A 56,344-nucleotide genomic window follows, 5' to 3' on the forward strand; every position below is an offset into this window, starting at 1 on the left:
CTCGTGGTCATGTGGTGGCTCGACGATTCACCACAGCTGTCCGAGGAGGTCAAGAACCTCCTGGATGCCGGGCCCGCCGTGCACGTCAGCGCCGTGTCACCGTGGGAGATCACTGTCAAGCAGTACCTCGGCACCTTCGAGGGACCGGCCGACCTGGCGGAACTCGTGCGTGACCTCCCCTTCACGGGTCTGCCCGTCACTGCCGCCCACGGGGTACGGGCGGGCCGCCTGCCGATGCTGCATACGGACCCCTTCGACCGGATACTCGTCGCGCAGGCCCAGGCCGAGGACATGGTCCTGGTCACCCGGAACAGCTGGATTCCGCAGTACGACGTCCGGGTCCTGCCGGTCTGAAACCGGCAGCACGTCGGCGGAGCATGCGCCGCCTGGATGAACTCCTGACCGAGCGGAGAAGCCGTGATCCCACATCGACGGTGCCGTGCATGACCGACTGATCACCGCCCGCACGGCTCCACGCCTATGCTCACGGCATGGAGCAGAGCGAAGTGGTGAAGCGCGTGGTGGGCATCCTCACGGAGGCGGGCGAGATCCGTCGGCTCCTCGAAGAGAACGTCGACCGCGACGACGTGCAGACCGATTCGAGCGTGGTGACCGCGCTCCTGAACGAGACGATGCCCCGGATCACGATCCCCGAGGACGCCTCGATCGAAGAGGTCGCGACGATCGTCGGCCGGGAGGTCGGGGGCGCGGTGGAGCAGCTGGTCGGCGCGTTCACCCTGGCCTTCGCGATGCTGGCCCAGGTGCACGACTCCGGACAGACGGACGTGACCTCCGCCGACGTACTGCAGGACCTGGCACTGCGAGCGGAGCAGATCGGCTCCGGCGGCCCGGAGGACATGGACCCGTAGACCACACGACCCGAGCCGACCGACGGCCGCTCGTCCGCCGGTCCGGTACTCCACCCACAAGTGCCGTGAGGGTATCGGCGCACCACTGCATCAGACTGCGGTATGCCGTCCTCCGTGCCCACAGGCGTTCGTGCGGCCTCCCGGGGCCTCGCGCTTCCCGGCGGGGTCACAGGCCGTGCTGGTCGAGCAGCCGCATCAGATTCCGCTTGCGCTTGTGGGCGGCTCGCAGGGCAGCGACGTGTGACATGAACTCGTCCTCGGTGCCCAGGTGGCGGTGGCAGTCGCGGATGCTCAAAAGCAGGCTCGTCAGTTGCTCGCAGACCGTGTTGCCGGTCTGCTTCGTGAGAGGTTCGGCGTGCCGCCGGGAGCGTCGTCCCCCGTTACTCGCACGCCTGCGGGCCCGGCTCCGATCGTATCCGGCTGCGGGGGCCGTGCGGCGGGGTGGGCGGGAGAGATGACGAGATACAGGAGGCGGCGTCCCCTGCCACCACCACATGCCCCCGCAGGCTACGGAGCCTTGCTCGCGGGAGGGGGCGTCATGGACGGTTCGATGGTCGATCGGATGTAGATCCGCGTGGTGCCGGGCTCGAACTCGTGGGTGAAGAGGTCGACGCAGCGCTGGAGATACTTGCCTTCCGGGGTCGTGAGTTCATCGGGGCACAGGCTGATCTTCCGCAGCCCTTCGACGAACGTCTCCGGCTCGGGCAGCCCGAGGTGGCCGAAGGCAGCCACAGGACGGTAGTCCTTCTCCTCGGGATGGAAGTTCCCGATCATCTTGGTGTCGTTCCGGATGAGCCGGCCGGTGTACGTCTCCGCTTCGTCGCTAGGGAGGACAAAGGACAGCAGGCCGGTGTCGTGGCGCTGCCCGGTTTTGTACCCCGCACGACGGTCCGATGCCGCCTCCGGAATGCGGATGCCGAGCTGGCCGCTCATCCAGGCAGGCGTGGCTCCGTCCTCCCAGCAGCAGGTCATCTCCTGGTCCGACAGGTCCGACGACACGTCGTCGGCGATGTAGGAGACCACGCCGATCGTGGTGGCGACGCAGGCGAGAAGCACCAGAACGACGATGACTGCGACCGGCACACGACGGCGGCGCACGGGCTGCTCGTCGGCAGCGATCTTGCTGGAGCTCTCCATCGGTGGACCTCTACCGCCCTTCCTGCTGCTCACGACCGGGATCCGTGCGGTCGCCCTTGCGCCCGGGCTCGTCCGGCTGCGGCAGAGGATCGTGGTTCGGGGCGGATCCGCCCAGATCGTAGTGCTTGACGGAACTGCTGCCCGCCATGTCGAATTCCTGGGCGATGCCCGTGGTGTGGAGGCGGGCCATCTGACCGTCCGGAATGCTCATGTCGCTGCCCCCGGGGAGGTCGATGGTCACCCCCTTGCTCTGGTCCCAGTTGTAGCGGTCCCACGCGTTGGCCTGATAGTCGAGACCGACCTTGGGCTGGCCACTCGCATCCGGCACGACGGTGACTACTCCGGTCACATTCGACCTGGTGGAACCGACCGCGTAGAACCAGTTCTCGTCGACGTCCTTGGTGAAACTGAAGTCCCGGTTACCGGATTCCACCGGTATCGAGACCGGCTGTCCGCCGTTCCTCCTGAACTCCGCGAGTGCCTGCTCGCGCCATGCGTCCTGGTGCTCCCTGATGCCGTCCTCGATGTGTGTACGGAAGCCGGGTACGTCCGACATCATCTTGTCGATGGGCAGCTCCATGTCCGTCCCACTGTTCCCCAGGTAATGCGCCATGTGCCGTGCAGCGTCGTTGTCGCCCGTCCAGTCGGCCGCCTCGGCGATCAGATTCATCTTCTCCCGGGTCCTGCGCTCCTCCGCTCCCGGTTCCTCGGCGCCGTGGGGCCCGGAACCCCGGTCGGGAGCGGCTTGTTTGATGGATGGAGCGAGCAGTCCTGCGGCGAGAAGGTCGTCCTTGTGCCCGGTCCACAACTCCGCACGGGCCTGCGGGCTCAGCGACGACCAGAGCCGCCGCAGCTCAGCCCGCTGCGCTGTGTTCGCGTCGTCACCGAGCGAGGCCAGCTTCGTGGCACGGGGCAGCTGGTCCTCGTCCAGCGAGGTATACGTCGCGTGCCCCGCGTTGTGCGGGTCGCCGCCATGGCTTCTCTTCAGGGCGCGGGTGACAGCCGCATCGATCTCCGCCGCGTGGGACACAAGTCCCGTGAGCGTGTCGGCATACCACTGCATCAGGTCCTTGGTCCGCTGGGAGGTCCCGTCCACGCCACAGAATGCCTCCGTGACCTTCACCGTGCCGTGGGGGCCATCAGTCACCAGCAGCCCCGGATCCGGGCCTGCCTGCCTGGTGGGGTCGCCCTTGCGAGCTTCCGCGGACAGCTCCTTGGCTCGCTTCTGGATATGCGTCAGTTCACCGTGCGCATCCTGGAGGACAGCCGCGATGCTCTGGGCCTCCAGGTGCAGATCCGCGACTTCCTTGGCTGTCTTGCGGACAAATTCCTTCGTGACTGCGGCATTGAGGCCCGCCCAGTCAGCTCCGTCGGACAGTTGTAGGAGACCGCTGTAGACCTCGGTTCTCAGCTTCTCCAGACCGGTCGCTGTCGACGTCCAGTCATCGGCCGCCGCACTCAGCTTCCCTAGATCCACTTCGATGAGATCCGTGTATGAGAACGCCCCCATGTATCTCCGCCCCCCCCGCTCACTTCACATACTTCAATATCTCCGACACCGGGACGGGCGAGCCATCTCTTCGCCTGAGAGCGGCGGCGATCTCAACATCGTCGTTGGCGTGCATCTTCTTCGAATAATCCAAGTGGTTGGAGATGTGCGCGCACATCTGCAGGACCGTCTTCACCTGCGAACTCCAGACCTCGAGGGTGGTGTACAACTCACCGCCCGCGCTGAAGTTCCGGCCCCGCAACTCCGCGGCCGCCCGGGCAGTCGTCCCCGCGCCATTCTTGTCGATCCCAGCGCCTGCGAGGTCGGCGCGCTTCTGCAGCTCGCCATGGATCCGAAAGGCTTCATTGCCGACCGCACCGAGATCGTCCTGGTGAACCACCAGGTCGGCATTGCCCCCGGACGCTGTGCCGTCAGGCTGGGGTCCAGTCGTGTTGAGCCTCATCTGTGCGGAATGCCGATCCTGCGCATCCGCCTTGAGCCGTGCCCACTCGTCGTCGAACGTCATGAGTTCCCCGCCCCGAGCTGGTGCCAACACCCCACCCTAGCAACGAGGTTGCGGCGCAATCACCAGGCGTCACCGTTGTCCGGTAGAAGCAGGTGATGCTACGGGTAGTCCCGGAAGCGTCCGGGACCACCCGCGCGTGGCCATCCGGGGTCAGATCAGCTCACTGACGAACGCGTGCCAGGCGCTGTGGCCGAAGGTGATGACGGGGCCGGCAGGACGCTTGCTATCACGGACGGTGACGAGGTGGGGGAGGTTGTTGGCGACCTCGACACACTCGTTATTGCCACCGCTGTATGTGCTGGTGCGCCACCTTGCGCCCGACAGGTCCGGCGTGCTGCGGTGTGCCAGAGTACGTAAACCCACACTCGCAGCGTGAACCCTGTGTCCACATTCCGGGGGCGCCTCACTCACTGGCAAGCTCCACCTGCGTGCCAGAGCCGCGTATGCGGAGAACGGGATCCTTAACAGGCTGCACGACAGGCTCTTGGACAGCTTCCTCGACGGAGCACCCGGCATCGAAAGTGCGTACTAATACCCCTGAGGCGAGCCTGGCCCGAGTGTTGTGCCACAGAGACGTATGCGTGTCCGTATGCCGGGCTCCGCCATGGCGGAGCACCCCAGCCTTCCGAGACATGAAAAAGACCCTCTGCTCAGTGTTCCCACTGGTCAGAAGGTCTTTTTGGCACTTCCTGCGAAGTGCCCTCGGCAGGATTCGAACCTGCGCACACGGCTCCGGAGGCCGATGCTCTATCCCCTGAGCTACGAGGGCGTATCGCTGTGTTGCTCGGCGACGGGTGAAACACTACCAGCTTCCGCGGGGTGTCCGTGAACAGGTATTTCCGGGCTGCCGGAGGTGGTGGCGCGGGTCCCGCGGAGGGGGTGTGCGGTGCGGTTCGGATGCATCCGGCCACCTCTTCACGCCACTCGTCCGGGGTCGGAAATGGGCAAAACCCGGACGCAGCCCCTACGGCCCGCCTACTCTCGGAGTGTGTCAGGGGCTTGTGGCCGCGTGCTTGTTGTCGACGACAACAAGGTCATCCGGCAGTTGATCAGGGTCAATCTTGAGCTTGAGGGCTTCGAGGTCGTGACCGCGGCCGATGGTGTCGAGTGTCTGGATCTGGTTCATCAGGTCCGTCCCGATGTGATCACGCTCGATGTCGTCATGCCCAGGCTGGACGGTCTGCAGACCGTCACCAGATTGCGCTCCGATCCACGGACCAGACATCTGCCCGTGGCGATCATCAGTGCCTGCACGCCCTTCGAGGTGGACAGCGCGGTCGCCGTGGGGGTCGACGCCTTCCTGGCGAAGCCCTTCGAGCCGAGCGAGCTGGTGCGGCTCGTACGGCAGTTGATGGACAGGGAGGACCCGCCGTCGCTCGACGGCAGGCACGGTGCCGGGAAGGCGGAGAGCGCCGCAGGGTGACCGCATGGCGAAACCGGGTCGCGGGGTGCCCCCCTTCCTCCCATACGCTTGTCCTGTGACCCCTGCCGATCTCTCCAGGACCGTGCTGCACGCTGTGCGCCGCGCGGTCGACGAGGACGCCTTGCGTGCGCCCGTGCCCGCGCGCGTGCGGGTGGAGCGGACCCGGCCCGGCGGGCGTGGGGACTACGCCTGTGCCGTCGCCCTCCAGCTGGCCAGGCCCGCCGCGCTGCCGGCCAGGGAAGTGGCCGAGATCCTCCGGGCGCGGGTGCACGGGGCGCCGGGGATCGGCGGCGTCGAGGTCACCGGACCCGGGTTCCTGAACTTCACCCTGCTCGACGGCGCCGACCGGCTGGGCGCGCTCGTCCGGGCCGTCGGCGAACGGGGCGCGGAGTACGGACACGGGGGCGACCTCGCCGGCGCCACCGTCTCCTTCGCACCCGCCGACGAACTGCGCGCCCGCGTCGTCACCGAGACCGTGGAGCGGCTGCTCCGGGCCCAGGGTGCGGAGGTCGGGGAGCGTACGGCCGGCGGCGAGGCGCTGCATGTGGTGGCCGTGCCCGCCTCCGACCGCGATCTCTTCGCGCGGCTCGGGAGCGATGCCGCGCGCTGGGGGCTGCTGCGGGCCGCCCCGCACGACCGGCCCCGGTGCACCGGGAGCGACGAGCTGCTCGTGCAGGGGGAGAGCAATCCGCTGTTCCGGGTGCGGTACGCCTACGCCCGGACCCGCGCCCTGAGCCGGAACGCCGAACAGCTCGGGTTCCGCTCCGCGTACGAGGAGAGCGTGGACGCGCCCGTGCTCGGGGCGCTCCTCGCCGACCATCCCGGTGTGCTCGCCGCAGCCGCCCGCCACCGTGAGCCCGACCGGGTCGCCCGGCAGCTGGAAGCGGTCGCCCAGGCCTTCTTCGACTTCCGCGACAGCGCCTCGCCGCTGCCCGTCGGTGACGAGAAACCCTCGGCCGCCCACCGTTCCCGGCTCGCTCTCGCCGAAGCCGCCGGGACGGTGCTGGCAGGCGGCCTGTCCCTGCTCGGCATCAGCGCACCCGAAGTCCTCTGAGAGACCCGAGAGAGCAGAGCAACACGATGAGCCGATCCGCACACCCCGCCGGGCCCCGTCACGCCGATGTGTTGACGGAAGGGCACTACACGGCCCCGCCCGCCGATCTCAACGTCCTGGACGAGAAGGTCTGGGCCCGTACCGTCACCCGTGACGAGCACGGCGCGGTCACCGTCGGCGGGATCGAAGTGACGCGACTGGCCGAGGAGTTCGGCACCCCGGCCTACTTCCTCGACGAGAGCGACTTCCGGGCCCGCTGCCGGGCCTGGGCCGAAGCCTTCGGACGGGACGCCGATGTGTTCTACGCCGGAAAGGCGTTCCTTTCGCGGGCCGTCGTGCGCTGGCTCAAGGAGGAGGGGCTCAACCTCGACGTCTGCTCCGGGGGAGAGCTGACCTGCGCGCTGGACGCCGGGATGCCCGCCGAGCGCATCGCCTTCCACGGCAACAACAAGACCGTCGAGGAGATCGAGCGGGCGGTCACCGTCGGCGTCGGACGGATCGTGCTCGACTCCTTCCAGGAGATCGCCCGGGTCGCGCACGTCGCGCAGCGGCTCGGCAAGCGGCAGCGCGTACAGATCCGGGTGACCGTCGGCGTCGAGGCGCACACCCACGAGTTCATCGCCACCGCGCACGAGGACCAGAAGTTCGGGATCGCGCTGGCCGACGGCCAGGCCGCCGAGGCGGTGCGCCGGGCGCTCACCCTCGACGGGCTCGAACTGATCGGCATCCACTCGCACATCGGCTCGCAGATCTTCGACATGGCCGGTTTCGAGGTCTCCGCCCGGCGCGTGGTGCAGCTGCTCGCCGAGGTGCGTGACGAGCACGGGGTCGAGCTGCCCGAGATCGACCTGGGCGGCGGGCTGGGCATCGCCTACACCTCCGAGGACGACCCGCGCGAGCCGCACGAGATCGCCAAGGCGCTCGGCGACATCGTGACCCGCGAGTGCGAGGCGGCCGGGCTCGCCACCCCGCGGATCTCCGTCGAGCCGGGCCGCGCCATCGTCGGCCCGACCGCGTTCACGCTGTACGAGGTCGGCACGATCAAGCCCCTGGAGGGGCTGCGTACGTACGTCAGCGTCGACGGCGGCATGTCGGACAACATCCGCACCGCGCTGTACGACGCCGAGTACAGCGTCGCGCTCGTCTCGCGCACCTCCGACGCCGAGCCGATGCTCGTCCGCGTCGTCGGCAAGCACTGCGAGAGCGGCGACATCGTGGTCAAGGACGCCTTCCTGCCGTCCGACCTGGCCCCCGGCGACCTGATCGCCGTGCCCGCCACCGGTGCCTACTGCCGCTCGATGGCGAGCAACTACAACCACGCCCTGCGCCCGCCCGTCGTCGCCGTGCGCGACGGAGAGGCGCGTGTCATCGTCAGGCGCGAGACGGAGGAAGATCTCCTGCGTCTCGATGTCGGCTGATGCTGTTTTTCCCGGGGGACACCCCCGGTCCCCTGTAGATGTCTCAGGATCCGGACGGGTGGCAGGAACGCTCGTCCGGTGAGTGAGACTGGTCCGTACAACAGATGTAAAGGAAACGAGGTCGGATGATGCGTACGCGTCCGCTGAAGGTGGCGCTGCTGGGCTGTGGAGTGGTCGGCTCAGAGGTGGCGCGCATCATGACGACGCAGGCCGCCGACCTCGCCGCGCGCATCGGCGCGCCGGTCGAGCTCGCCGGTGTCGCCGTGCGCCGACCTTCCAAAGTACGCGAGGGCATCGATCCCGCACTGATCACCACCGATGCGACAGCCCTGGTCAAACGCGGCGACATCGACGTCGTCATCGAGGTCATCGGGGGCATCGAGCCCGCCCGTACGCTCATCACCGCCGCCTTCGAGCACGGCGCGAGCGTCGTCTCCGCCAACAAGGCGCTGCTGGCCGAGGACGGCGCCGCACTGCACGCCGCCGCCGAGCAGCACGGCCGGGACCTCTACTACGAGGCCGCCGTGGCCGGCGCCATCCCGCTCGTACGGCCGCTGCGCGAGTCCCTGGCCGGTGACAAGGTCAACCGGGTCCTCGGCATCGTGAACGGCACCACCAACTTCATCCTCGACCGGATGGACACGAGCGGAGCCGGATACTCCGAGGCGCTCGACGAGGCCACCGCCCTCGGATACGCCGAGGCCGACCCGACCGCCGACGTCGAGGGCTTCGACGCCGCCGCCAAGGCCGCGATCCTCGCCGGGATCGCCTTCCACACCCGGGTCAGGATCGGTGATGTGCACCGCGAGGGCATCACCGAGGTCACCGCCGCCGACATCGTCTCCGCCCGCCGCATGGGCTGCACCGTCAAGCTCCTCGCCATCTGCGAGCGCGCCGCCGACGGGCAGTCCGTCACCGCGCGCGTGCACCCCGCGATGATTCCGCTGAGCCACCCGCTGGCCTCCGTCCGCGAGGCGTACAATGCGGTCTTCGTCGAGGCCGAGGCGGCCGGCCAGCTGATGTTCTACGGTCCCGGCGCCGGTGGCTCGCCGACCGCCTCCGCGGTCCTCGGCGACCTCGTCGCGGTCTGCCGCAACAAACTCAACGAGGCCACCGGCCCCGGCGAGTCCGCGTACACGCGCCTGCCGGTCAGCCCCATGGGCGAGGTCGTCACGCGGTACCACATCAGCCTCGACGTGGCCGACAAGCCTGGCGTGCTCGCCCAGGTCGCGACGGTCTTCGCCGAACAGGGCGTATCGATCGATACCGTCCGCCAGCAAAGCAGAAATTCAGGCAGCGGCGACGAAGTCGCCATCGAGCAGGGTGGCGGCGGGCGATGGGCGGGCGGAGGCGGCGAGGCCTCTCTCGTCGTCGTCACCCACCGCGCGCCCGACGCCGCCCTCTCGGCGACCGTCGAGGCGCTGCGCAAGCTCGACACCGTGCGCGGTGTCGCCAGCATCATGCGTGTTGAAGGGGAGTAAGGACCCATGACCAGCAAGGGCACCCACCAGTGGCGCGGCATCATCGAGGAGTACCGGGACCGCCTTCCGGTCACGAGCGCGACGCCGATCGTCACGCTCCGTGAGGGCGGTACGCCGCTCGTCCCCGCTCAGGTCCTCTCCGAGCGCACGGGCTGCGAGGTGCACCTCAAGGTCGAGGGCGCCAACCCCACCGGGTCCTTCAAGGACCGCGGTATGACGATGGCGATCACCCGGGCCAAGGAGGAGGGCGCACAGGCCGTCATCTGTGCCTCCACCGGCAACACCTCGGCCTCCGCCGCCGCGTACGCGGTGCGGGCCGGCATGGTGTGCGCCGTCCTCGTGCCGCAGGGCAAGATCGCGCTCGGCAAGATGGGGCAGGCGCTCGTGCACGGCGCCAAGATCCTCCAGGTCGACGGCAATTTCGACGACTGTCTGACCCTGGCCCGCTCGCTCTCGGACAACTACCCGGTGGCGCTGGTCAATTCGGTCAACCCGGTCCGCATCGAGGGTCAGAAGACCGCCGCGTTCGAGATCGTCGACGCGCTCGGCGACGCACCGGACATCCACGTCCTCCCGGTCGGTAACGCGGGCAACATCACCGCGTACTGGAAGGGTTACAAGGAGTACGCGGGGGACGGCATGTCCACGCACACCCCGCGCATGTGGGGCTTCCAGGCCTCCGGCTCCGCGCCCATCGTCCGCGGCGAGATCGTCAAGGACCCGTCGACCATCGCCACCGCGATCCGGATCGGCAACCCGGCGTCCTGGCAGTACGCACTGAACGCCCGGGATGAATCGGGCGGTTTCATCGACGAGGTGACGGACCGCCAGATTCTGGCCGCCTACCGGCTGTTGGCCTCCCAGGAGGGTGTCTTCGTCGAGCCCGCCTCGGCCGCGTCCGTCGCCGGTCTGTTGAAGGCCGCCGAAGAGGGCAAGGTCGACCCCGGCCAGAAGATCGTGTGCACGGTCACCGGCAACGGGCTCAAGGACCCCGACTGGGCCGTCGCGGGTGCTCCGCAGCCGGTCACGGTCCCGGTGGACGCGGCCACCGCCGCCGAGAAGCTGGGCCTCGCGTAAGTCCCCGGACCCCTCGACGACCACCCGCTTCAGCTGCCGGCGGGAGCCCGGCCCGCCCCTCCGGGCGCCCGGCCCACCGTCGGACGGGGATCCCGGTAAGAACCCAGCTCAACCGCCCCTTTTCGGGGCGGAGAGCGCATAGGAGGCGGGCGACACGCATCGTGCGCCTCCTGTGCGCCCTATGTCGCCACAGAACCTTCCTTCGATAAGCTGTACCCAACCCGCCCCGCCGCATCTGCCGCGGTGCAAGGGCCGTTGTGGCCGTCGGTTTCCCCGGAATCCCACTCCCCGTCGCCACGACCTCCGCCACTGTCGAGAAATCACTCCACCACCCCCGCTGCCTCACAAGGAGAGTCCTCCAACCGATGGCCGGTCCTGCCTTCCGAGCCGCCGCCGTCCGGGTGCGCGTCCCCGCGACCAGCGCCAACCTGGGCCCGGGTTTCGACGCCTTCGGCCTCTCGCTGGGGCTGTACGACGACGTCGTCGTCCGCGTAGCCGACTCCGGACTGCACATCGATATCGCCGGTGAGGGCGCCGACACGCTGCCCCGCGACGAGAGCCACCTTCTCGTACGCTCCTTGCGTACCGCCTTCGACCTGCTCGGCGGGCAGCCCCGCGGGCTGGAGATCGTCTGCGCCAACCGCATCCCGCACGGGCGCGGCCTGGGTTCCTCCTCCGCCGCCATCTGTGCCGGCATCGTCGCCGCCCGCGCCGTGACGACCGGTGGTGACGCCCGGCTCGACGACGCCGCGCTGCTGGAACTCGCCACCGAGATCGAGGGCCACCCCGACAATGTCGCGGCCTGCCTGCTCGGCGGCTTCACACTCGCCTGGATGGACGGCGGATCGGCCCACGCGATCAGGATGGATCCCGCAGATTCCATCGTTCCGGTGGTTTTCGTCCCCGGCAAGCCGGTCCTGACCGAGACCGCCCGCGGGCTGCTGCCGCGCTCGGTCCCGCATGTCGACGCCGCCTTCAACGCCGGCCGTGCCGCGCTGCTCGTCGAGGCCCTGACCAGGCGCCCCGAGCTGCTGCTCACCGCCACCGAGGACCGGCTGCACCAGGAGTACCGCGCCCCCGCGATGCCGCAGAGCGTGGAACTCGTGAACCGACTGCGTGCCGATGGCGTGCCCGCGGTCATCTCCGGTGCCGGGCCGACCGTGCTCGCACTGGCCGAGGACGGTGCGGCCGACAAGGTCGCACGGCTGGCGGGCGAGGGATGGGCGGCCAATCGGCTCATGCTCGACGCCCCGGGCGCGAGCGTGCTGCCGCTCGCCCCGTAGCCGAGAAGTGATTGCCGGTGAGTGAGAGGGGGAATGTTTGTTGGAGCCGGTAGTGTTAACCTCAAGTCTGCAACCGACGTCTATGTGGCGCGTTGCTTCGTGTCCCTTTCCGGGACCACATTTCTTCCGGGAGCCTCCCCAACTGCCTGAGCAGCCTGCCTGAGCAGTTTCGTGCACGCTCCGGAACCGGCACGACACCCCTCGCTTGTCCAGGAGTGGGCCGAGCAGGGGGATGCTCGCGCCGGACCCTTGCACACCTTCATCTCTCCGCCGTACCCGGCGGACCACCGCCCCGGCACGGTCCGCAAAAAGACCGCAGTCGGACAGCACAACCGGTCGCCGAGCCAGAAGGCCGACGTCCGCTCCAGGGAAGGACCCTTCGTGAGCGACACCACCGATCTGATGGGCGTGACTGCCGACAAGAGCGTCGACAGCGCCGCGCCCGCCGAAGGTGCTGCCACTGGCACCACCGCACGGCGCCGCCGCTCCGGCACCGGCCTTGACGGCATGGTCCTGGCCGAGCTGCAGCAGGTCGCGTCCGGCCTCGGCATCAAGGGCACTGCGCGGATGCGCAAGGGCCAGCTGATCGAGGTCATCAAGGAGGCGCAGGCCGGTAACACCGCCGCGCCCAAGGCCGCCGCGCCCGCCGCGGATGCCGAGACCAAGCCGAAGCGCCGGGCCACCTCCAAGGCGCGCACCGGGGACGAGTCCGCGGCCGCCGCGCCCGCCGAGAAGGCCGCGGCCAAGCAGCAGATCGACATCCCCGGCCAGCCGGCCAGCGATGACCAGCCCACCGGCGAGCGCCGTCGGCGCCGTGCGACCGCTCAGGCGGGCAGCCCGGAGAGCAAGGCGGAGGGCAAGCCCGCCACCGAGGCCAAGGCGGAGGCGCCGGCCGAGCCGAAGGGCGAAGAGCGAGCCGACGCGAAGGCCGAAGCCGCCGCGGACACGGCCGAGGGCCGCCGGGGCGACCGTCAGGACCGCGGACAGCGCGGCGACCGGGGCGACCGCCAGGAGCGCGGCGAGCGCGGGGAGCGCCGCGACCGCCAGCGCGACCGCCGTGGCAAGGGTGACGAGCAGGGCGGCCAGCGCCAGCAGCGCCAGGGCCAGCAGGGCGGCGGACCGCAGGGCGGTGCACCGCAGGGCGGCGGACCGCAGGACGACGGTTACGACGACGAGGCGGGCGGTCGCCGCGGTCGCCGTGGCCGCTACCGCGACCGTCGTGGCCGTCGTGGCCGCGAGGACTTCGCCAACGAGGTCCCCGTCTCCGACGACGACGTCCTGATCCCCGTCGCGGGCATCCTGGACATCCTCGACAACTACGCGTTCATCCGGACCTCCGGCTACCTGCCGGGCCCGAACGACGTGTACGTCTCGCTCGCCCAGGTCCGCAAGAACGGCCTGCGCAAGGGTGACCACGTCACCGGCGCGGTGCGTCAGCCCAAGGACGGCGAGCGGCGCGAGAAGTTCAACGCCCTGGTCCGCCTCGACTCGGTCAACGGCATGGCGCCCGAATCCGGACGTGGCCGCCCGGAGTTCCAGAAGCTGACCCCGCTCTACCCGCAGGACCGGCTCCGCCTGGAGACCGACTCCAACGTCCTGACGACGCGGATCATCGACCTGGTCGCACCGATCGGCAAGGGCCAGCGAGGCCTGATCGTGGCCCCGCCGAAGACCGGTAAGACCATGATCCTGCAGGCGATCGCCAACGCGATCACGGTCAACAGCCCCGAGTGCCACCTGATGGTCGTCCTGGTCGACGAGCGTCCGGAAGAGGTCACCGACATGCAGCGGTCGGTGAAGGGCGAGGTCATCTCCTCGACCTTCGACCGTCCCGCCGAGGACCACACCACCGTCGCCGAGCTGGCCATCGAGCGCGCCAAGCGTCTCGTCGAGCTGGGTCACGACGTGGTCGTCCTGCTGGACTCCATCACCCGCCTGGGCCGTGCGTACAACCTCGCGGCCCCCGCCTCCGGACGCATCCTGTCCGGTGGTGTCGACTCGACCGCGCTCTACCCGCCGAAGCGCTTCTTCGGTGCCGCGCGCAACATCGAGGACGGCGGTTCGCTGACCATCCTGGCCACCGCGCTGGTCGAGACCGGTTCGCGCATGGACGAGGTGATCTTCGAGGAGTTCAAGGGCACCGGCAACATGGAGCTCAAGCTCGACCGGAAGCTCTCGGACAAGCGCATCTTCCCGGCGGTGGACGTCGACGCGTCCAGCACCCGCAAGGAAGAAATCCTGCTCGGCAGCGACGAGTTGGCCATCGTCTGGAAGCTCCGCCGGGTGCTGCACGCGCTCGACCAGCAGCAGGCGATCGAGCTCCTCCTGGACCGGATGAAGAAGACCCAGTCCAACGCGGAGTTCCTGCTCCAGATCCAGAAGACGACGCCGGCCCCGGGCAACGGCAACGACTGACGTCGCACCCGGACCGGCCGAACGACAGAGGCCGGACAACAGGGCCGAACAACAGGGCCGCCCCCGTCACTCCGGTGACGGGGGCGGCCCTGTGTCGTGGCGTCCGCGCATGTGACGGAGCCGATCCGGCCTTTTCGGCCGATCCGAGACCTTCGCCACATGACGGTCGCGGCAGCGGCTGCCGCCGTGATGCCTGTACAGGGCAAGAAACCGCAGGTGAGCGCGGGATCACCAGCTGTTCGTCAAGGCTCCGCGTCCCTTTTGTCCTCACATGGAGGTGGCAGGTCGCTGTGCAACCCTTCTTCGTACCGCGACGTCGTATGAAGTGGCGACAAGTCGCCCAAGGCGACGACTCGGTGCCCGAACACCGCTGCAGGGGGTAGCCGGGAGAACCTGACGACCGAAGGAGACGGATGACCGAGCAGAGCGGGAGCGGCGGCCGAATACGTCCCACCGGCAAACGCCGGAGGAAGCCGTCCAGACGCCGCAGGGCGAAGGTGGCGGCGATCTGGACCCTGGCAGCCGTCGTGATCGTCGGCGGTGGCGGGCTCGGATACGCCTACTTCAAACTCAACGGCAATCTCAAGGCCGTCGACATCAACGCGGCGCTCGGCAAGAACCGCCCCGACAACGTCGACAACGGCTCCGAGGACATCCTCGTACTCGGCTCCGATTCCCGCTCCGGCGCGAACTCCGAGTACGGCGCCGACGAGGGCACGGCCCGTTCCGACACCGCGATGGTCGTGCACGTCAACAAGGGCCACAGGACGGCCTCGGTCGTCTCCATCCCGCGCGACACCCTCGTCACCCGCCCGGAATGCACCAGTGACACGACGGGGAAGCCCGTCGCGGGACAGCAGCGCGCGATGTTCAACACGGCGTACGAGGTCGGCGGACCGGCCTGCGCGGTCAAGACCGTCGAGTCCATGTCCGGCATCCGCATGGACCACTACCTCGAAGTCGACTTCACCGGCTTCAAGAAGCTCATCGACGAGCTGGGCGGCGTGAAGATCACCACCACCCGTGCGATCCACGACTCCAAGAGCCATCTCGACCTGGAGCCCGGCACCCACACCCTCGACGGCGAGCAGTCGCTGGGACTCGTCCGCACCCGCAAGAGCGTCGGCGACGGCAGCGACCTCGGCCGCATCCAGCTCCAGCAGGCATTCATCAAGGCGCTCATGGAACAGGTCAAGAACGTCGGGGTGTTCTCGAACCCGAAGACCCTCTTCGACCTCGCGGACACGGCGACCAAGGCCATCACCACCGACTCCGACCTGGGCTCGGTCCAGCAGCTCACCGGCTTCGCCAACGGCCTCAAGGGGCTCGGCTCGAAGAACGTCCACATGGTCACCCTGCCCGTGCAGTACGACCCGGCCGACCCGAACCGCGTCGTACCGCTGGAGAAGTCCGCGCAGCAGGTCTGGACGGCGCTCAAACAGGACAAGGCGATCCCCGCCTCCGCCACCGAGAAGTCGGCGGGCGACAAGGGCGTGGCGGGCAGCGTCGTGCGCTGACCGGGCGGGCCGGGGAATAGTTGCGGACCGCCCCCGGTTTTGGGAGATACGGCCGGTCCTGGCAGACTGGTACGTCGGCCCCGGTTCACGGACGCGCAATCCGCGCGGACGACCCGGTGCCCTCCCGAACCTAGGAGAAACCCTTGAAGCGCGACATCCACCCCGAGTACGTCGAGACGCAGGTCAGCTGCACCTGTGGCGCGTCGTTCACGACCCGGAGCACCATCGGCGGCGGCACCATCCGCGCCGACGTCTGCTCCGAGTGCCACCCGTTCTACACGGGCAAGCAGAAGATCCTCGACACCGGTGGCCGCGTGGCCCGCTTCGAGGCCCGCTTCGGCAAGGCTGCCGGCTCCGCCAGCAAGTAGCGAGCCACTGCGCCGGTTCTCGGCGCCCTCTTCCCGGGGGCGTCGGAACCGGCGTTTTTTCCGGCCGGGGGTGCGCGGCCCGTATCCCCGCCCGGCCGGCGTCACGCCGTCCGGCAGGCACGTTTGAGTGAAGAAACCAGGAGCCCGAAGATGTTCGAGGCGGTCGAGGAACTGATCGGTGAACAGGCCGATCTGGAGAAGAAGCTCGCGGACCCGGCGGTCCACGCCGACCAGGCCAACGCGCGCAGGCTCAACAAGCGCTACGCCGAGCTGACCCCGATCGTCGGCACGTACCGCTCCTGGAAGCAGGCCGGGGACGACATCGAGACGGCCCGTGAACTCGCCGCCGACGACCCCGACTTCGCCGCCGAGGTGAAGGATCTGGAGAAGCAGCGCGAAGAGCTCACCGAGAAGCTCCGCCTCCTCCTGGTCCCGCGCGACCCCAGCGACGACAAGGACGTGCTCCTGGAGATCAAGGCGGGCGCGGGCGGCGACGAGTCCGCCCTGTTCGCCGGTGATCTGCTGCGGATGTATCTGCGCTACGCCGAGCGCGTCGGCTGGAAGACCGAGATCATCGACTCCACCGAGTCCGAGCTCGGCGGCTACAAGGACGTCCAGGTCGCCGTGAAGACCAAGGGCGGCAACGGCGCCACCGAGCCCGGCCAGGGCGTGTGGGCCCGGCTGAAGTACGAGGGCGGGGTGCACCGCGTGCAGCGGGTGCCGTCCACCGAGTCCCAGGGCCGCATCCACACCTCCGCCGCCGGCGTGCTCGTCACGCCCGAGGCCGAGGAGGTCGACGTCGAGATCCACGCCAACGATCTCCGTATCGACGTCTACCGCTCCTCGGGCCCCGGCGGCCAGTCCGTCAACACCACGGACTCGGCGGTCCGCATCACCCACCTGCCGACCGGCGTCGTCGCCTCCTGCCAGAACGAGAAGAGCCAGCTCCAGAACAAGGAGCAGGCCATGCGTATCCTGCGTTCGCGTCTGCTCGCGGCCGCGCAGGAGGCCGCCGAGCAGGAAGCGTCGGACGTACGGCGCAGTCAGGTGCGTACGGTCGACCGTTCCGAGAAGATCCGTACGTACAACTTCCCGGAAAACCGGATCTCGGACCACCGCGTCGGCTTCAAGGCGTACAACTTGGACCAGGTGCTCGACGGCGACCTGGATTCCGTGATCCAGGCCTGTGTCGACGCCGACTCCGCCGCCAAGCTCGCCGCCGCATAAGCAAGACCCGCCCGCCCGTGACCCCGTACGGAGAACCGCGATGAACCTGCTGCTCGCCGAGGTGGCCCAGGCCACCCAGCGGCTGGCCGACGCCGGTGTGCCTTCACCGCGATTCGACGCGGAGGAACTCGCCGCGTTCGTGCACGGCGTCAAGCGGGGCGAGCTGCACCGTGTGCCGGACTCGGACTTCGACGCCCGCTACTGGGAGGCCATCGCCCGCCGAGAGGCCCGCGAACCGCTGCAGCACATCACCGGACGCGCCTTCTTCCGCTACCTGGAGCTCCAGGTGGGCCCCGGCGTCTTCGTGCCCCGGCCGGAGACCGAATCGGTCGTCGGCTGGGCGATAGACGCGGTGCGCGCGATGGACGTGGTCGAGCCGGTCGTCGTCGACCTCTGCAGCGGATCGGGCGCCATCGCCCTGGCCATGGCCCAGGAGGTGCCGCGCTCCCGGGTGCACGCGGTGGAGCTCTCCGACGACGCCCTCAGGTGGACCAGGAAGAACGCCGAGGGGTCCAGGGTCACCGTCCACCGCGGAGACGCGCTCACGGCCCTTCCCGAGCTCGACGGCCAGGTCGACCTGGTCATCTCCAACCCGCCGTACATCCCGCTCACCGAGTGGGAGTACGTGGCACCCGAGGCCCGCGACCACGACCCGGAGATGGCCCTGTTCTCCGGCGAGGACGGCCTCGACACCATCCGCGGCATCGAACGCACCGCACACCGACTGCTGCGCCCCGGCGGCCTCGTCGTCATCGAGCACGCCGACACCCAGGGCGGCCAGGTGCCGTGGATCTTCACCGAGGAACGTGGCTGGGCCGACGCGGCCGACCACCCCGACCTGAACAACCGGCCGCGGTTCGCCACGGCCCGCAAGGCCATGCCGTGACCGGCGGCCACCACCCGCACGACCCGTACCCGCCATACCCGTACATGCTTGAGGAGGCCGGCTGATGGCACGGCGATACGACTGCAACGACGCGACCGACCGTACGACGGGTCTGCGTGAGGCCGCGTCGGCCGTCCGCCGCGGTGAACTGGTCGTGCTGCCCACCGACACCGTGTACGGGATCGGCGCGGACGCCTTCAGTGCCGAGGGCGTCGGAGATCTGCTGGAGGCCAAGGGCCGCGGCCGCAACATGCCGAGCCCCGTCCTGATCGGCTCCCCGAACACCCTGCACGGCCTGGTCACCGACTTCTCCGAGCAGGCCTGGGAGCTCGTCGACGCCTTCTGGCCCGGCGCACTCACGCTCGTCGCCAAGCACCAGCCGTCGCTGCAGTGGGACCTCGGCGACACCCGCGGCACCGTCGCCGTCCGGATGCCGCTGCACCCGGTCGCCATCGAGCTGCTCACCGAGGTCGGCCCGATGGCCGTCTCCAGCGCCAACCTCACCGGACACCCGGCCCCCGAGGACTGCGACGCGGCCCAGGAGATGCTCGGCGACTCCGTCTCCGTCTACCTCGACGGCGGCCCGACGCCCGGCATCGTGCCGTCGTCGATCGTCGACGTGAGCGGCAGGATCCCCGTGCTGCTGCGCGCCGGCGCGCTCTCCGTGGAGGAGCTCCGCAAGGTGGTACCCGACCTTGAGGTGGCCAATTGACCGCCCCTGAGGGGCGTGGCATAGCGGGACCGTCCGACACCTTCCGCATCCTCCACGTCAGCACCGGCAACGTCTGCCGCTCACCGATCACCGAGCGGCTGACCCGGCACGCCCTGGTGGACCGCCTCGGCGATCCGCGTCAGGGCGGGCTGATCGTGGAGAGCGCGGGCACCTGGGGCCACGAAGGCGCCCCCATGGAGGCCAACGCGGAGATCGTCCTCGCCGACTTCGGCGCCGACACCACCGGCTTCGTCGGCCGGGAACTGCTCGACGAACACGTGATCCGCGCCGACCTGGTGCTCACCGCCACCCGCGACCACCGGGCACAGGTGATCTCGATGGGTCACTCGGCCGGGCTGCGGACCTTCACCCTCAAGGAATTCACCCGACTGGTCCGGGCCATAGACCCCGCCACGCTGCCCGACCCGCGCGACGAGGGCGTGGTCGAGCGCGCCCGCGCGCTGGTCCGCGCCGCGGCCGCGCTGCGCGGCTGGCTGCTGGCCCCCACCGCCGAGGCCGACGAGGTGTACGACCCCTACGGCGCCCCGATCACGTTCTTCCGCTCCGTCGGCGACGAGATCAACCAGGCCCTCGACCCGGTCGTCACCGCGCTGACCGGCGTGCCGGCCCCGCACTGACGGGCACGCGCCCGCGCCACTCTGACGGCCGTACACGTCGGCCGGGTACCCCTGGGCCCAACGGGTGTACGACGTCGCCGCACAGCGGGCAGGAGGCCCGTCACGGGCCTACATTGGAGCTGACGCCAGCTCACCCTCCCCAGGCCCGGAGATCATCGATGCCGGTCACCACTCCCGCCGCACCCCCCGCCGCCGGGGCCGCCCTGCCGCAGGACTTCGGTGCCCTGCTCCGGGAGGACCCGGAGATCGCCGCCGTGCTGCTGGGGGAGCTGCACCGGCAGTCCAGCACCCTGCAGTTGATCGCCGCCGAGAACTTCACCTCGCCCGCGGTCCTCGCCGCACTCGGCTCGCCGCTCGCCAACAAATACGCCGAGGGCTACCCCGGCGCCCGCCACCACGGCGGCTGCGACCAGGCCGACGCCGCCGAACGCATCGCCTGCCGACGGGCCACCTCGCTCTTCGGCGCCGAACACGCCAACGTCCAGGCGCACTCCGGTTCCTCCGCCGTCCTCGCCGCCTACGCGGCCCTGCTGCGCCCCGGCGACACGGTGCTGGCGATGGGACTCCCGTACGGCGGACACCTCACCCACGGCTCGCCCGCGAACTTCTCCGGCCGCTGGTTCGAGTTCGTCGGGTACGGGGTGGACTCCGAGAGCGGCCTGATCGACTACGAGCAGGTGCGCACCCTGGCGCGGGCGCACCGCCCCAAGGCGATCGTCAGCGGCTCGATCTCGTACCCCCGCCATCCCGACTACGAGCTGTTCCGGGAGATCGCCGACGAGGTGGGCGCGTATCTGATCGCCGATGCCGCGCATCCGATGGGACTGATCGCCGGGGGAGCGGCGCCGAGCCCCGTCCCGTACGCCGACGTGGTCTGCGCGACCACGCACAAGGTGCTGCGCGGTCCGCGCGGCGGGATGATCCTGTGCGGCGCGGAGCTGGCCGAGCGGATCGACCGGGCGGTGTTCCCCTTCACCCAGGGCGGCGCGCAGATGCACACGGTCGCCGCGAAGGCCGTCGCGTTCGGGGAGGCGGCCACTGGGGCGTTCACGGCGTACGCCCATCGGGTGGTGGCCCACGCCCGGGTGCTGGCCGCCGGCCTGGAGGCCGAGGGCTTCGATGTCACCACGGGCGGCACCGACACCCACCTGATCGTCGCGGACCCGGCCCCGCTGGGCGTCGACGGCCGTGTCGCCCGTGCCCGGCTGATGGCGGCCGGGCTGGTGCTGGACACCTGCGCGCTTCCGTACGGGGACGCCCGGGGCATCAGGCTCGGCACCGCGGCCGTCACCACCCAGGGCATGGACGACGCAGACATGGCGCGACTGGCGGTGCTCTTCGGGGCGGCCGTACGTGAGGAGGACGACATCCGCGCCGAGGTCCAGGAACTGGCCCGGAAATATCCGCCCTATCCGGGGTAGACGTGTCCCGTGCAACCATCGGCCCGGCCGCAGTGTCCTCGACCATGAGCCCGACGTAGTTAAGGTGAGGGCTGAGATGGTCGGCGAATTCTCTGGGGCAGCCCGTGCGTGATTACCTGCTGACGCTCTGTGTCACGGCCGCGGTGACCTATCTGCTGACCGGCCCGGTGCGCAAGTTCGCCATCGCGGTCGGGGCGATGCCCGCGATCCGTGCGCGCGACGTCCACCGAGAACCGACACCGAGGCTCGGTGGCATCGCCATGTTCGGCGGGCTGTGCGCCGGACTGATCGTCGCGGCCCATCTGTACAACCTCGACTGGGTCTTCAAACTCTCCAATGAGCCGCGGGCGCTGCTCTCCGGCGCCGCGCTGATCTGGCTGATCGGTGTTCTGGACGACAAGTTCGAGATCGACGCGCTGATCAAGCTCGGCGGGCAGATGATCGCCGCGGCGGTCATGGTGCTCCAGGGCCTGACGATCCTGTGGCTGCCGATCCCCGGCGTCGGCACCGTCGCGCTCACCCAGTGGCAGGGCACGCTGCTCACGGTCGCCCTGGTCGTCATCACCATCAACGCGGTCAACTTCGTCGACGGTCTGGACGGTCTCGCGGCGGGCATGGTCTGCATCGCGTCCGCGGCGTTCTTCCTGTACACGTACCGGCTCTGGTACGGGCACATGATCGAGGCGGCGGCCCCGGCGACGCTCTTCACGGCCATCCTGATGGGCATGTGCCTGGGCTTCCTGCCGCACAACATGCATCCGGCCCGGATCTTCATGGGCGACTCGGGCTCGATGCTGATCGGTCTGGTGCTGGCGGCCGGGGCCATCTCGGTCACCGGGCAGGTCGACCCGGACACGATGAAGCTCTTCGCGGGCAGCGAGCGCGAGGCCACCCACGCGATGCTGCCGGTCTTCATCCCGCTGCTGCTGCCGCTGACCATCATCGCGATCCCGGCCGCCGACCTGCTGCTGGCGATCGTGCGGCGCACCTGGAACGGTCAGTCCCCGTTCGCGGCGGACCGCGGGCATCTGCACCACCGGCTGCTGGGGATCGGTCATTCGCACAGCAGGTCCGTGCTGATCATGTATTTCTGGTCGGCCCTGATCGCCTTCGGCGCGGTCGGCTACTCCGTGCACTCGGCTTCCCTGTGGATCGTGCTGGTGATCATGGGGTTGAGCGCGCTGGGCCTCGTCCTGCTGCTGATGCCCCGTTTCACCCCGCAGGCGCCGTACTGGGCGGAACGCTTCGTACCGCCCCGGTATCGTCGTCACCGCGGCAGGGGCGGGGTGCCCGAGGCGGCGCGCTCATCGGCGGACGGGGCCCAACAGCGCCCCCTGGACACGCAGATGGGGCGGGAGGAGCACGAGGGGCAGGAGCGCACACCGGTCGTCGTGGGAGTCTCCGGCGTCAACGGGGCGACTGCCATCGGCCCCCGTTCGCGTCTTTCGGACAGAGATAAGGCTGATTCCACGCACTGACGATTCGGTCATCGCAGGGCAATACCAGACAAGACATTGAGTTGCCTTGCTCACACGCGCATGTTCACTCTCACGTGTGACGGCAAGCACACTTTCTTGGTAAAGACCTCATCAAATAGTTTGTGATACCGTTCACGAAGCCCGGTGACGGAGTTGAAGGACCTGAGTACCACGGTCCATCGGCCCGAGGCATCGATTCCGGCCGGGCCTACGCTCGTCCATGACGACACACTGCCCACCCCCCAGCAAGCGGAGCTGCCGCCATGCCGTCCAACGACGTCCGGACTCTCCTCCAAGCCGCCGTACCCACCGCTGTCGCCGGCGCCGTCGCCGCCGCGGTCAGCGGTGGCGTCGCAGGCGGCAAGGGAGCCCTGGGCGCGGCCGTTGCGACGATCGTGGTGATCCTCTTCATGGGGATCGGACTGATGGTCCTGCAACGGACCGCGCGGTCCCTCCCTCACCTGTTCCAGGCGATGGGGCTGATGTTGTATACGACTCAGCTCCTCCTGTTGTTCATTTTCGTCGCCGCATTCAAGAACACCACGATGTTCAACCCGAAGGCCTTCGCGATCACGCTGGTCGCGACGACCCTCGTGTGGATCGGCGCGCAGACGCGTGCGCACATGAAGGCCAAGATCCTTTACGTCGAACCCGAATCCGACAAGGACAAGGGCGAGAAGCCCAAGAACACCGGGTCCAAGACGTGAAGGGTAGGGGCGGAATAAGTGCAAGTCCGGGACCCTGCTATCGTCCGGTTCCAACTGCGGCACTGCGGGCGCGGGCATGTGAGCTGACGCCTGCTCGATCGCGAGGCTCAATGCCTGACTGCCGCTCACACATCCGTAACACCAGTCCAGTGCCGAACCGCGGCTGCGCGCCGCGCCGACACAACGAGGTTGCCGTACCTATGCGCCACGCTGAAGGAGCCCGCGGTGAGTGCTGACCCGACACAGGTGCTCGCCTTCGAGACCGATTGCCACATCTTCTCCGGTTGTGGTTTCCCGGGTCCTGGCTTGCACTCTTTCCTGTTCGAGCCGATCTTCGGTGACGCGAACAGCAACGTCTACTTCAACAAGACGATGCTGCTGGCGCTCCTCGGTACGGTCATCATCGTCGGCTTCTTCTGGGCCGCCTTCCGTAAGCCGAAGGTCGTTCCGGGCAAGCTGCAGATGGTCGCCGAGGCCGGCTACGACTTCGTCCGCCGTGGCATCGTCTACGAGACGCTCGGCAAGCGCGAGGGCGAGAAGTACGTCCCGCTGATGGTGTCGATCTTCTTCTTCGTGTGGATGATGAACCTCTGGTCGATCATCCCGCTCGCCCAGTTCCCGGTGACGTCGGTCATCGCGTACCCGGCCGGTCTGGCCCTGATCGTCTACATCCTCTGGATGAGCGTCACGTTCAAGAGGCACGGCTTCGTCGGCGGCCTCAAGAACCTGACGGGCTACGACAAGTCGCTCGGCGCGGTTCTGCCGCTGGTCATGGTCATCGAGTTCTTCTCGAACGTCCTGGTCCGTCCCTTCACGCACGCGGTCCGACTCTTCGCGAACATGTTCGCGGGGCACACGCTGCTGCTGCTCTTCACCATCGCCAGCTGGTACCTGCTCAACGGCATCGGTATCGCCTACTCGGGTGTCTCGTTCGTGATGGTCATCGTGATGACGGCCTTCGAGCTCTTCATCCAGGCTGTTCAGGCGTACGTCTTCGTGCTCCTGGCGTGCAGCTTCATCCAGGGCGCTGTCGCCGAGCACCACTGATCGCGCCTCCCATACCCCCAGTCGTCCGGTGGCCAACCCCCGCCGGTCCGTGAAAGAGAAGGAAGAACTGGCATGTCCCAGACCCTTGCCGCCGTCACCGGTTCCCTCAGCTCCGTCGGATATGGCCTGTCCGCCATCGGCCCCGGCGTCGGCGTCGGCATCATCTTCGGTAACGGCACGCAGGCTCTCGCCCGTCAGCCCGAGGCTGCGGGCCTGATCCGCGCCAACCAGATCCTCGGCTTCGCCTTCTGTGAGGCGCTCGCCCTGATCGGTCTGGTCATGCCGTTCGTCTACAGCTGACGAACCGCGACTAGTCCGTTCCGACGAAAGGCACTGACGTGAACCCCCTGGTTCAGCTCGCGGCGGAGAAACCGGAGAACCCGCTTTTCCCGCCGATCCCTGAGCTCGTCATTGGCCTCATCGCTTTCGTCATCGTCTTCGGCTTCCTCGCCAAGAAGCTCCTCCCGAACATCAACAAGGTTCTGGAAGAGCGCCGCGAGGCCATCGAAGGCGGTATCGAGAAGGCCGATGCGGCCCAGACCGAGGCCCAGAGCGTTCTTGAGCAGTACAAGGCTCAGCTCGCCGAGGCTCGTCACGAGGCCGCGCGCCTGCGCCAGGAGGCGCAGGAGCAGGGCGCCGTGATCCTGCAGGAGATGCGGGCGGAAGGCCAGCGGCAGCGCGAGGAGATCATCGCTGCCGGCCACGCCCAGATCGAGGCCGACCGCAAGGCCGCCGCCTCCGCGCTGCGTCAGGACGTGGGCAAGCTCGCCACCGACCTGGCCGGCAAGCTCGTCGGCGAGTCCCTGGAGGACCACGCCCGGCAGAGCGGCACCGTCGACCGTTTCCTCGACGAGCTCGAGGCGAAGGCCGAGGCCGTCCGATGAACGGCGCGAGCCGCGAGGCACTGGCTGCCGCACGTGAGCGTCTCGACGCGCTGACCGACAACACGTCGGTCGACGCGGCGAAGCTCGCCGAGGAGCTGGCCGCCGTCACGGCGCTGCTCCAGCGCGAGGTCTCACTGCGACGGGTCCTGACCGACCCGTCGCAGGCCGGCGAGGCCAAGGCCGAGCTGGCCGGACGACTGCTGCGTGGCCAGGTGGGCGGCGAGACCGTCGACCTGATCTCCGGCATGGTCCGCTCCCGCTGGTCGCAGTCGCGTGACCTGGTCGACTCGGTCGAGGAGCTGGCGAACATCGCCGACCTCACCGCGGCCCAGCGCAGCGGAGACCTCGACGACGTCGAGGACGAGCTGTTCCGGTTCGGCCGGATCGTGGCCTCCGACAAGGAGCTGCGCGCCGCGCTCACCAGCCGGTCCGCGTCCGCCGTCGCCAAGGGCGAGCTGCTGCGCAGCCTGCTCGGCGGCAAGGCACGGCCCGCCACCGAGCGCGTCGTCGTGCGGCTTGTCACCCAGCCGCGTGGACGTAGCCTGGAAGCGGGACTCGAGTCCCTCTCCAAGCTTGCCGCGGAGCGCCGGGACCGGATGGTCGCCGTGGTCACCTCGGCAGTGCCGCTGAGCGATCGGCAGAAGCAGCGTCTCGGCGCCGCACTGGCGAAGATCTACGGCCGTCCGATGCACCTGAATCTCGATGTGGACCCCACGGTCCTCGGTGGGATCGCGGTGCGGGTCGGTGACGAGGTCATCGACGGCACCATCGCGGAGCGCCTCGACGAGGCGACCCGTCGCATGGCCGGCTGACGAGCACAGCGCAGCAACAGAACAGAGCAAGACCAGCGGCCCGGTTGGGCCGTGCAGAAATTGCAGAAGATTCCTGGGGGTCGGCCCCCAGACCCCCTTAAGAAACTTCGGGCCCAACAAGGAGAGCAGGGAACCCAGATGGCGGAGCTCACGATCCGGCCGGAGGAGATCCGGGACGCGCTGGAGAACTTTGTCCAGTCGTACAAGCCGGACGCGGCCTCGCGCGAGGAGGTCGGTACGGTCAGCGTTGCCGGCGACGGCATCGCGAAGGTCGAGGGACTTCCCTCGGCCATGGCGAACGAGCTGCTGAAGTTCGAGGACGGCACCCTCGGTCTCGCCCTCAACCTTGAGGAGCGCGAGATCGGTGCCATCGTCCTCGGCGAGTTCAGCGGCATCGAAGAGGGCCAGCCGGTGCAGCGCACCGGTGAGGTGCTCTCCGTCGGCGTCGGCGAGGGCTACCTCGGCCGCGTCGTCGACCCGCTCGGCAACCCGATCGACGGTCTCGGCGAGATCGCGACCGACAGCCGACGCGCCCTTGAGCTGCAGGCCCCTGGCGTCATGGTCCGCAAGTCGGTGCACGAGCCGATGCAGACCGGCTACAAGGCCGTCGACGCCATGGTGCCGATCGGCCGCGGCCAGCGTCAGCTGATCATTGGTGACCGTCAGACGGGTAAGACCGCTCTGGCCGTCGACACGATCATCAACCAGCGCGACAACTGGCGCACGGGCGACGTGAACAAGCAGGTGCGCTGCATCTACGTCGCCATCGGTCAGAAGGGTTCCACCATCGCCTCCGTGCGTGGTGCCCTGGAAGAGGCCGGCGCGCTTGAGTACACGACCATCGTCGCCGCCCCGGCGTCCGACCCGGCCGGCTTCAAGTACCTGGCGCCGTACACCGGTTCGGCCATCGGTCAGCACTGGATGTACCAGGGCAAGCACGTCCTGATCATCTTCGACGACCTCTCGAAGCAGGCCGACGCCTACCGCGCCGTGTCGCTTCTGCTGCGCCGTCCGCCGGGCCGTGAGGCCTACCCGGGCGACGTCTTCTACCTCCACTCGCGTCTGCTGGAGCGCTGCGCGAAGCTCTCCGACGCGATGGGCGCCGGTTCGATGACGGGTCTCCCGATCGTCGAGACCAAGGCGAACGACGTGTCGGCGTTCATCCCGACCAACGTCATCTCCATCACCGACGGTCAGTGCTTCCTGGAGTCCGACCTGTTCAACGCCGGTCAGCGTCCGGCCCTGAACGTCGGTATCTCGGTCTCCCGTGTCGGTGGCTCCGCCCAGCACAAGGCGATGCGCCAGGTCTCCGGCCGACTCCGTGTCGACCTCGCCCAGTACCGCGAGCTGGAGGCGTTCGCCGCCTTCGGTTCCGACCTGGACGCGGCTTCGAAGGCGTCGCTGGAGCGCGGTAAGCGCATGGTCGAGCTGCTGAAGCAGCCGCAGTACCAGCCGTACCCGGTCGAGGAGCAGGTCGTCTCCATCTGGGCCGGCACCAACGGCAAGATGGACGACGTCCCGGTCGAGGACATCCGTCGCTTCGAGAGCGAGCTGCTGGAGTACCTGCGCCGCGAGCGCAAGGACCTCCTGACCAGCATCGCCGAGGGCGCCAAGATGTCCGACGACACGCTGCAGGCGATTGCCGACGCGGTCGCCGCCTTCAAGCAGCAGTTCGAGACCTCGGACGGCAAGCTCCTGGGCGAGGGCTGATCGATGGGCGCTCAGCTTCGCGTTTACAAGCGCCGCATTCGCTCCGTCACCGCCACGAAGAAGATCACCAAGGCGATGGAGATGATCGCCGCTTCGCGCATCGTCAAGGCGCAGCGCCAGGTGGCGGCGTCGACGCCGTACGCGACCGAGCTCACCCGCGCGGTGACCGCGGTGGCGACCGGCTCCACCACCAAGCACCCGCTGACCACCGAGTCCGACGCTCCGGCGCGGGCCGCGGTCCTGCTCATCACGAGCGACCGCGGTCTGGCCGGCGGTTACTCCTCCAACGCCATCAAGGCCGCGGAGCGACTGACCGAGCGGCTGCGCGGTGAGGGCAAGGAGGTCGTCACATACGTGATCGGCCGCAAGGGTGTCGCCTACTACGGATTCCGCGAGCGCAAGATCGAGGATTCGTGGACGGGCTTCACCGACAGCCCGACGTACGCGGATGCGAAGCGGACTGCGGCCCCGCTGATCGAAGCGGTCACCAAGGAGACCGCCGAGGGCGGCGTGGACGAGCTGCACATCGTCTTCACGGAGTTCGTGTCGATGATGACGCAGAATCCGGTGGACAACCGGATGCTGCCGCTCAGCCTCGACGCCGCGAAGGAGGAGGACGGCAAGGGCGAGATCCTGCCGCTCTTCGACTTCGAGCCGTCGGCGGAGGACGTCCTCGACGCCCTGCTTCCGCGGTACGTCGAGAGTCGGATCTACAACGCGCTGCTGCAGGCCGCTGCTTCCGAGCACGCTGCCCGCCGCCGCGCGATGAAGTCGGCCACCGACAACGCCGGTGAGCTCGTCAAGAGCCTCTCCCGGCTTGCCAACGCGGCCCGCCAGGCCGAAATCACCCAGGAAATCAGCGAGATCGTCGGCGGTGCCAGTGCGCTGGCCGACGCGACCGCGGGGAGTGACAAGTAATGACGACCACAGTTGAGACGGCCGTTGCCACGGGCCGCGTCGCCCGGGTCATCGGCCCGGTCGTCGACGTGGAGTTCCCCGTCGACGCGATGCCGGAGATCTACAACGCGCTGACCGTCGAGGTGGCCGACCCGGCCGAGGACGGCAAGCTCAAGAAGCTGACGCTCGAGGTTGCCCAGCACCTCGGCGACGGCGTGATCCGCGCGATCTCGATGCAGCCCACCGACGGTCTGGTCCGCCAGGCCGCGGTGACCGACACGGGCACCGGCATCACGGTCCCCGTCGGCGACATCACCAAGGGCAAGGTGTTCAACACCCTTGGCGAGATCCTGAACAAGCCCGAGGCCGAGGCCGAGGTCACCGAGCGCTGGCCGATCCACCGCAAGGCGCCCAACTTCGACCAGCTCGAGTCCAAGACCGAGATGTTCGAGACCGGCGTCAAGGTCATCGACCTCCTCACCCCGTATGTCAAGGGTGGGAAGATCGGTCTGTTCGGTGGTGCCGGTGTCGGCAAGACCGTTCTGATCCAGGAAATGATCTACCGCGTCGCCAACAACCACGACGGTGTGTCGGTGTTCGCGGGCGTCGGTGAGCGTACCCGTGAGGGCAACGACCTCATCGAGGAAATGGCCGACTCGGGCGTCATCGACAAGACGGCGCTTGTCTTCGGTCAGATGGACGAGCCGCCGGGCACGCGTCTTCGTGTGGCGCTGGCCGGTCTGACCATGGCGGAGTACTTCCGCGATGTGCAGAAGCAGGACGTGCTCTTCTTCATCGACAACATCTTCCGGTACACCCAGGCCGGTTCCGAGGTGTCCACCCTGCTCGGCCGTATGCCGTCCGCGGTGGGTTACCAGCCGAACCTGGCCGACGAGATGGGTCTGCTGCAGGAGCGCATCACGTCGACCCGTGGCCACTCGATCACCTCGATGCAGGCGATCTACGTTCCCGCGGACGACCTGACCGACCCGGCCCCGGCCACCACCTTCGCCCACCTCGACGCGACGACGGTTCTCTCCCGTCCGATCTCGGAGAAGGGCATCTACCCGGCCGTGGACCCGCTGGACTCCACGTCCCGGATCCTGGACCCGCGGTACATCGCGCAGGACCACTACGACACCGCCATGCGGGTCAAGGGAATCCTGCAGAAGTACAAGGACCTCCAGGACATCATCGCCATTCTCGGTATGGACGAGCTCGGCGAGGAGGACAAGCTCACGGTCTTCCGCGCGCGTCGCATCGAGCGCTTCCTGTCCCAGAACACCCACGTCGCCAAGCAGTTCACCGGCGTGGACGGTTCGGACGTTCCGCTCGACGAGTCGATCGCCGCGTTCAACGCGATCGCCGACGGTGAGTACGACCACTTCCCGGAGCAGGCGTTCTTCATGTGCGGTGGCATCGAGGACCTCAAGGCCAACGCCAAGGAGCTCGGCGTCTCCTGAGCCCATGGCTCACCGAGGGGGGCGGGGTGCGTCCCGTCCCCCTCACCACGCCCCGTAGAATTGACCCAACACCCGGCTCGAACGGCCGGGTGGTGACCCGAGGAGCCACCCTTGGCTGCTGAGCTGCACGTCGAGCTGGTCGCCGCGGACCGCAGTGTCTGGTCCGGCGAGGCCACCCTGGTCGTCGCGCGCACCACGTCCGGCGACATCGGCGTCATGCCCGGTCACCAGCCGCTTCTGGGTGTGCTGGAATCGGGCCCGGTGACGATCCGTACGAGCGACGGCGCGACCGTGATCGCCGCTGTGCACGGCGGTTTCATCTCGTTCGCGGACGACAAGCTCTCGCTGCTCGCGGAGATCGCGGAGCTGGCGGACGAGATCGATGTCCAGCGCGCCGAGCGTGCGCTGGAGCGTGCGAAGTCGGACACGGACGCCGCTTCCGAGCGGCGCGCCGAAGTGCGACTGCGTGCGGTGGCGGTGCGCTAGCGCTCCGCGACAACGTAGCTTTAACCTCAGCCGCGGCCCGAGCTGGAGACCTCTCCAGACCGTGCCGCGGCTGAGGCGATGCAGGTGCAGGTGCGGTTCTGGCGGTATCCGTTACTCGACGACGCGAGGAGGTCGGTGGAGATGTTCCTCGCGCTGTGGGTGGGCGGGCTGGTCGTCGCACTGGTCGCGGTTGGTCTCTTCGTCTTCGGTCTGCGCCGGCGGCTGATTCAGCGCTCCGGCGGGACCTTCGACTGCAGCCTGCGGTGGAATGTGCCGGAGGAGCCCGATTTCTCGGGCAAGGGCTGGGTGTACGGGGTCGCCCGGTACAGCGGCGACCGGATCAACTGGTTCCGGGTCTTCTCGTACGCTCCCCGCCCGCGCCGGGTCCTGGAGCGTTCCGCGATCGAGGTGATCGCCCGTCGGCTGCCCGAGGGCGAGGAGGAGCTGGCGCTCCTGTCCGACGCCGTGGTGCTCGGCTGTCTCCACCGTGAGACCCGCCTGGAGCTGGCCATGAGCGAGGACGCGCTGACCGGATTCCTCGCCTGGCTGGAGGCGGCTCCGCCCGGCCAGCGGGTCAATGTGGCGTAACCAGGGGGCTCGCCGGAAGGGAGCGCCTCACCTCCCGGACGAGAACGAGGACGAGGTCCGGGAGAGGGCGTACGCGGCCTGACGGCCCCGTACGGCGTCGGCCCGCGAGGGTTCCGTACGGCAACGTACGAAGAACCGGGGAGACGGGGGGCGGACCCGTCTCCCCGGTCGTTTTCCGGGGTGGTGCGCGCAACCGCGCGGGGGTTACTTCAGGCCGTTGTTGATCGCGCCGACGAGTTCACCGTTGGCGGTGTCACCGCTAAACTCCCAGAAGAACGCGCCTCCCAGGCCCTGGCCCTTCGCCCAGGTCATCTTGGACGCGATGGTGGCCGGGGTGTCGTAGCTCCACCAGTTGGTCCCGCAGTGCGCGTACGCGGTACCGGCGATCGTGCCGGTGGCGGGGCAGCTGGTCTTCAGGACCTTGTAGTCCTCGATGCCCGCCTCGTAGGTGCCGGGTGCGGCGCCGGTCGCGGTGCCGCCGGGCGCGTCCTGGGTGACCCCGGTCCAGCCGCGGCCGTAGAAGCCGATGCCGAGCAGCAGCTTCGAGGCGGGGACGCCCTGGGCCTTCAGCTTGGCGATGGCGTCGGCGGAGTTGAAGCCGGCCTGCGGGATGCCGTTGTAGGAGGTGAGCGGGGAGTGCGGGGCGGTCGGGCCCTTCGCGTCCCAGGCGCCGAAGAAGTCGTACGTCATCACGTTGTACCAGTCCAGGGACTGGGCGGCGCCCGCGTAGTCGGTGGCGTCGATCTTGCCGCCGGTGGAGGCGTCGGCGGTGATGGCGGCCGTCACCAGGTTCTTGGTCCCGAACTTCGTGCGCAGGGCCGAGGTGATGCCCTTCAGCGCGGCCGGACCGCTGGTGTCGCAGGTCAGACCGCAGGCGTTGGGGTACTCCCAGTCGATGTCGATGCCGTCGAAGACATCGGCCCAGCGGGGGTCCTCCACCAGGTTGTAGCAGGACTCGGCGAAGGCGGCCGGGTTCTTCGCGGCCTCACCGAAGCCGCCGGACCAGGTCCAGCCGCCGAAGGACCACAGGACCTTGATGTTCGGGTACTTCGCCTTGAGCTTGCGCAGCTGGTTGAAGCTGCCGCGCAGCGGCTGGTCCCAGGTGTCGGCGACGCCGTCGACGGACTTGTCGGCGGTGTACGCCATGTCGTAGTCGGCGTAGGAGTCACCGATCGCGCACTTGCCGCCGGTCACGTTGCCGAAGGCGTAGTTGATGTGCGTGATCTTCGCGGCGGAACCCGAGGTGTCCAGGTTCTTGACGTGGTAGTTCCGGCCGTAGACGCCCCAGTCGGTGAAGTAGCCGAGATTGACCTTGCCGCCGGTGCCGGGGTCGGGGTTGCCGCCGCCACCGGTGGTGTGGACCTTGACCGCGCCGCTGACCGGACCGGTCTGGCCGGCGGTGTCACGGGCCTGGACGGTGTACGAGTAGTCGGTTCCGGCCTTGAGGCCGGAGTCGGTGTACGTCGTACCGGTGACCGTCGAGACGACGGCGCCGTCGCGCAGGACGTCGTAGTTCTTGATGCCGTTGTCGTCGGTCGCGGCGGTCCAGCTGAGCTTCACCGAGGTGTCGGTGATGGCGCTCGCGGTGGGGGTGCCGGGCGCCGAGGGGGCGTTGTCACCGGGAACGCTGCCGCCGTCGCAGGAGGCGCCGTTCAGTTTGCAGCCGGTGGGGGCGCCGGAGCCGGTGCCGTTGAAGCCGAAGGAGACGCTGGCGCCCGGCGCGACCGAGCCGTTCCAGCCGAGGTTCTTGGCGGTCCAGTGGGTTCCGGAGCTGGTGACGGTGGCGTCCCAGGCGGAGCCGACCGCGGTGCCCGAGGGGAAGTCCCACTCGATGGTCCAGGAGGAGAGGGCAGTGGTGCCGGTGTTCTTCACCGTCCACTGGCCCTCGAAGCCGCTGCCCCAGTCGGACTTCTTGAGGTACGTGGCGGTGGCCGAGGTGGCGGCTTCGGCGGGGGAGGCCAGGCCGACCATCGCGGCGAGCGGAAGAAGCAGCGCGGTGAGTCCCGCGACCGCTCTGGATCTGGTGGCTCTTCCGGTCCCGAGTCTGAATCGGGGCCGGCGTAGGGGGGTTTCAGTGCTCAACGGTGCTCCTCGGGTGAGGTCCGGACAAACGGGGGCGGTCCGTGGACTGCAAACCCTGCGCCGCCCTGAGCGCGCCTTGTCATGGCGCACTCACCGCAGTGTGCTCGGTGAGATTAGGAAGGTCTGGACCAATCGTCAAGAGGTCCAGACCAAAGACCGTGGTCAGAGCACACGCCCCGCTCCCGCCAAGCCGCCCCCGATCGGCTCGACTTGTCACCTCAGATGCCCAACTCCTGCGCCAATACGGCTGCCTGGACCCGGCTGCGCAGCTCCAGCTTGCCCAGCAATCGGCTGACATGTGTCTTCACCGTGGCCTCGGCCATCGAGAGCCGGACCGCGATCTCGGCGTTCGACAGTCCCGCGCCGAGGCAGCCGAGCACCTCCCGCTCCCGCCGGGTGAGGGCGTCGAGAACCGCCGGATCGGTTGCGTTCGCCATCCGTGCGGAGGTGGTCCCGGCGAACTCCGCGATCAGACGGCGCGTCACCGCCGGGGCGATCAGCCCCTCGCCGCGCGCCACGATGCGTACCGCTTCGAGCAGATCGCGCGCATCGGTGTTCTTCAGCAGGAAGCCCGCCGCCCCCGCCCGCAGCGCCCCGAAGACGTACTCGTCCAGATCGAACGTCGTCAGCACCAGCACGTCCGCGAGCCGCTCGGCCACCACCTGTCCGGTCGCCGACACCCCGTCGAGGCGCGGCATCGACACATCCATCAGCACCACGTCCGGACGCAGTTCACGTGCCAGACGCACCGCCTCCTCGCCGTCCCCGGCCTCGCCGACGACGTCGATGTCCGGTGCGCTGCGCAGAATGAGCACCAGCCCGGCCCGGACGGCCGACTGGTCCTCGGCGACCACAACCCGGATCGTCATGTTTCCGACATCCCTTCCTCCGCAGGCAGTTCGGCCCGCACTCGCCAGGTCTCCGTCCCCCCGCCGGGGCCGACCGGACCCGCCTCGATCGCGCCGCCCAGCAGCGCCACCCGCTCCCGCATCCCCACCAGGCCGGCCCCCGATCCGGGGGCGCGCGGCCCGGAGCGGTCCCCGAGCGCACTGCTGACCTCCACGGTGAGCAGCGGCCCGTCCCGGCCCAGGCGCACCACGACCGGGCCGGGCGCGGCGTGTTTGAGCGCGTTGGTCAGGGACTCCTGGACGATCCGGTACGCGGCCAGCTCGACCGGCGCGGGCAGCGGTCCCCGTTCGCCGCGGGTGTCCTCGAAGGTGCAGGTCAGCCCGCTCGACGCGGCGTTCGTACGGGTCTGCTCGACCAGCGCGTCCAGCGAGGCGAGCGTCGGCGAGGCGCTCGGCTCGCCGGCCGCGCCGCCGGTACGCAGCAGTCCGATCAGCCGGCGCATCTCGGCGAGCCCGTCGACGCTGTTCTCCCTGATCACCCCGAGCGCTTCGCGCGAGGTCTCCGGCTCGTCGATGGAGAGCGCGGCGGTGGAGTGGATGGCGATGGCGGAGAGATGGTTGGCCACCATGTCGTGCAATTCGCGGGCCATCCGGGCGCGTTCGGCGGTCACCGCCTGGGTACGGTCCATCTCGGCCAGCAGCGCGGTCTGGTCGGCGCGCAGCCGGGCGGCCTCGGCGGCGTCCCGGTGGTTGCGGACGCTGACCCCGGTGATGGCGGGCAGGAACGAGACCATGCCGGTGACGACGCCGATGAGCAGCGCCTGAGGGTTGCGGAACCACGCCAGGAATCCGATGGTGACCGCGACCGTGATCAGGATCGTGGTCACCGGAATACGGCGGGCGGCGGACGGTGTCCCGTACAGCACGGCCGCGTACATGAGGTCGGTGAACATCAGCACCGTCGCCAGGTTCCCGACCGTGAACTGGTCCGCGACCAGCGCGAGCGTACCGACGACCAGTGCCGTCTGCGGAGCGGCCCTGCGTACCAGTTCGAGGGCAGAGACGACGGCGAGCGGCACCAGGGAGACCCAGGGCGCGACGAAGGCGCGGTCGCCCTGCATGCGCAGCCCGAGCAGCCACAGGAACAGGCCACCGGACAGACCGGTGGCGGCGATGAGCACGTCGTGGCGGTGCGGGCGGGCGAGGGGGAGCACCCTCCCATCCAACACGGCGGCCGGCCCCGGGACCTCCGTACCGGGGGTGAGGCATGAGTACATCGAAGGATGCAGTCGCGGTTCGTCACTGGTGACGACGATTCCGGGCGCCCCGGTGGGGAGGCTGGAGGGGACGGGAAGGAGAAGTGCCGTGATCGTCACGCTGATCGTGCTCTGTGAAGTCGGCTTCTGGGTGTTGCTGGCCGTGGGGCTCGCGCTGCGGTACCCGGCGAGGAGACCGCGACTGGGCGCGGCGGTGCTGCTGTGCGAGCCGCTGCTGGAGGTCGTGCTGCTGGTGGTGACGGCCATCGACCTGAAGAACGGGGCGGAGCCCGACTGGAAGCACGGACTCGCCGCCGTCTACATCGGTTTCACGGTGGGGCTCGGCCACTCCACGATCCGCTGGGTCGACGCCCGGGTCGCCCACCGCTTCGCGGGCGGCCCACCGCCGGTGAAGCCGCCGAAGTACGGGATGGAGCGCGCGGCGCACGAGTGGCGGACCGCGGCGCGCTGGACGGGCGCCGCGGTGGTGGCGCTGGCGCTGCTGCAGGCGGCGATCTGGTACGTGGGCGGGGACGGGGACGTGTCGTCGCTCCAGGCGTGGCAGCAGAGGATGCTGTGGGTGATCGGGATCAACGTGGTGATCGCGGGGAGCTACACGCTGTTCCCGAAACGGGAGGGAGCGCGGCGTTGAACGGCCGGACGGGCCCCGCGGACCAGGCCCGTCCGGTGTCTTCGGTACGCAGGGCTACCGCTCGCCGCCCGGTACCCACAGCACGTCGCCGACCTCCTTGTTCGCCGTCCTCGCGAGGATGAACAGCAGGTCGGAGAGCCGGTTGAGATACGTCGCCGTCAGCGCGTTCATCACCTCGCCGTGCACCTCCAGCGCCGCCCACGTGGACCGCTCCGCGCGCCGGACCACGGTGCACGCCTGGTGCAGCAGCGCCGCCCCCGGCGTGCCGCCCGGCAGGATGAAGCTGCGCAGCTTCTCCAACTCCTCCAGGAAGTGGTCGCAGTCCGCCTCCAGCTTGTCGACGTAACTCTGCTCGACCCGCAGCGGCGGGTACTCGGGATCCTGGACGACCGGGGTCGACAGATCGGCGCCCACGTCGAACAGGTCGTTCTGCACACGGACGAGGACCTTCACGACGTCCTCGGGGAGCCGGCCGAGCGCGATCGCCGTACCGATGACGGCGTTGGCCTCGTTGGTGTCGGCGTACGCCGAGATCCGCAGATCGGTCTTGGTGGTCCGGCTCATGTCGCCGAGGGCGGTGGTGCCCTGGTCGCCGGTGCGGGTGTAGATGCGTGTCAGGTTGACCATGCGGCCAGCCTAGGGTCTTTCGTCCGGACCAGGCCGGGCCCGCGTGCCCCGGCGTGATCCGGACGAGAGGCGCTAGGCCCGGCGGAAGACGCGTGTGCCCAGCGTCACGGCGAGGGCGGCGAAGCCGAGCGCCACCAGGACGCCGTACAGCATGTGTGCGGTGGCGTACGAGCCCACGTACGCGTCCCGTACCGCGTCCACGAGGTAGCGGAACGGGGTGAGGTGGGAGAGCACGTCCAGCCAGCCGGGGCCCAGCGTCATCGGCAGCATCAGACCGGAGAGCAGCATGGCCGGCATGGTGATCGAGTTGATCACCGGTCCGAACTCCTGCGGCGTACGGACCTTCATGGCCAGGGCGTACGACAGAGAGGCCAGCGAGACCGTCAGCAGTCCGACGAACGCGAAGCCGATCAGCACCCCCCACAGTGGCGCGCGCAGCCCCATGAGTACGGCGGCGAGGACCAGCAGCACCGCCTGGAACATGAACAGCAACGCATCCCGCAGGACCCGGCCCAGCAGCAGAGCCGCCCGGCTGACCGGGGTCACCCGCATCCGCTCCACAACCCCGTTCGCGTTGTCGATGATGATGGCGAACCCGGCGAACGAGGCGCCGAACAAGCCGAGTTGGAGCAGCAGTCCGGGGACCAGGATCTGCCAGGAGTCACCGGCCGGACCGAGCGGCAGTCCGGTGAGCAGCGGGCCGAAGAAGAGCAGGTACAGCAGCGGCATGAGGATGCCGAAGAGGATCTGGAACCTGGAGCGCAGGGTCTGCCGGGCATACCGGTCAAAGATGAGCGCGGTGTCGTGGAGAAGCATCGGATTCCTCTGGGACGGTCGGTCACGGTGCTGGTCACAGGGCTAGACGGCGAGGGGATGGGCGTCGGCGGGCGCGGGGGAGCGCCCGGTGATCGCGAGGAAGGCGTCCTGGAGCGAGGCGTCGGCCGAGCCCGCGTACCGGGTCTTCAGCGCGGCGGGTGTGCCCTCTGCCGCCACCTCGCCGACGTCGACCACGACCAGCCGGTCCGCGAGGGCGTCCGCCTCGTCGAGGTAGTGGGTGGTGAGCACGACGGTCGTGCCGGATTCGTCGCGCAGCCGGCGGACCAGCGCCCACAGATCGGCGCGGCTGCCCGGGTCGAGTCCGGTGGTCGGCTCGTCGAGGAAGAGCACGGCGGGGCGGTGGGTGAGTCCCATCGCGATGTCGAGCCGCCGCCGCTGGCCCCCGGAGAGCGTGGCCGTCTTGCGGTCGAGCAGCTCCGTCAGGCCCAGGTCGTCGGCGAGTTCTCCGGCGCGGGCCGTCGCGGCGGACGTGCCGAGCCGGTACATCCGGCCCTGGGTGACCAGCTCCTCCCGCACGGTGATGTGGGGATCGACGCCACCGGACTGTGCGACGTAGCCGCACTTCTCCCGTACGCCCGCCGGATTCGTGAGCAGGTCGCAGCCGGCGACGGTGGCCGCTCCGCCGGTGGGGGCGAGCAGCGTGGTGAGCATCCGGAGGGTGGTGGTCTTGCCCGCTCCGTTGGGACCGAGGAGGCCGACGATCTCACCGCTCGCGACCTTCAGATCGATGGAGCGTACGGCCGTCACCGGGCCGCTCCTGGTATCGAAGGTCCGGGCGAGGCCGGCCGTGCTGATGATTGGCATAGCGACCACAAAAACAGAGCCACTGAAAAAATGCAATGACTCCAAATATTCATCAACCCCATGAGGGCCCTACGATGGGCCCATGGCTGAGGGACTCAGGGAGCGCAAGAAGCGCCAGACCAGGCAGCACCTCTCGGATGTGGCGACGGGTCTCTTCCTGGAGCGGGGCTTCGACGCGGTCACGATCGCCGAGATCGCCCGCGCCGCCGACGTCTCGGTGAACACGGTCTACAACTACTTCCCGACCAAGGAGGACCTCTTCCTGGACCGCAGCCGCGGCATCGTCGACCGCCTCTCCCGCTACGTCCGGGGCCGCGACAAGGGCGAGTCCGCGGCCGACGCCGTCCTGCGTGAACTGCGCATCCAGGTGGAGGGCGTGTCCCCCACCGTCGGTCTGATGGAGGGCTACGCGCACTTCGCGCGGGTCATCGAGGGCGCCGACGGTCTCAAGGCGCGCCTCTGGCACGTGCAGCAGGAGGCCCTGCTGCATCTGGAGACGACGCTCCAGGAGGAGTCCGGAGCCGGGGCCGGTGACCCGACCCCGATCCTGGTGGCCGGTCAGCTCTCCTGGGTGCACAGCACGCTGATCGGGTACATCGGCCGTGAGATGGTCGCGGGCCGCAAGGCCGCCGAGGTGTCCCGCGACGCGCTCGTCCTGCTCGACGAGATCGAGGACCTCCTCGGCGAGAAGGTCCTCAACTACGCCCGGCGCGCCGCAGAATGACGGATGCCGGTGTGATGTCCGTCATGTGAGACGTGACGCGCATCTCTTCACGGCCCCAGGGCCCCTCACGGGTACTAATCTCCGCCGGAGGGCATGCGAACAACCATCAGGACCGGGCCGTGCAGGGACCAGCTGCAGGGGCGAACAGAAACCAAGGGGTGCACACGTGGCCAGGAAGCTAGCCGTCATCGGAGCAGGACTCATGGGATCCGGCATCGCGCAGGTCTCCGCCCAGGCGGGCTGGGACGTCGTGCTGCGGGACGTCACCGACGAGGCCCTGACCCGTGGTCGTGACGGCATCAAGGCCTCGTACGACAAGTTCGTCTCCAAGGGGAAGCTGGAGGCGGCCGACGCCGACGCCGCGCTGGCCCGCATCACCACCACCACCGACCTCGACGCGGTCGCCGACGCGGATGTCGTCGTCGAGGCCGTCTTCGAGAAGCTTGAGGTCAAGCACGAGATCTTCCGGGCCCTCGACAAGATCGTCCGGGACGACGCCGTCCTCGCGTCCAACACCTCCGCCATCCCGATCACCAAGATCGCGGCCGTGACGGAGCGCCCCGAGCGCGTCGTCGGTGTGCACTTCTTCTCGCCGGTCCCGATGATGCAGCTCTGCGAACTGGTCCGCGGCTACAAGACCAGCGACGAAACCCTCGCCACCGCGCGGGAGTTCGCCGAGTCAGTCGGCAAGACCTGCATCGTCGTCAACCGTGACGTGGCCGGCTTCGTCACCACCCGGCTGATCTCGGCCCTCGTCGTCGAAGCCGCCAAGCTGTACGAGTCGGGCGTCGCCTCGGCCGAGGACATCGACATCGCGTGCAAGCTGGGCTTCGGCCACGCCATGGGGCCCCTCGCCACGGCGGACCTGACCGGCGTCGACATCCTGCTGCACGCCACGAGCAACATCTACACCGAGTCGCAGGACGAGAAGTTCGCCGCCCCGGAGCTGATGCGCCGGATGGTGGACGCAGGTGACATCGGCCGCAAGAGCGGGCAGGGCTTCTACACGTACTGATTGTTTTCGGTCCTCCGGTTGCCTGATCTGCCGTCGGTCGGGCCCGGAGGTCCGGGGGGCGTCTTTCGGATTCGGTGGGCCCGCTCGGGTCCTTGCCGGTCCTTGGTCACTCCACGGAGTGAATTCGGTATCGGTTCGCTTACAGACGGCAACTTCCCTGTCTCCGCCGCAGTCAGTTGTGGGAGAGACAGAACAGACAGACGAACCTTGCTACGGAGTATTCCCGGGGAGCGCATATGCACATCAGGGGCGACCACGCCGAGCTGGTCGTCGGGGGCCGCCTCGACGTCCGAAGCGCGGCGGACGCCCGTACGGCCCTGCACTCGGCTCTCGACAACGGAGTCGGCGACCTGGTGCTCGACCTGACCGAGCTGGATTCCTGGGACGCGACCGGACTCGGCGTCATCATGGGCGCACACCGCCGGGCCGGACGGGCCGGACGACGACTGGTGCTCCGCGGCGTGCCGCCGCAGATGCAGCGCCTGCTCGTGGCGACCCGGCTGCACCGCATCCTGGCGATCGAGGGCGGAATCGCCGCGGACTCCCTGCCGCGCGTGTAAGTGCCTGCCCGGCCCGGCGGACCGGCCGTGGCCATACGGTCGGCCGAAGGCGCACATTCCGTACGAGAACGTGCGCTTCGGGCGGCGCGACCCCCCGACTGTGCGCGGAGACAGCACGACGGTCTAGGGTTCGGCCGTCCGCCGATTGACGGGAACCCACCGGGCGGACACCGGACCAGAAGCGACAGCGGGGCGTGCGAGGCCGGGAGGGGCAATCGTGCGCGACGCGTCTGGGGGCTTTGGTGATGGACCCGACACATCGGGGGCCGGAAGAGTACGGCCGGGACAACGAAGGCTTCCGCGAGGAGGCCGACCGGCGACGACCGTCCGGCGATCTGTCCCCGAGCTCTCCGCTCCGTTCGAGCAGGGGAGGCCCCATGAGTCCGGATTTCGGTCAGCAAACGCCGCAACAGGCGCGTGTCGTCCGGCTGATATCGGGTGCCCACCTCCTCACCGTCAACCCGGTCGACGGCAGCGAGGTCGAGCTGTGCCCGCCGGGGGAGCAGCCCGAGCCTCCGGCCCGGCGCACCGCTGCCCAGCGCGCCGACCGCGAACGCGCCACCGCACCGCCCGTCCCGCCGGGGCCGCCCGCCCCTCAACTGCCGCTCCTCGAACGCGCCGAGGAACGCGAACGGCTGGTGCGCCTGCTGGCCCGCGGCCGCTCGGTACGGCTCACCGGACCGGCCGGATCCGGCCGTACGGCACTGCTGAACGCCGTCGCCGCCGACTGCGCGGACCTCGCGCCCGACGGAGTCGTACGGCTCTCCGGCTACAAGCGGACCGCCACCGACCTGCTGTACGGGCTCTTCGAGGCCGTCCATGACGCACCGCTGCACCGGCCCGACCGCGCAGGTCTCCTCGACGGGGTCCGGCGCATCGGCGCCGTCGTCGTGCTCGACGACCTGGAGGTCGGCGGGGCCGCCCTGGAGGAACTGCTCGACGCCACACCGGAGTGCGCGTTCCTGTTCGCGACGGATCCGGATGTCGCCGCACCCACCGCCGACTCGTACCTCGACGAGGTCTTCCTCGCGGGCCTGGGCCGCGTCTCCTCGATCGAGCTGCTGGAACGGGTCGTCGAGCGTCCGCTCACCGACGAGGAGGCGAACTGGGCGGGAGACCTCTGGTTCGAGTCCGAGGGGCTGCCGCTGCGCTTCGTCCAGGCCGGCGCCCTGCTGCGCCAGCGCGACATGCTGCGCACCGACCCGGAGGTCTACGAAGGCCTCGACGACCGGATCGCCGACGCGCCCTTCGGGCACGACGAGGCCGTCGACGGCGTCCACATACCGCTGCCCAGCCTCGGCGAGGGCGCGGCGCCCGCCGCGCTGCTCGCCTCACGGCTGAGCGGACCCGCCCGCGACACCCTGCGCTTCGCGGTCGCACTCGGCGGCGAGGTGCCGCACCAGGCGCATCTGCCGGCGCTCGTGGGGGACACCCACGCCGACGCCGCACTCGGCGAACTGGCCGGCTGCGGGCTGCTCTCCCCGGCCGGCCCGCGCTACCGGCTGGCCGCCGGAGTCGTCGCCCAGCTGGAGGCCGCCGGATACGGAGAGGACAGCACCGACCGGGCCCGGACGGCGGCCCAGCACTACGCCTGGTGGGCCGGTCACCCCTCGGTCACTCCCGCACGGGCGACCGCCGAGGCCGATGCCGTCATCGCGGCCCTGACGCGGCTCGTCCCCGGCGACGCGGCGGGCCAGACCAGCGCGGCCGTGCTGCTGGCCCGCAGTGCCTCCCCGGCCTTCGCGGCAGGACTGCACTGGGGCGCCTGGGAGCGGGCACTGAGGATCGGCCAGGAGGCGGCCAGGATCGCCGGAGAAGTCGCCGAAGAGGCTTACTTCCACCACGAGTTGGGTGTCCTGGCGCTCTGCGACGGCAACCCGGACCGGGCCAGGGCGGAGCTGGAGACAGCGATCAGCATGCGCGGGGCGCTCGCCGACAAGTCGGGCGCGGTGGCCGGACGACGCGCGCTCGCGCTGGTCGCCGACCTCTCCGGCGGCCGTACCCCGGGCGTCGAGGACACGCCCGCCGCACCGTACGAAGTGACCGTGCCGACCGTCGCCGGTCCCGCGACGGCCGTGACACAGGCGCTGTCGCGGCCGTACGAGGACGCCACCGCGGTGATCTCCCGGCAGAACGCCCCCGGGGCCCCCAGAGGTGCGCGGCGCGGTCGGTTCGCGGCGCTGCGCGGGGCCCGGCGCAATCTGGCCGCCGCGGGCGCGGGCGTGCTCCTCGTCGGCGGGCTCGGCACGGTGGTGGCGCTGGGGATGACGGGCGACCGTGACACCCCGGGGAACCCCGGTGTCACGACCGAGGAGTCGGTGGGCCGGGACGACGCCGGGAACGGAGCCCCGGCCGACGGTTCCACGGACGGCCCGGCCCCCGGAGGCGCGGCACCCAGCGGCGGCGCGGGGACGCCGGGCCCCTCGGGCGGGCAGACGACGCCGAGCGGGAGCTCCACACCGTCCACGGACCCGACGGGGCCGGACGACACCCCGTCGTCTTCGTCCACGCCGTCCAGCGACAAGCCGTCGTCGGACAGGCCGACCAAGACGTCCGGCCCGACGAAGTCGTCCACGCCGACGAAGCCGGACAGTCCGAGCCCGAGTCCGTCGGAACCCGACTCCCCGGAACCGACGGAATCGGCCAGCGAGCCCCCGCCGACCTCGCCGGACACCTCCGACTCGGCGAGCGGGCCCGCCGCGTCCTCCCCGGCGGCGAGTACGGACAGCGGTCCGACGGTGGCCTGAGCCACCCCCGGAACCGCCGGACGCCGGACGGGCCAGGCCCGTCCGGGGTCGGCAGGGACCGGAAAGGTCAGAACAGGCGCAGCTTGTCGTCCTCGATGCCGCGCAGCGCGTCGTAGTCGAGCACCACACAGCCGATCCCGCGGTCCGTCGCCAGCACCCGGGCCTGCGGCTTGATCTCCTGCGCCGCGAAGATGCCCTTCACGGGGGCGAGATGGGGATCGCGGTTGAGCAGCTCCAGATAGCGGGTCAGCTGCTCCACGCCGTCGATCTCGCCGCGCCGCTTCAGCTCCACGGCCACGGTCTGCCCGTCGGCGTCCCGGCACAGGATGTCGACGGGTCCGATGGCGGTGAAGTACTCGCGGCGGATCAGGGTGTAGCCCTCGCCGAGTGTCTCGATCCGGTCAGCGAGGAGTTCCTGCAGATGCGCCTCGACGCCGTCCTTGATCAGGCCCGGGTCGACGCCCAGCTCATGGGACGAGTCATGGAGGATTTCCTCCATCGTGATGATCAGTTTCTCGCCCGCTTTGTTCACCACGGTCCACACACCGGCGGTGTCGTCCGTGCCCTCCTTGAGCGTGCACGGCGGGGACATCCAGTTGAGGGGTTTGTACGCCCTGTCGTCGGCGTGGATCGAAACACTCCCGTCCGCCTTCACCAGGATCAGACGGGGAGCGGAGGGCAGGTGGGCCGTGAGCCGGCCGGCGTAGTCCACGGAGCAGCGGGCGATGACGAGACGCATGGTCGGCAACGCTACTCGACGACGGGGGCTCCACGCGATTCTCCCTCCGTCGCCCGCCACCGCCCCCGGACCGGGGCGTTCCGGGCTTGCCCCTCTTTGCTCCCCTTCGTTATTGGCCGGTTGTGTTCCCAATCTCCTGGTGCGGCCAGGACTGCACCCTTACCGTGTAAGCAGGAGGTCGCCGTCTGTGCACGCTGCGTCGCCGTCCTCCTTCCCTGCCCGTAAGGCCCCGGCCCGCCGTCGGGGTCGCGAGAGGAGAACCCATGTCGCTCGACGTCTCACCGGCGCTGTTGGAACAGGCCGAGCGAGGCGAGGTCGACGAAGCCGACTTCGTCGACTGCGTCCGGACCTCCCTGCCCTACGCATGGGAGATGATCAGCTCTCTGGTGGCTCAGCTGAAGGTCGACGGCGGCGAGTTCGCCGACAACCAGACGCCCCCGCCGGACGAGCAGGCACGTGGTCAGCTGCTGCGCGCGCTCGCGAGTGATGCGATACGTGGCGCGCTGCAGCGGCACTTCGGGGTGCGCCTGGCATTCCAGAACTGCCACCGCGTCGCGGTGTTCCCGCTGGACGCCTCGGTCGACGAGCGTCTGGCCCGCTTCACCTCGGTGAGGGGCCAGTTGCTCAATCAGTCGCCCGAACTTCGGGACTGCTAGGCCGTATCGTCCTGAGGGGGCGTTCTCGCGCCTGTCCGGCGGATCAGGGTCGGACAGGGCGCGGCGTCCCGTGAGGTGTGTCGCGGGATGCCGGAACGTCCCGGACGGGATCACCCCTGCTCGAACGAGATCGAGAGCTCGGGCAGGGTGCCGTTCGGATGTTCCGGCAAGACCGCGAGGTGCCGTGCCGGGTGTCGCGCCCCCGGCCATGAGCCGCCGGACACGCGCTGAACGCCTCTGCCGCTGTTCCGGGCCGTTGGGGGCGCGACCGGCTCCGGGGCGGCAGCCCCCGTACCCCTGACGCGTTCTCATGCGAGCAGTGGCAGCACTTCGGTGCCCAGCCGCGCTACGTTCTCCTCCGTGGCCGCCAGATCTCCCGAACCCTCCGTCAGGAGCGCGAATCGGGTGATGCCTGTCCGCTCGGCCGTGGCGGCCAGCCGGTCGGCCGCGAGCCGGGGCGGCCCCACCGGATGAAGGCCGCAGAGCAGCTCCGTATAGGCGACCGGGTCGCGCATCACCCGGTGCCGGCCGTCGACCGTCACATGGGCGTCCAGGCCCTGCCGCAGCCAGCCGGGCATCGCCTTCACGAGGGTCTCCACGGCGTCCTCGGAACGGTCGGCGATCTGGGCCACCCCCGCGGACACGTGTCCGGCCTCGCGGACGCTCTCGGGCGAACGGCCCGCGGCGAGAGCGGAGGAGCGCCACAGAGCGATCATCTCGGCCTTCTCCTCGTCACCGCAGTGCATTCCGAGCAGCATCGGCAGACCGTTCTCCGCGGCGAGCCGTACCGTCTTCGGCGAGGTGCACGCGACGACGACCTCGGGGCCGCCGGAGCCCTCGCCGCCGTCCCGGTCGAGCAGTTCGTCGGCCCGGGGGACCACCGCCACCTCGCGGAAGCCGTAGCGCTCGCCGTTGCCCGCGACTCGTGGTTCGCTCAGCCAGTCCAGCAACAGCTCCAGGGCCTCCGGGAAGCCCTTCTCGTACGCCTCCAGGCCTCCGCCGAACACCTCCAGGTCCACCCAGGGGCCGCCCCGGCCGACGCCGAGCGTGAATCTGCCGCCGCTGGTGAGATGGAGCAGCGCGGCCTGTTCGCCCAGCGCGACCGGGTGCTGGGTCGGCAGTACGCTCACCGCCGTACCCACCCGGATTCTCCGGGTGCGGCCGAGCAGCAGCGCGGCCAGTGTGACGGCGGACGGGCAGACCCCGTACGGCACGAAATGATGTTCTGCCAGCCAGACCGAGTCGAGGCCGGATTCCTCCGCGACCTCGGTGGACCGGATCGCGCGATGCAGCGCTTCCCCCGGCCCCTGTCCCGGAAACTGGGCTGCCAGTACGAACGTTCCCACACGCATGGCCAATTGCCTCCTTGCGGCCGACGCGGCTCTCCCCTACCGGCAACAACGTCTGACACGTGCCAAAGGCACGGTCCAGTAGCAAGTTGTTGCGATTTTCCGGTAACCCACTCCGTCCGCGAAGCCGCCCCGGACGGTACGGACGCCCGCATCGGCCAAATGGCCCTACGCTGGACGGGAACTGCCCAGCCTGCCCCGTGAGGTGTCACGTGTCCCCGCGCCGCAACCGCCCCCGAGGCGGCGAGAGTCCCGACGACAGCGCAGCGGAGCCGGGGGCCCGGTACGGGGGCGGCGGTCGGACGGAGGAGTGGCGCGGCGAGGAGTGGTCGGTCCGCCCGGTGAGCGGCGCGAGCGCGGCCGGAAAGCGCTACCGCTGTCCCGGCTGCGACCAGGAGATCCCGTCCGGCGTCCCGCATCTGGTGGCCTGGTCCGAGTACGGCGGGATCGACGACCGCAGGCACTGGCACAAGGCCTGCTGGAACGCGAAGGACCGCCGCACCACACAGGTGCAGCGGTCCAGGAACGCGCCTCGCCACTGAGGTCCCGCGGCCGGTCCGGCCGACGGGTCACACGTCGCGCGCGTCCAGCGTCGCGTAGGCGGCGACCATGGCCGCGGCCGTCAGCCCGAGCATGATCCACAGCGGGTCCCAGCCGGACGGCCCCGACCCGGTGACCGAGGTGTCGTAGAACGCGCTGAGCTGGCTGGGGATCGAGTACTCGAAGAGTGCCTGCCGCAGATCGGCCAGCGAGTCCGAGAACATGAAGATGGCCAGCACGAGCGGCAGCAGCACCACCCCGATCATGATCGTGATCGCGCCCGCGGAATGCCGGATGAGCGCACCGATCGCCAGCGAGAGCAGGCCCAGCAGCGCGATGTAGAGGCCGACGCCGACCGTGGCGCGCAGCCAGTCGTCGCCGCTCGGCTCCTTGCCGTCCAGCATGGCCACCTGCACCGCACCGACCACGGCGGTCACCACGGTCGTGATGGTGAAGGTGAGCAGGAAGAAGACGATCGCCTTGGCGGTGAGCACCCGGCTCCGGCTGGGGCAGGCCGTCAGCGTCGTGCGGATCAGGCCCGTGCTGTACTCCGAGGCGATGGTCAGCACGCCGAGCGTGATCACACAGATCGAGCCCAGGAGCACGCCGAAGAAGCCGAAGCTGAGCTCCGGGACATCGCCGATGGTGGCGTTGGTCGTGGTCAGCAGGACCGCCGCCATGATGCCGAAACCGAGTACCAGCACGACCAGGACGCCGAGCGTCCACATCGTGGAGCGCACGGAACGGATCTTGGTCCACTCGGAGGCGAGCGCGTCGCCGAGGCTGGCGGGACGCACCGGGATCGGGGAGGCGTAGAGCCCGTGCATGCTCTGCTGCGGGGCGGGGGGCTGCTGGTACGGCGCCTGCGGGGTCGGCGGTGTGGTCATCGGGCGTCCTCGCTGGTCTCGCTCTTGGTCAGGTCTGCGGGGGCTGCGGCGGCCTCGGAGGGGGCCGGGGCGGTCCCGGACGGGGCCGGCGTGACGAGAGCCGCCGGGGCCCCCGCGTACGGGTTCTGTCCGGGCGGCGGCGGGGCGTACCAGCCCTGCTGCGGCATCTCCGGGACCGGCTGCCGAGGCGGCGCCCCGTAACCGGGCTGCGGTCCGTACCCGCCGTGCGCCGGCTGCTGCAGCCCGGCCTTCTGGTCCTCCGTCGAGCGGTAGTCCACGGCGCCCTGCGTCATCCGCATGTACGCCTCCTCCAGCGAGGCCTGGTGCGGCGAGAGCTCCCACAGCCGGACGTCCGACTCGTGGGCCAGATCGCTGATCCGCGGCAGCGCGAGACCCGTGATCCGCAGCGCCCCGTCCGGTTCCGGCATGACCTGGCCGCCCGCCTCGGTGAGCGAGGCGGTCAGCTTCTCCCGCGGCTCCGGCGCGCCGTCCGCGACCCGCACCCGGGCGAAGTCGGCCGAATTGGCGGAAATGAAGTCCTTGACGCTCATGTCGGCGAGCAGCTGTCCGCGGCCGATCACGATCAGATGGTCGGCGGTGAGCGCCATCTCGCTCATCAGATGGCTGGAGACGAAGACCGTACGGCCCTCGGACGCCAGCGTCTTCATCAGATTGCGGACCCAGAGGATGCCCTCGGGGTCGAGGCCGTTGACGGGCTCGTCGAAGAGCAGCACCTGCGGGTCGCCGAGCAGCGCCGCCGCGATGCCGAGCCGCTGGCCCATGCCGAGCGAGAAGCCCTTGGACCGCTTCCGCGCGACCTCGTGCAGACCGACGACACCGAGTACCTCGTCGACCCGGGCGGCCGGGATGCCGGCGAGCTGGGCGAGCGAGAGGAGGTGGTTACGGGCGCTGCGGCCGCCGTGCACCGCCTTCGCGTCCAGCAGCGCACCCACCTGTCGCGGGGCGTTCGGCAGGCTGCGGAAGGGGTGGCCGCCGATCGTGACATGGCCGGCCGTCGGTCGGTCCAGGCCCAGCATCATGCGCATGGTGGTGGACTTGCCCGACCCGTTGGGACCGAGGAATCCGGTGACGGCACCCGGCCGCACCTGGAAGGAAAGGTTGTGCACGGCCGTCTTCGCGCCATAGCGCTTGGTCAGGCCGACTGCCTCGATCATGCTCCAGCCCCATCGACTCTTGTCCGTCGTCGGGGCCCAGGCCGTTCGGCCGCATGCCCCCCGTAAGAGTTAGGAGGATATCCAGGCCTTGACGGTTCCGGCCAAGTCGTTACAGGAGCGCGTCGCTCCGCGTCGGAGCGGACGGGACGTTTCCGGCCAGGCGCACGGGTCGCTCACCGGCCGTGCGCGCCGCCCCGGCGAGCGTCCCGCCCGCACCCGTCACGCGTCCCGCTTCTTCAGTACGAGATAGCCGCCGACCAGCGCGGCCGCCACCCAGGCGAGCAGAATGCCGAGCCCGCCCCACGGCCCGTACGGGGCCGGATTGCTGTTCATGGCGTCGGGCACCACCTGCATGATCTTGGACCCGGCCTGGTCGGGGAAGTAGCGGGCGACCTTCTTCGCGCCCGGTACCGCCGACAGGATCTGGGAGACCAGGAAGAAGAACGGCATCAGAATGCCGAGCGACAGCATGGAGCTGCGCAGCATCGTCGCCACGCCCATGGAGAAGATCCCGATCAGGCCCATGTAGAGGCCACCGCCGACGACCGCCCGCAATACGTGTTCCGCACCGATGTCCGTGCGGTGATCGCCGAGGAGCGCCTGCCCGAGGAAGAACGAGACGAAGCTGGTGACGATGCCGACCACCAGGGCCAGCACCCCGGCCACGGCGACCTTGCTGAAGAGGAACGAACCGCGCTGGGGCACGGCGGCCAGCGAGGTACGGATCATGCCCGAGCTGTACTCCGTACCGACCACCAGCACACCGAAGACGACCACGGCCAGCTGGCCGAGGACCATTCCGGAGAAGCTGATGAGCGTCGGGTCGAAGGTGGCCTGCTCCGCCGGGGGGAGGTCCTTGAACTGGGCGTTCATCAGGGCACAGAGTGCCGCGCTCATCGCGACGGTGACGACGAACGCGGAGATCAGGGTCCAGACGGTCGAGGAGACCGTGCGGATCTTGGTCCATTCGGAGGTGAGGACCGCGGGTACCGATGCCATCGTCGTCACACCCCCTTGCCGGTGCCGGAGACGTCGGAGATGCCGGAGGTGCCGGGCGCGTCCGGCGCGCCGGGCCCGGCCCGGCCGTCCGCCGTCCGCCGGTCGTACTGATCGCCCCAGTGCGGGCCCACGGGCGGTGCCTCGCCGAGCTCCGAGTGCGCGTGGTACTCCACGGAATCCGCCGTCATCTGCATGAACGCTTCCTCCAGCGACGCCCGCTGGGAGCTCAGCTCGTGGAGCACGATCTGATGCCGGGCGGCGAGTTCGCCCACCGCCTCGGTGGTGGCACCGTCGATCTCCAACGTGCCGCTGCCCGCCTCGACCACGACCATGCCCTCCTCATGCAGCACATCGCGCAGCCGCTCCTGCTGCGGGGAGCGCAGCCGTACGTAACTGCGCGAGTTCTGGTGGATGAAATCGGCCATCGAGGTGTCGGCGAGCAGCCGTCCCTGACCGATCACGATCAAGTGGTCGGCGGTGAGCGCCATTTCGCTCATCAGATGCGAGGAGACGAAGATCGTCCGGCCCTCCGCGGCAAGCGCCTTCATCAGATTGCGGATCCAGTGAATGCCCTCGGGGTCGAGGCCGTTGACGGGCTCGTCGAAGAGCAGCACCTGCGGGTCGCCGAGCAGCGCCGCCGCGATGCCGAGCCGCTGGCCCATGCCGAGCGAGAAGCCCTTGGACTTCTTCTTCGCCACCGCGCTCAGACCCACGGTGTCCAGCACCTCCGCGACCCGGCGCTCCGGGATGCGGTTGCTCTGCGCGAGACAGAGCAGATTGTTGTAGGCGCTGCGCCCGCCGTGCATCGACTTGGCGTCCAGCAGCGCACCGATGTACTTGAGGGGTTCTGCCAGGTCGCGGTAGTGCTTGCCGTCGATGCGCACCGAACCGCTGGTCGGGTTGTCGAGATCGAGCATCATCCGCATCGTCGTGGATTTGCCCGCCCCGTTGGGGCCCAGAAAGCCCGTCACCATCCCTGGCCTGACCCGGCACGAGAGCCGGTCGACGGCGACCTTGTTGCCGAAGCGCTTGCTGAGACCATCGAGCTCGATCATGCGTTCACGCTAGAACGGCCGCGCGCCCGGCGCCACCACAAAGGCGGAACCGGGCGCGCAAGGAGTACACGTGCGGTACTGCGGGGTCGGCCGGACTGCTGAGCGATCAGCGAGTCCGCGCCGAGAGACTCAGCGGGTCTGCTGAGCCGGGACGCCGCGGGTGGCCGGCTCGTCGTCGGCCGGGGCGCCGGCGGCGGCCACCGCCGCACCGGTCAGCGTCGCCAGCATCTCGCGGACGTTGGTCAGCTGGGCGTTGATCGAGTCGCGGCGGTTGGTGAGCGCCGCCAGCTCGCGCTCCGATTCGCTGCGGATCCGGTCGGCCTTCGCGTTCGCGTCCGCCACGATGTCCTCGGACTGGCGCTGCGCGGTCTCCACCGTCTGACGGGCCCGGCGCTCGGCGTCCGTACGGAGCTTCTCGGCCTCCAGGCGGAGCTGCTCGGCGCGGTGCTCGATCTCGGCGAGGCGCTTCTCGGCCTTGGCCTGACGGGACGCGAGGTCGCGCTCCGACTGGTCGCGGCGCTTGGCCAGGTTGGTCTCGAAGTCCGCGGCGGCCTGGGCGGCCTTGGCACGGGTCTCCTCGAAGAGGGCGTCCGCCTCCTCGCGCTTCTGCGCGGCGTCCTTCTGGGCCTCCGTACGCAGCGAGCCGGCCTCACCCTTGGCCTTCTCGACGATGCGTACGCCCTCGTCCTCGGCCTTCGCCTTGCGCTCGGCGGCGAACGACTCGGCGTCGTTGCGCACCTGCTGGGCGGCCGACTCGGCGAGCTCACGGTGCTGCTCGGCGGCGCGACGGGCCTCCTCGCGCAGGTCCTTCGCCTCCTCCTCGGCCAGGCGGAGAATCTTCTCCACGCGCGCGCCGAGGCCGGCGTACGACGGCTCCGCGTCGTTCACCTGCGCCTGGGCGTTCTGCGTTTCGAGGTGGAGCTCTTCGATGCGCTTTTCCAGAGACGTGATGCGGGTGAGAGCACTATCACGATCGGCGACGAGCTTGGTAATGCGGTCGTCCACCTGACCGCGGTCGTATCCACGTCGCACGAGCTCGAAGCCGAAGGGGGAGGAAGGGTCGCTCATGAGGTTCCTGTCGAATGAGACCGGTGAGGTGTTAGGGGGAATCCTAGGGGCCCGGACGGCGTGTCATCGAGTGGATGCCCGTTTGATCTGGAGAATGACACCCCTTTTGAGTGGCTGACGCCCGCAACTCTTGCCACTCTCAGGGTTGAACGTCCTTGACGAAGCACGGGAGATGACAGGACGACTACCCCTCGGACGACTTGCCACTCGAACGAGTGCCGGCCGCGGCCCCGGCTTTGACGCCACCCGCGGTGCCGTTGCCCGAGCCCTTGCCGCCCGTCGGCGTCTCGAACGACTCCAACGCCTCCAGTACGTCCTGGACTCGGGAGATCTCGGTGTTGATGTCCGCGCGCCGACGCACCAGCAGATCGAGCTCGCGCTTGCCCTCGTCCACCGTGCGCTTCGCCTCCGCCTCGGCGTCGGCCCGCAGCTTCTCGGCCTCGCGGACGAGCGTGGCCTTCTTCTGCTCGGCCTCCTTCAGCAGTGACTCGGCCCGCTTCACCGCCGCGATCCGGACCTTGCTCGCCTCCGAATTCGCGTCCGCCAACAGCTCCTTGGCCTTGGCCGCCGCCTCGTCGCGCTGCTCGGTCGCCGCCTTCATCAGGTTGTCGACGCGCTCGCCCGCCGTCTTCATCTGCTCGGAGGTCTCCCGCCGGGCCCGGTCGTGCAGCTCCTCGATCTCGCCCTCGATCCGGGTCCTGAGCTCCTCGGCCCGCTCCCGGCTGGCCGTGGCGTCCCGACGCGCGCCGACCAGCAGCTCGTCCGCGTCCGTACGGGCGCGCTCCACCAGGGAGTTGCCCTCGACGGTCGCCTCCGAGGTGATCCGTACGGCCTCCTTGCGGGCCGCGCCGACCATCGTGTCGGCCTGCTCCTCGGCCTCGGTGGCAGCGCGCAGCGCCTCCTCCTGGGCCTTGTTGACGAGCTGGTCCGCCTGCTCGGCGGCATCGGCACGGCGCTTCGCCGCGGCCTCCCGCGCCTCGTCCAGCAGCCGGTCCGCCTCCTGACGGGCCTCCGCCCGCATCTGCTCGGCCGCCGCCTCCGCCTCGGCACGCACCCGCTCGGACTGCTCGCGGGTACGGGCCGCGTGCTCCTGCGCCGAACCGACGGTGGCCGCCGCCTCCGCGCGCATCCGCTCGGCCCCGTCCGTGGCCTCGTCCGTCACCCGGGCCGCCTGCTGCGTCGCCTCGTCGACCAGCCGGCCGGCCTGCCGCGTCGCCTCCTCGACGAGCTGGGTGGCCTGCTGCGTCGACTCCGTACGGATCCGCTCGGCCTCGCTCGTCGCCTCGCCCACCAGCCGGTCGGCCTGGGTCGCCGCGTCGGAACGCATCCGGTTGGCGTCCTCGCGGGCCTCGGCCCGGCTGCGCGCCGCGTCCTGCTCGGCCGAGGCCAGCGCGTCGGACGCCTCGGTGCGCATCCGCTGGCTGTACTCCGAGGTGTCCGCGCGCAGCCGCTCCGACTCGCTGATCGCGTCGGCGACGGTCCGCTCGGCCATCGCCTTCGCGGCCTCGGACTCCTCCCGCGCCTCCTGGCGGATCCGGGACGCGTCCTCGCCGGCCCGCTCCCGCTCCGCGTGGGCGTCGGCGCGGACCCGGTCCGCCTCCTCCTGCGCCTCGGACTTCGTCCGCTCCGCGACATGCTCGGCGGTGGAGCGCAGCCCGGCGATCTCCTCCTCGGCCTGCTCCTGCAGCCCGCTGACCGAATCCCGTACCTGCTGGGCGGTCTGCTCGGCGGTGGAGACCAGTTCCGTCGCGCGGCTGTCCGCCTCCTCGACCAGGCGCTGCGCCTCGGCCTGCGCCTGCTCGACCCGCTTGCGGGCGGAGGCGAGGAGCTCCTCGCTCTGTTCGCGGGCGCGCTCGCGCTCCTGGTTCGCCTCGGTGCGTGCCCCGTCGAGGGTCTCCTCGGCCTCCCGGCGGCGGCGGTTGGCCTCCTCCTGGGCGGCGGCCAGTGCCTCGGCGGCCTCCGTGCCCACCCGCTCCGCGGCCGCGGCGGCCTCGGAGCGCACCCGGTCGGCGCTCTCCTGTGCCTCGGACTTGAGCCGCTCCGCCTCGGCGGCCGCCTCGCCGCGCAGTCGCACGGCGGTGGACTCGCCCTCCGCACGCGACTGCGACGCGTCGGCCGCGGCCTCGTCGCGCAGCCGCTCCGCCTCGGTCTCGGCCTGCTCCCGCAGCGCCCGCAGCCGCTCCGCGGCCTCCGCGCGCAGCCGCTCGGACTCCTCGTTCGTCTCACGCCGGATGCGCTCCGCCTCGGCGCGCGCGTCGGTGAGCGCCTGCTCGGCGGTGGTGACCCTGGTCTCGGCCTCGGAATGCAGCCGGGTCAGCTCGTCGGCGGCCTCCGCCTGCCGGGCCGCGACCGCACGTTCGGTCTCCTCGCGCAGCTCCTGCGCGGCCTGTTCGGCTCCGGCGGTGGTGGACCGGGCCTGCTCCTCGGACTCGCCGCGCAGCTGCTCGGCCTCGGCGCGGGCGCGTTCCAGCGACTCCTCGGCCTGCTTGCGCAGCGCGCCGGCCCGCTCGGCCGCCTCGGTGCGGACCCGCTCGCTCTCGGTGGACGCGGTGCCGCGCAGCTCCTCCGCGTCCGCCTTCGCCTTGGACAGCAGCTCCTCGGCGGTCTTCGCGCCCTCCTCGATCTGCTGGACGGCCTCGCGACGGGCCTCGCCGCGGATCCGCTCGCCCTCGGCGACGGCCTCGGAGCGCAGCTGCTCGGCCTCGCCGCGCAGCCTGCGCGCCTCCTCCTGCAGCTCGACCGTCTTGGCCCGGTACTCCTTGGTGTCGTCCTTGGCCGCGCCCTTGAGCTGATCGGCCTGCTCGGCGGCCTCGCCGCGCAGCCGGTCCGCCTCGGCCTCCGCCTCACGGCGGATCCGGTCGGCCTCCTCGCTCGCCGCCCCGGTGGTGGACTTCGCGTCCTCGGACGCCTTGGTCAGCACCTCCTCGGCGGCCCTGGCGGCCTTGGCGAGCTGGGCCGCGGCGTCCTCGGCGGCCGCCGTGCGGGCCCTCTCGGCCGCCTCGGACTTCAGCCGGTCCGCCTCGGCGCGGGCATCGGCGAGCGCCTGCTCGGCCTCCGCCTTGAGGTTCTCGGTGTCCTTGGTGGCCTCGCCGACCAGCCGGGCGATCTCCGACTTGGCGGTACGGGTGCGCTGCTCGTTCTGCGACTCGGCGGCGGCCAGCCGCTTGACGGCGGCCTCCTTCGCCTCGGTGGTGACCTTCTCGGCCTCCAGCCGGGCCTCGCGCAGCCGGGTCTCGGCCTCCTGCATGCGCTGCTCGGCGGTCCGGTTCAGCTCGGCGGTCTGCTGCCGGGTCTGCTCGGTCTCGGCCGTCGTCGACGTACGCAGCTGCTCGGCGTGGCTGGTGGCCTCCTGCGCCTGGCTGGAGGCGGCGCTCAGCAGCCGCTCGGCGTCCCTGCGGGCGCGCAGCAGGAGCGACTCGGCCTCGGCACGGGCCGACTCCGCCTCGGAGCCGAGCCGCTGCCGGGTCTCGTCGGCCAGCCGGCCCGCCTCGGCGCGCGCGGCGGTCAGGGACTGCTCGGCCTCGGCCCGGGACTCCTCCAGCAGCCGGCGCGCCTGGGACTCCGTCCGGGCCCTGAGCTGTTCGGCCCAGGCGACGTTCTCATTGACATGGGACTCGACGGTCTGGCGGCGCTCGGCCAGCTCCTGGTCGAGCCGCTGGCGCCGCTGCACGGCCTCGTTGTGCAGCTCGGCCTGGAGCCGCGCCTGGTGCTCGGCGTGCTCCTGCAGGATCCGCTGCGTCTGCGCGCGGGCGTCGCGGAGCTCCCGCTCGGCGTCGGTCCGCAGCTGCTCGGCCTGGATCTGGGCATTACGGAGCAGCTGTTCGGCCTGGTAGCCGATGTCCGCGCTGTCGTAGGCGGGACGGGTCGCGAGATTGCGCCGAGCCTCGTGCAGCTTGGCGCGCAAGACCTCGACTTGGTAACCGAGGTCCTCGGCGTGCTGGACGGCCTTCTCCCGGTCGGTCTTCAGCCGGTCCATCTCGGCCTCGAACCGCGAGAGATGGTCGTCTTCAGCTCGGTGGCTCTCCTGGCGTTCGTAGCCCCGCACTGCGCGGTCCCATCCGTCCCCTGGTCGCAACTCTCCAACGAGTACCGTTCGCCGGCGAACGGTCCCCCGGGGAATGGTGACAGATCAACGGCTGGGGACGCGGCGCGGCCCCGACCCGGCCCCGGCCCGGAACGGCCCACTCTACCGGGCCGGGTATCCGGAGGTCAGTGCTCAGCTGCGGACGTGACCAGTTCGGTGAGGACACCATGGCAGTCCTTGGGGTGCAGAAAGGTGATGCGTGACCCCATGGACCCGGTCCTGGGCTCGTCGTAGAGCACCCTGACCCCCTTCTCCCGGATGTCCGCCGCGTCGGCGTCGACGTCCGCGGTGCCGAAGGCGATGTGATGGACGCCCTCCCCGTTCTTCGCCAGCCACTTGCCCACGGCCGAGTCCTCCCGCGTCGGCTCCAGGAGCTGGAGGTAGGAAGCGCCTCCGTCGGACGTATCGTTGATCTTGAGCATGGCCTCCCGTACGCCCTGCTCCTCGTTGATCTCGGAATGGAACACCTCGAACCCGTAGGTCGAGCGGTAGAACTCGACGGTCGCGTCGAGGTCGAAACAGGCGATCCCGATGTGGTCGATTCGCGTCAGCATGCAACCAGTGCAGCGCTCCACCGATGGTTACGCAACGTGCGCGCGATCACACCCGCTGCCGGATGACGGGTGA

General features: G+C 69.8%; 54 protein-coding genes and 1 tRNA gene (1 of these 55 only partly in view). 34 read left to right on the forward strand and 21 right to left on the reverse strand.

Features of this window, described 5'->3' with window-relative positions; all coding sequences use genetic code 11:
- Positions 1-354 carry the 3' portion of a type II toxin-antitoxin system VapC family toxin gene (locus tag ACZ68L_RS14535; protein WP_469577084.1) on the forward strand. The gene continues 21 nt to the left of window position 1, outside the view, so the window shows 354 of its 375 coding nt (coding positions 22-375); its start codon lies beyond the left edge, outside the window; it ends in the stop codon at positions 352-354.
- A gap of 137 nt (positions 355-491) precedes the next feature.
- On the forward strand, positions 492-869 hold the full coding sequence (locus tag ACZ68L_RS14540) for a hypothetical protein (protein WP_469577085.1): 378 nt from the start codon (positions 492-494) through the stop codon (positions 867-869).
- Positions 870-1,035: 166 nt separating this feature from the next.
- Here the strand turns inward: ACZ68L_RS14540 and ACZ68L_RS14545 are convergent, their stop codons facing one another.
- The 6 genes from ACZ68L_RS14545 to ACZ68L_RS14570 all read right to left on the reverse strand — a co-directional run bounded on the left by ACZ68L_RS14545 (position 1,036) and on the right by ACZ68L_RS14570 (position 4,790).
- Positions 1,036-1,164 (reverse strand): hypothetical protein, encoded by a 129-nt coding sequence (locus ACZ68L_RS14545; RefSeq protein ID WP_469577086.1) that lies wholly within the window; start codon positions 1,162-1,164, stop codon positions 1,036-1,038.
- Between the two features lie 212 nt (positions 1,165-1,376).
- A complete protein-coding gene (locus ACZ68L_RS14550) occupies positions 1,377-2,006 on the reverse strand; it encodes a hypothetical protein (protein ID WP_469577089.1) in 630 nt (209 codons plus the stop codon).
- A 10-nt stretch (positions 2,007-2,016) separates the two neighbouring features.
- Positions 2,017-3,516, reverse strand: coding sequence for a hypothetical protein (locus tag ACZ68L_RS14555; protein ID WP_469577092.1), 1,500 nt, complete (start codon positions 3,514-3,516; stop codon positions 2,017-2,019).
- 19 nt (positions 3,517-3,535) lie between these two features.
- Positions 3,536-4,021, reverse strand: a complete 486-nt coding sequence (locus tag ACZ68L_RS14560) for a hypothetical protein (RefSeq protein WP_469577094.1) — start codon at positions 4,019-4,021, stop codon at positions 3,536-3,538.
- Positions 4,022-4,171: 150 nt separating this feature from the next.
- On the reverse strand, positions 4,172-4,384 hold the full coding sequence (locus tag ACZ68L_RS14565) for a DUF397 domain-containing protein (protein ID WP_469577095.1): 213 nt from the start codon (positions 4,382-4,384) through the stop codon (positions 4,172-4,174).
- A gap of 334 nt (positions 4,385-4,718) precedes the next feature.
- Positions 4,719-4,790: transfer RNA gene (locus tag ACZ68L_RS14570), tRNA-Arg, on the reverse strand.
- 171 nt (positions 4,791-4,961) lie between these two features.
- Here ACZ68L_RS14570 and ACZ68L_RS14575 point away from each other — a divergent pair.
- The 25 genes from ACZ68L_RS14575 to ACZ68L_RS14695 all read left to right on the forward strand — a co-directional run bounded on the left by ACZ68L_RS14575 (position 4,962) and on the right by ACZ68L_RS14695 (position 31,013).
- Positions 4,962-5,444 carry a response regulator gene (locus tag ACZ68L_RS14575; protein WP_469577097.1) on the forward strand — a complete coding sequence of 161 codons (483 nt, stop codon included), beginning with the start codon at positions 4,962-4,964 and terminating at the stop codon, positions 5,442-5,444.
- Positions 5,445-5,499: 55 nt separating this feature from the next.
- Entirely contained in the window at positions 5,500-6,498 is a 999-nt protein-coding gene (gene nrtL, locus ACZ68L_RS14580) for an ArgS-related anticodon-binding protein NrtL (RefSeq protein WP_469577099.1), read from the forward strand.
- A gap of 26 nt (positions 6,499-6,524) precedes the next feature.
- The gene (gene lysA / locus ACZ68L_RS14585; protein ID WP_469577100.1) at positions 6,525-7,916 is read left to right on the forward strand and encodes a diaminopimelate decarboxylase; all 1,392 of its coding nucleotides are present in this window, start codon (positions 6,525-6,527) and stop codon (positions 7,914-7,916) included.
- A gap of 125 nt (positions 7,917-8,041) precedes the next feature.
- Positions 8,042-9,397 (forward strand): homoserine dehydrogenase, encoded by a 1,356-nt coding sequence (locus ACZ68L_RS14590; RefSeq protein ID WP_469577102.1) that lies wholly within the window; start codon positions 8,042-8,044, stop codon positions 9,395-9,397.
- A gap of 6 nt (positions 9,398-9,403) precedes the next feature.
- Complete coding sequence (thrC, locus tag ACZ68L_RS14595; RefSeq protein WP_469577104.1) at positions 9,404-10,474, forward strand: threonine synthase; 1,071 nt, start codon at positions 9,404-9,406, stop codon at positions 10,472-10,474.
- Between the two features lie 365 nt (positions 10,475-10,839).
- Positions 10,840-11,757, forward strand: coding sequence for a homoserine kinase (gene thrB / locus ACZ68L_RS14600; protein ID WP_469577105.1), 918 nt, complete (start codon positions 10,840-10,842; stop codon positions 11,755-11,757).
- A gap of 381 nt (positions 11,758-12,138) precedes the next feature.
- The gene (gene rho, locus ACZ68L_RS14605) at positions 12,139-14,172 is read left to right on the forward strand and encodes a transcription termination factor Rho (protein WP_469577107.1); all 2,034 of its coding nucleotides are present in this window, start codon (positions 12,139-12,141) and stop codon (positions 14,170-14,172) included.
- Positions 14,173-14,585: 413 nt separating this feature from the next.
- Positions 14,586-15,689, forward strand: coding sequence for an LCP family protein (locus ACZ68L_RS14610; protein WP_469577109.1), 1,104 nt, complete (start codon positions 14,586-14,588; stop codon positions 15,687-15,689).
- A 143-nt stretch (positions 15,690-15,832) separates the two neighbouring features.
- Entirely contained in the window at positions 15,833-16,057 is a 225-nt protein-coding gene (gene rpmE, locus ACZ68L_RS14615; RefSeq protein ID WP_326767848.1) for a 50S ribosomal protein L31, read from the forward strand.
- A 150-nt stretch (positions 16,058-16,207) separates the two neighbouring features.
- Positions 16,208-17,284: a peptide chain release factor 1 gene (gene prfA / locus ACZ68L_RS14620; protein ID WP_093894461.1), complete on the forward strand. Its 1,077-nt coding sequence runs from the start codon at positions 16,208-16,210 to the stop codon at positions 17,282-17,284.
- 40 nt (positions 17,285-17,324) lie between these two features.
- On the forward strand, positions 17,325-18,170 hold the full coding sequence (prmC, locus tag ACZ68L_RS14625; protein WP_469577111.1) for a peptide chain release factor N(5)-glutamine methyltransferase: 846 nt from the start codon (positions 17,325-17,327) through the stop codon (positions 18,168-18,170).
- 64 nt (positions 18,171-18,234) lie between these two features.
- Positions 18,235-18,882 carry an L-threonylcarbamoyladenylate synthase gene (locus tag ACZ68L_RS14630; protein ID WP_469577112.1) on the forward strand — a complete coding sequence of 216 codons (648 nt, stop codon included), beginning with the start codon at positions 18,235-18,237 and terminating at the stop codon, positions 18,880-18,882.
- The gene (locus tag ACZ68L_RS14635; protein ID WP_469577114.1) at positions 18,879-19,520 is read left to right on the forward strand and encodes an arsenate reductase/protein-tyrosine-phosphatase family protein; all 642 of its coding nucleotides are present in this window, start codon (positions 18,879-18,881) and stop codon (positions 19,518-19,520) included. The genes ACZ68L_RS14630 and ACZ68L_RS14635 overlap by 4 nt, the downstream gene beginning before the upstream one ends.
- 158 nt (positions 19,521-19,678) lie before the next feature.
- On the forward strand, positions 19,679-20,941 hold the full coding sequence (locus ACZ68L_RS14640) for a serine hydroxymethyltransferase (protein ID WP_469577115.1): 1,263 nt from the start codon (positions 19,679-19,681) through the stop codon (positions 20,939-20,941).
- 92 nt (positions 20,942-21,033) lie between these two features.
- Entirely contained in the window at positions 21,034-22,419 is a 1,386-nt protein-coding gene (locus tag ACZ68L_RS14645; protein WP_469577256.1) for an MraY family glycosyltransferase, read from the forward strand.
- 263 nt (positions 22,420-22,682) lie between these two features.
- Positions 22,683-23,126, forward strand: coding sequence for a hypothetical protein (locus ACZ68L_RS14650; RefSeq protein WP_404249196.1), 444 nt, complete (start codon positions 22,683-22,685; stop codon positions 23,124-23,126).
- Between the two features lie 210 nt (positions 23,127-23,336).
- Entirely contained in the window at positions 23,337-24,173 is an 837-nt protein-coding gene (gene atpB, locus ACZ68L_RS14655) for a F0F1 ATP synthase subunit A (RefSeq protein ID WP_469577257.1), read from the forward strand.
- 72 nt (positions 24,174-24,245) lie between these two features.
- The gene (locus tag ACZ68L_RS14660; protein ID WP_266426509.1) at positions 24,246-24,473 is read left to right on the forward strand and encodes an ATP synthase subunit c family protein; all 228 of its coding nucleotides are present in this window, start codon (positions 24,246-24,248) and stop codon (positions 24,471-24,473) included.
- Positions 24,474-24,511: 38 nt separating this feature from the next.
- The gene (locus ACZ68L_RS14665) at positions 24,512-25,057 is read left to right on the forward strand and encodes a F0F1 ATP synthase subunit B (RefSeq protein ID WP_266912128.1); all 546 of its coding nucleotides are present in this window, start codon (positions 24,512-24,514) and stop codon (positions 25,055-25,057) included.
- The gene (locus ACZ68L_RS14670) at positions 25,054-25,869 is read left to right on the forward strand and encodes a F0F1 ATP synthase subunit delta (protein ID WP_469577118.1); all 816 of its coding nucleotides are present in this window, start codon (positions 25,054-25,056) and stop codon (positions 25,867-25,869) included. The genes ACZ68L_RS14665 and ACZ68L_RS14670 overlap by 4 nt, the downstream gene beginning before the upstream one ends.
- A gap of 138 nt (positions 25,870-26,007) precedes the next feature.
- Positions 26,008-27,579, forward strand: coding sequence for a F0F1 ATP synthase subunit alpha (atpA, locus tag ACZ68L_RS14675; protein ID WP_469577120.1), 1,572 nt, complete (start codon positions 26,008-26,010; stop codon positions 27,577-27,579).
- A gap of 3 nt (positions 27,580-27,582) precedes the next feature.
- Positions 27,583-28,497 carry a F0F1 ATP synthase subunit gamma gene (locus ACZ68L_RS14680; protein WP_469577121.1) on the forward strand — a complete coding sequence of 305 codons (915 nt, stop codon included), beginning with the start codon at positions 27,583-27,585 and terminating at the stop codon, positions 28,495-28,497.
- Positions 28,497-29,939: a F0F1 ATP synthase subunit beta gene (gene atpD, locus ACZ68L_RS14685; RefSeq protein WP_469577122.1), complete on the forward strand. Its 1,443-nt coding sequence runs from the start codon at positions 28,497-28,499 to the stop codon at positions 29,937-29,939. Before ACZ68L_RS14680 ends, atpD begins: the two co-directional genes overlap by 1 nt.
- 111 nt (positions 29,940-30,050) lie before the next feature.
- On the forward strand, positions 30,051-30,425 hold the full coding sequence (locus ACZ68L_RS14690; protein ID WP_351077758.1) for a F0F1 ATP synthase subunit epsilon: 375 nt from the start codon (positions 30,051-30,053) through the stop codon (positions 30,423-30,425).
- Positions 30,426-30,566: 141 nt separating this feature from the next.
- Positions 30,567-31,013 (forward strand): DUF2550 domain-containing protein, encoded by a 447-nt coding sequence (locus tag ACZ68L_RS14695; RefSeq protein WP_361441127.1) that lies wholly within the window; start codon positions 30,567-30,569, stop codon positions 31,011-31,013.
- Positions 31,014-31,217: 204 nt separating this feature from the next.
- Here ACZ68L_RS14695 and ACZ68L_RS14700 read toward each other — a convergent pair whose 3' ends face one another.
- From ACZ68L_RS14700 to ACZ68L_RS14710, 3 genes are all read right to left on the reverse strand, one after another.
- Entirely contained in the window at positions 31,218-33,095 is a 1,878-nt protein-coding gene (locus ACZ68L_RS14700) for a glycosyl hydrolase family 18 protein (protein ID WP_469577123.1), read from the reverse strand.
- A gap of 218 nt (positions 33,096-33,313) precedes the next feature.
- On the reverse strand, positions 33,314-33,964 hold the full coding sequence (locus ACZ68L_RS14705; RefSeq protein ID WP_469577124.1) for a response regulator: 651 nt from the start codon (positions 33,962-33,964) through the stop codon (positions 33,314-33,316).
- Positions 33,961-35,157: a sensor histidine kinase gene (locus ACZ68L_RS14710; RefSeq protein WP_469577258.1), complete on the reverse strand. Its 1,197-nt coding sequence runs from the start codon at positions 35,155-35,157 to the stop codon at positions 33,961-33,963. Before ACZ68L_RS14710 ends, ACZ68L_RS14705 begins: the two co-directional genes overlap by 4 nt.
- A 151-nt stretch (positions 35,158-35,308) precedes the next feature.
- Here ACZ68L_RS14710 and ACZ68L_RS14715 point away from each other — a divergent pair, with 151 nt between their 5' ends.
- On the forward strand, positions 35,309-35,851 hold the full coding sequence (locus tag ACZ68L_RS14715; RefSeq protein WP_469577125.1) for a hypothetical protein: 543 nt from the start codon (positions 35,309-35,311) through the stop codon (positions 35,849-35,851).
- Between the two features lie 54 nt (positions 35,852-35,905).
- Here ACZ68L_RS14715 and ACZ68L_RS14720 read toward each other — a convergent pair whose 3' ends face one another.
- From ACZ68L_RS14720 to ACZ68L_RS14730, 3 genes are all read right to left on the reverse strand, one after another.
- Complete coding sequence (locus tag ACZ68L_RS14720) at positions 35,906-36,478, reverse strand: cob(I)yrinic acid a,c-diamide adenosyltransferase (RefSeq protein ID WP_469577126.1); 573 nt, start codon at positions 36,476-36,478, stop codon at positions 35,906-35,908.
- 72 nt (positions 36,479-36,550) lie between these two features.
- Positions 36,551-37,294 (reverse strand): ABC transporter permease, encoded by a 744-nt coding sequence (locus ACZ68L_RS14725; protein ID WP_469577127.1) that lies wholly within the window; start codon positions 37,292-37,294, stop codon positions 36,551-36,553.
- Between the two features lie 42 nt (positions 37,295-37,336).
- Positions 37,337-38,119, reverse strand: coding sequence for an ABC transporter ATP-binding protein (locus ACZ68L_RS14730; RefSeq protein WP_469577129.1), 783 nt, complete (start codon positions 38,117-38,119; stop codon positions 37,337-37,339).
- Positions 38,120-38,201: 82 nt separating this feature from the next.
- Here ACZ68L_RS14730 and ACZ68L_RS14735 point away from each other — a divergent pair, with 82 nt between their 5' ends.
- The 4 genes from ACZ68L_RS14735 to ACZ68L_RS14750 all read left to right on the forward strand — a co-directional run bounded on the left by ACZ68L_RS14735 (position 38,202) and on the right by ACZ68L_RS14750 (position 43,165).
- Positions 38,202-38,843: a TetR/AcrR family transcriptional regulator gene (locus ACZ68L_RS14735; RefSeq protein ID WP_469577131.1), complete on the forward strand. Its 642-nt coding sequence runs from the start codon at positions 38,202-38,204 to the stop codon at positions 38,841-38,843.
- Between the two features lie 166 nt (positions 38,844-39,009).
- Positions 39,010-39,858, forward strand: a complete 849-nt coding sequence (locus ACZ68L_RS14740) for a 3-hydroxyacyl-CoA dehydrogenase family protein (protein ID WP_361440664.1) — start codon at positions 39,010-39,012, stop codon at positions 39,856-39,858.
- 236 nt (positions 39,859-40,094) lie between these two features.
- Positions 40,095-40,418 carry an STAS domain-containing protein gene (locus ACZ68L_RS14745; protein ID WP_266357903.1) on the forward strand — a complete coding sequence of 108 codons (324 nt, stop codon included), beginning with the start codon at positions 40,095-40,097 and terminating at the stop codon, positions 40,416-40,418.
- Between the two features lie 245 nt (positions 40,419-40,663).
- Positions 40,664-43,165, forward strand: coding sequence for an ATP-binding protein (locus tag ACZ68L_RS14750; protein WP_469577133.1), 2,502 nt, complete (start codon positions 40,664-40,666; stop codon positions 43,163-43,165).
- Positions 43,166-43,232: 67 nt separating this feature from the next.
- On the opposite strand, the gene nucS is transcribed toward ACZ68L_RS14750, so the two are convergent.
- Positions 43,233-43,904 carry an endonuclease NucS gene (gene nucS / locus ACZ68L_RS14755; protein ID WP_469577134.1) on the reverse strand — a complete coding sequence of 224 codons (672 nt, stop codon included), beginning with the start codon at positions 43,902-43,904 and terminating at the stop codon, positions 43,233-43,235.
- A gap of 263 nt (positions 43,905-44,167) precedes the next feature.
- Here nucS and ACZ68L_RS14760 point away from each other — a divergent pair, with 263 nt between their 5' ends.
- Positions 44,168-44,560 (forward strand): SCO5389 family protein, encoded by a 393-nt coding sequence (locus tag ACZ68L_RS14760; RefSeq protein WP_030971516.1) that lies wholly within the window; start codon positions 44,168-44,170, stop codon positions 44,558-44,560.
- Positions 44,561-44,868: 308 nt separating this feature from the next.
- Here ACZ68L_RS14760 and ACZ68L_RS14765 read toward each other — a convergent pair whose 3' ends face one another.
- Positions 44,869-45,912 (reverse strand): LLM class flavin-dependent oxidoreductase, encoded by a 1,044-nt coding sequence (locus tag ACZ68L_RS14765; RefSeq protein WP_469577135.1) that lies wholly within the window; start codon positions 45,910-45,912, stop codon positions 44,869-44,871.
- A gap of 209 nt (positions 45,913-46,121) precedes the next feature.
- Here ACZ68L_RS14765 and ACZ68L_RS14770 point away from each other — a divergent pair, with 209 nt between their 5' ends.
- Positions 46,122-46,451: an ATP/GTP-binding protein gene (locus ACZ68L_RS14770; RefSeq protein ID WP_469577136.1), complete on the forward strand. Its 330-nt coding sequence runs from the start codon at positions 46,122-46,124 to the stop codon at positions 46,449-46,451.
- Positions 46,452-46,478: 27 nt separating this feature from the next.
- On the opposite strand, the gene ACZ68L_RS14775 is transcribed toward ACZ68L_RS14770, so the two are convergent.
- The 7 genes from ACZ68L_RS14775 to mce form a co-directional block, all read right to left on the reverse strand.
- Entirely contained in the window at positions 46,479-47,336 is an 858-nt protein-coding gene (locus ACZ68L_RS14775; protein WP_469577138.1) for an ABC transporter permease subunit, read from the reverse strand.
- Positions 47,333-48,511: an ABC transporter ATP-binding protein gene (locus tag ACZ68L_RS14780; RefSeq protein WP_469577140.1), complete on the reverse strand. Its 1,179-nt coding sequence runs from the start codon at positions 48,509-48,511 to the stop codon at positions 47,333-47,335. The genes ACZ68L_RS14775 and ACZ68L_RS14780 overlap by 4 nt, the downstream gene beginning before the upstream one ends.
- Before the next feature lie 219 nt (positions 48,512-48,730).
- Positions 48,731-49,510, reverse strand: coding sequence for an ABC transporter permease (locus ACZ68L_RS14785; protein WP_469577142.1), 780 nt, complete (start codon positions 49,508-49,510; stop codon positions 48,731-48,733).
- A gap of 5 nt (positions 49,511-49,515) precedes the next feature.
- Positions 49,516-50,565 carry an ABC transporter ATP-binding protein gene (locus tag ACZ68L_RS14790; protein ID WP_469577144.1) on the reverse strand — a complete coding sequence of 350 codons (1,050 nt, stop codon included), beginning with the start codon at positions 50,563-50,565 and terminating at the stop codon, positions 49,516-49,518.
- A 129-nt stretch (positions 50,566-50,694) separates the two neighbouring features.
- Positions 50,695-51,633, reverse strand: a complete 939-nt coding sequence (locus tag ACZ68L_RS14795; protein WP_361440638.1) for a coiled-coil domain-containing protein — start codon at positions 51,631-51,633, stop codon at positions 50,695-50,697.
- Between the two features lie 184 nt (positions 51,634-51,817).
- Complete coding sequence (gene scy / locus ACZ68L_RS14800; RefSeq protein WP_469577146.1) at positions 51,818-55,678, reverse strand: polarized growth protein Scy; 3,861 nt, start codon at positions 55,676-55,678, stop codon at positions 51,818-51,820.
- A gap of 164 nt (positions 55,679-55,842) precedes the next feature.
- Positions 55,843-56,271, reverse strand: a complete 429-nt coding sequence (mce, locus tag ACZ68L_RS14805; RefSeq protein ID WP_361440632.1) for a methylmalonyl-CoA epimerase — start codon at positions 56,269-56,271, stop codon at positions 55,843-55,845.
- Positions 56,272-56,344 lie beyond the last annotated feature (73 nt).

It is taken from the genome of Streptomyces sp. NPDC104309 (assembly GCF_055584025.1).

Excerpts from the sequence above, each read along its gene's own strand:
- ACZ68L_RS14785 (WP_469577142.1), bottom strand. The coding sequence starts at position 49,510 with ATGGCATCGGTACCCGCGGTCCTCACCTCCGAATGGACCAAGATCCGC.
- thrC (WP_469577104.1), top strand. The coding sequence starts at position 9,404 with ATGACCAGCAAGGGCACCCACCAGTGGCGCGGCATCATCGAGGAGTAC.
- ACZ68L_RS14780 (WP_469577140.1), bottom strand. The coding sequence starts at position 48,511 with ATGATCGAGGCAGTCGGCCTGACCAAGCGCTATGGCGCGAAGACGGCC.
- prmC (WP_469577111.1), top strand. The coding sequence starts at position 17,325 with ATGAACCTGCTGCTCGCCGAGGTGGCCCAGGCCACCCAGCGGCTGGCC.
- ACZ68L_RS14765 (WP_469577135.1), bottom strand. The coding sequence starts at position 45,912 with ATGCGTGTGGGAACGTTCGTACTGGCAGCCCAGTTTCCGGGACAGGGG.
- ACZ68L_RS14670 (WP_469577118.1), top strand. The coding sequence starts at position 25,054 with ATGAACGGCGCGAGCCGCGAGGCACTGGCTGCCGCACGTGAGCGTCTC.
- ACZ68L_RS14540 (WP_469577085.1), top strand. The coding sequence starts at position 492 with ATGGAGCAGAGCGAAGTGGTGAAGCGCGTGGTGGGCATCCTCACGGAG.
- prfA (WP_093894461.1), top strand. The coding sequence starts at position 16,208 with ATGTTCGAGGCGGTCGAGGAACTGATCGGTGAACAGGCCGATCTGGAG.
- ACZ68L_RS14660 (WP_266426509.1), top strand. The coding sequence starts at position 24,246 with ATGTCCCAGACCCTTGCCGCCGTCACCGGTTCCCTCAGCTCCGTCGGA.
- ACZ68L_RS14725 (WP_469577127.1), bottom strand. The coding sequence starts at position 37,294 with ATGCTTCTCCACGACACCGCGCTCATCTTTGACCGGTATGCCCGGCAG.
- nucS (WP_469577134.1), bottom strand. The coding sequence starts at position 43,904 with ATGCGTCTCGTCATCGCCCGCTGCTCCGTGGACTACGCCGGCCGGCTC.
- thrB (WP_469577105.1), top strand. The coding sequence starts at position 10,840 with ATGGCCGGTCCTGCCTTCCGAGCCGCCGCCGTCCGGGTGCGCGTCCCC.
- ACZ68L_RS14555 (WP_469577092.1), bottom strand. The coding sequence starts at position 3,516 with ATGGGGGCGTTCTCATACACGGATCTCATCGAAGTGGATCTAGGGAAG.
- ACZ68L_RS14775 (WP_469577138.1), bottom strand. The coding sequence starts at position 47,336 with ATGACCACACCGCCGACCCCGCAGGCGCCGTACCAGCAGCCCCCCGCC.
- ACZ68L_RS14705 (WP_469577124.1), bottom strand. The coding sequence starts at position 33,964 with ATGACGATCCGGGTTGTGGTCGCCGAGGACCAGTCGGCCGTCCGGGCC.
- ACZ68L_RS14720 (WP_469577126.1), bottom strand. The coding sequence starts at position 36,478 with ATGGTCAACCTGACACGCATCTACACCCGCACCGGCGACCAGGGCACC.
- ACZ68L_RS14560 (WP_469577094.1), bottom strand. The coding sequence starts at position 4,021 with ATGACGTTCGACGACGAGTGGGCACGGCTCAAGGCGGATGCGCAGGAT.
- ACZ68L_RS14735 (WP_469577131.1), top strand. The coding sequence starts at position 38,202 with ATGGCTGAGGGACTCAGGGAGCGCAAGAAGCGCCAGACCAGGCAGCAC.
- ACZ68L_RS14760 (WP_030971516.1), top strand. The coding sequence starts at position 44,168 with ATGTCGCTCGACGTCTCACCGGCGCTGTTGGAACAGGCCGAGCGAGGC.
- ACZ68L_RS14640 (WP_469577115.1), top strand. The coding sequence starts at position 19,679 with ATGCCGGTCACCACTCCCGCCGCACCCCCCGCCGCCGGGGCCGCCCTG.
- ACZ68L_RS14680 (WP_469577121.1), top strand. The coding sequence starts at position 27,583 with ATGGGCGCTCAGCTTCGCGTTTACAAGCGCCGCATTCGCTCCGTCACC.
- ACZ68L_RS14550 (WP_469577089.1), bottom strand. The coding sequence starts at position 2,006 with ATGGAGAGCTCCAGCAAGATCGCTGCCGACGAGCAGCCCGTGCGCCGC.
- ACZ68L_RS14610 (WP_469577109.1), top strand. The coding sequence starts at position 14,586 with ATGACCGAGCAGAGCGGGAGCGGCGGCCGAATACGTCCCACCGGCAAA.
- mce (WP_361440632.1), bottom strand. The coding sequence starts at position 56,271 with ATGCTGACGCGAATCGACCACATCGGGATCGCCTGTTTCGACCTCGAC.
- ACZ68L_RS14590 (WP_469577102.1), top strand. The coding sequence starts at position 8,042 with ATGATGCGTACGCGTCCGCTGAAGGTGGCGCTGCTGGGCTGTGGAGTG.
- ACZ68L_RS14795 (WP_361440638.1), bottom strand. The coding sequence starts at position 51,633 with ATGAGCGACCCTTCCTCCCCCTTCGGCTTCGAGCTCGTGCGACGTGGA.
- ACZ68L_RS14730 (WP_469577129.1), bottom strand. The coding sequence starts at position 38,119 with ATGCCAATCATCAGCACGGCCGGCCTCGCCCGGACCTTCGATACCAGG.
- ACZ68L_RS14745 (WP_266357903.1), top strand. The coding sequence starts at position 40,095 with ATGCACATCAGGGGCGACCACGCCGAGCTGGTCGTCGGGGGCCGCCTC.
- ACZ68L_RS14630 (WP_469577112.1), top strand. The coding sequence starts at position 18,235 with ATGGCACGGCGATACGACTGCAACGACGCGACCGACCGTACGACGGGT.
- ACZ68L_RS14750 (WP_469577133.1), top strand. The coding sequence starts at position 40,664 with ATGGACCCGACACATCGGGGGCCGGAAGAGTACGGCCGGGACAACGAA.
- ACZ68L_RS14695 (WP_361441127.1), top strand. The coding sequence starts at position 30,567 with ATGTTCCTCGCGCTGTGGGTGGGCGGGCTGGTCGTCGCACTGGTCGCG.
- atpA (WP_469577120.1), top strand. The coding sequence starts at position 26,008 with ATGGCGGAGCTCACGATCCGGCCGGAGGAGATCCGGGACGCGCTGGAG.
- ACZ68L_RS14575 (WP_469577097.1), top strand. The coding sequence starts at position 4,962 with ATGGGCAAAACCCGGACGCAGCCCCTACGGCCCGCCTACTCTCGGAGT.
- atpD (WP_469577122.1), top strand. The coding sequence starts at position 28,497 with ATGACGACCACAGTTGAGACGGCCGTTGCCACGGGCCGCGTCGCCCGG.
- ACZ68L_RS14790 (WP_469577144.1), bottom strand. The coding sequence starts at position 50,565 with ATGATCGAGCTCGATGGTCTCAGCAAGCGCTTCGGCAACAAGGTCGCC.
- ACZ68L_RS14650 (WP_404249196.1), top strand. The coding sequence starts at position 22,683 with ATGCCGTCCAACGACGTCCGGACTCTCCTCCAAGCCGCCGTACCCACC.
- lysA (WP_469577100.1), top strand. The coding sequence starts at position 6,525 with ATGAGCCGATCCGCACACCCCGCCGGGCCCCGTCACGCCGATGTGTTG.